We start from the raw sequence: 48,862 nt of genomic DNA, 5'->3' as shown, positions 1-48,862 counted from the left end.
ACGTTTTTCGTTATCAATGACTTTTTCAGATTATTTGGCACAGTTGTTTTCAATGTGAGAGCTGTTATTTTTAAAAACACGCTTCCTATTTTGAGATTGGGAGAGAGAGAGTCATGCGTTTGTCGTGCTGCTCAGTATTTTTTCTTGAAATATCTGTAAAATAGTGGTAATATAAGGTAGTAAGAAAAAATGCCCAATAGGTGTGTTTAAAATTAAAGGAGACAAAAATGTCAATTATTACTGATGTTTACGCTCGCGAAGTCCTCGACTCACGCGGTAACCCAACAATCGAAGTAGAAGTTTACACTGAATCAGGTGCATTCGGTCGTGGCATGGTACCTTCAGGTGCTTCTACTGGTGAACACGAAGCTGTTGAGCTTCGTGATGGTGACAAATCTCGTTACCTTGGTAAAGGCGTACAAAAAGCTGTTGACAACGTAAACAACGTTATCGCTGAAGCTATCATTGGTTACGATGTTCGTGACCAACAAGCTATTGACCGTGCGATGATCGCTTTGGACGGCACACCTACTAAAGGTAAATTAGGCGCTAACGCTATTCTTGGTGTGTCTATCGCTGCTGCTCGTGCTGCTGCTGACTTCCTTGAAGTGCCACTTTACCACTACCTTGGCGGTTTCAATACGAAAGTATTGCCAACGCCTATGATGAACATCATCAATGGTGGTTCACATGCTGACAACTCTATTGACTTCCAAGAATTCATGATTATGCCAATTGGTGCGCCTACTTTCAAAGAAGCGCTCCGTTATGGTGCAGAAGTATTCCACGCTTTGGCTTCAATCCTTAAAGCCAAAGGTTACTCTACTGCCGTTGGTGATGAAGGTGGTTTCGCACCTAACTTGAAATCAAACGATGAAGGTTTCGAAGTGATCATTGAAGCCATCGAAAAAGCTGGTTATGTCCCAGGTAAAGATATCGTACTTGCGATGGATGCTGCATCTTCTGAATTCTACAACAAAGAAAAAGGTGTTTACGAATTCGGTAAATTGGCTAACAAACCAGAAGAAGAGTGGGAACTTAAAACTGAGAAAGACATGATTGCTTACTACGAAGAACTCGTAGCTAAATTCCCAATCATCTCTATCGAAGATGGTCTTGACGAAAACGACTGGGAAGGTTGGAAAGAATTTACTAAAGTACTTGGTAAGAAAATCCAACTCGTTGGTGACGACTTCTTCGTTACAAACACTGACTATCTCAAACGTGGTATCGCTGAAGGTGCTTCAAACTCAATCCTGATCAAAGTTAACCAAATCGGTACTTTGACTGAAACTTTTGAAGCCATCGAAATGGCTAAAGAAGCTGGTTTCACTGCTGTTGTCTCTCACCGTTCAGGTGAAACTGAAGATTCTACAATCTCAGACATCGCTGTTGCAACTAACGCTGGTCAAATCAAAACTGGTTCATTGTCGCGTACTGACCGTATTGCGAAATACAACCAATTACTTCGTATCGAAGATCAATTGGGTGAAGTTGCGATTTACAAAGGCCTTGACTCGTTCTACAACATCAAAGATAAATCTCGTTTCTAATCAGTTATTCTGATGTCAGAGACTTGACAAATAGAAGAGAACCTTTGAAGCTACTGAAAAAGTCAGAGGTTCAGGACTCAAAATAAAGTAAAAAAAGAATTTTACGCAAGATACTGCCTAAAATTCTTTTTTTGTTCACTCCCCCACTTCTATTTCCCTCAGTCTTTTACTTCACTTTCAACTTTTAAGGTCAAAATTCACTTCAAATTGACTAGAAATAGGATCGTCGCTCCTTGAATGTCCATGCCAAAAAATCCCTTGGACTGGGCTATTCCATAGCCATGACGATTTTTGAGTTCGGCGTGCTTTGCCTCAATCTCATAACGATGTTTCATTTTAGCTTTGAAAAGCTCTGTCTCTTGAAAGTCTTTTTGATTTTGGTGAGTCTGAGACAAAATAGAAACACTATAAGTCTTACTTTTCGCTTTCCTTTTATAACAGTTTTCGCTAAGCGGACAAACTTTACATTTCTCTATGTCAAAATAATAAGTTTCAACTTGATTGGCTTTCTGTTTTTTCTTTCCGCCATCTTTATTGTACCCAAAATGTTTTCTGGGTTGACCCTCGGAGATAATAGGGTTGAGCTTGGCATAAAGAGGAAATTCCTTTTTATTAAAATACTCAAGATTTGCCTTTGTTCCATAAGCCATATCTCCCGTGTTTTTCCTCAAGTAAGTTACGGCACTCGTTGATTTTCCCGAGTGAAAATGTCGGCTCGAAATCAATGATTTCAAGTAATTGATGTGTGTATCTTTTTCTTCGTCAAGGTCTGAGCAAGTAGATTTAGCTGGGAATTGTGCTTTCATTTCAGTTTTAACCTGATAGACCGCTTTGCGGAGCTGCTTGGAACTCTCTCATAAAATTTATACTGGCGATTTTTGATTAAAGCGAGATTGTGTATGGGTCGCATCCACTATAAAGGTCTTGCTTTTTACGACTTTTTCACGAATCGCAATTTCAACAGATTTCCCTACCAACAAGTCAAGAAAATTTTTATCTTGGAGGCGAAGACGACGAAACTTCGTTAAAGTGGAGCTATCAATGACGTTAGCTTCGGGCGCAAGGTCTAGGAAAAATTTGAAAGATAAATCAGAAAAAGCCTGTTTGACTAAATCACGGTCAGACAGTCGGTACATTTGCTTGAGAAGTAGCCATTTAAACATCTGGACAGGGTCAATTGCCGTGCGACCGTAGGGGGACAATCGTACGTATCCTTGAGTTCCTCATAGATGAATTGAAAAGCATCTAAGGCTTTCAATTGGCGCAGTTCATGGTTTGGAGGCACCAAAATATCATAAAGTCCAGCATAAGGACTGAGAAGCAATTCTTCTTGACAGTTTATCATAACCCTAATTATAAATAAAAACGAGATCTTTCGCTCGTTTTCCAGCAGCTTCCTTTTTATGAGGTTCTTTTTTGTGAACTTGGGTCAGTTACAGAGAAATAAACAAAAAAACACCTGATGGATTAGCCAAATGCTAAACAGTCAGGTGTTTTCAAGTCATTATTTAGCGCGAAGTGCAGCCATTGTGATGTAGTTGTAAGGTTGGTTGAAATGTGGCAAGAAGAAGATGTCCAATAGTTTCAATTTATCAATGGTCACGTGCTCTTGGATGGCTAAGCTGAACATATGGATATTAGCTGAAATATCTTCAGTTGAGGCAAGTTGTGCACCAACGATACGACGTGATGATTTTTCGTAGACAATACGGATTTTAACTGGTGCATTTTCTTTGATGAAACCAGGTTTTTGTAAGTCTTCAAAGTCAGTGTAGTCAACATCAATTTCAGCTTTTTTAGCAGCAGCAACAGAAAGACCTGTTGACACCATGTTATAGCCGAAGATTGAGATGCCGTTACTGCCTTGTACGCCAATAGCGTCAAGTTCTGTACCACCAACGTTGTGACCTGCAACGATACCGCTACGAACAGCGTTTGTCGCAAGGGCAATATAGGTTGTCGCTTCGAGGGCGTTTGAATAGATTGTCGCACAGTCTCCAACAGCATAAACGCTATCGTCACTTGTTTTTTGATGATTATCAACAAAATAAGCACCATTTCGGAAAGTTTCCAAGTGGTCTTTACCTAAATCTGAATTTGCAGTGAAACCAATGGCATTAATCACCATATCCACATCGTAAGTGCCTTTATCTGTAACTAATTGTGTTACGCGTTTATCGCCTTTGTATTCAGTAGCAAGTTCGCCAAAATGGAGTTCAATCCCGTTTTCTTCAAGATTTTTGTCCATGTTGTGTGTGAATTCAGGGTCGTAGTAAGACGCAAGAGACGTTGGCATAGCATCAAAGAGGAGGACGTTTTTACCACGACGTTTAGCAGCTTCTGCGATTTCAACGCCGATATAACCAGCCCCGATGACAGCAACAGTTTTGACATCTTCACGTGACATATCGTGGTCAACTTCTTGACCTTCTTGGAAAAGTTTCAAGAAATGCAAGCCTTCAAGATCTTTACTCGGAATATTTGGCACGATTGGTTGACTACCAGTTGCTAAAACTAACTTATCATAGCTTTCTTCAGATTTTTCACCAGCTTTATTGTCAAAATGAACGATTTTTTCATTGAAATCAATGCTAGTTACACTTGATTGCATGAAAATTTTAGCGCCTTTTTTACGAAAAGCTTCTTCGTTTGTGTAGAAGAGATCTTCATAACCATCAATTTGACGGCCCACCCAAAGTGCCGTGCCACAGCCGAGATAGCTGAGGTTAGTATTGCGGTCAATCAAAACAACTTCAGTGTCAGGATAATTGTCAAGGAGTGTATTGGCAGCGGCAATGCCTGCATGGTTTGAACCAATAATAACTGTTTTCATAGAGTGTAGATTTCCCTTTCTTTTTAGAGCTACGCTTGATGCGCTAAGATTGAAAATGTGATTTTTTTAACAAGCAGGGATGCAAGATACCCTTGCTCATTTATCAATTATAAACCAAAAAGAAAGCGATTGCAAAAATAGTGAATCGGAAATTTAAAAAGATTGAAAAAAAGATAGCAAACTTGACGCCATCTTTTTCAATTTTTACTCAGTATGTATCAATTTATTTGCAACTCAACGTTTTTGTCGTCTTGCAAATTCAGTGAATCGAAACTTATCGACTTGATGTCGGCTATCCGTATATTGAAAGACACTGGCATCATTAAGAAAAACATGGCTTTTGACGCTGACGATGTGACGGTCTAGCTGGTTTAAGTCCAAGAGTCGTCGATCTTCGTCATTGACAAAATCAATGGTGATTTCTTTTTGGGCGAAGGAAATCTCAATTTTCAGCTGTTTTTCAAGGTAGTCGTAGAGGGAGTAGGCAACGTCTGCCTTGCTCATATCAGGACAAATGTTGTATTTGACAAAATCGTGGTCAAGGACGACTGCCTCGCCGTCAATTTTGCGAACGCGAATGATATGCCAGATAGGGATGCCGATGTCAAACAGTGTTTTTGCAGCAAGTTCGCTATCAACTATGATTTTCTCAAACTTGATGACTTCAGTAACACTTTCAAAATCGAGTGAATCTTGTAATTCTTTATAGCTAGTCAAGCCAGAAATCGGAAAATTAAGTTTACTTGAGGCGATGACGACAGAACCGCGGCCCTTTTGTTTTTGGATTAAGCCCTTTTCTTCCAAAATTTGAAGGGATTGTCGGATTGTTGCACGACTGGCATCATAGATTTTGACGAGTTCATTTTCACTTGGTAGCAGGTCATTTTCCTGATACGTTTTATTTTTTATTTTATATTCTAAGTCATGTAGAATCAGTTCATATTTTTTCATATCTTTATTTTACCAAAAATCAAAGCAAAATATGTTAAAATAAAAGGGAAACGTTTGCAAGTTATCTAAAACAAACAGAATTTCAAGAAAAGCTAGTGTAGGTCAAGTTTCAAGCTTTCATTAGAATGAAAGTGCAGAAAGGGAAGAAAAATGATTCAACTTATTGCATCAGATATGGATGGCACGTTGCTTAATGCTGAGATGGAAATTTCAGAGGAAAATGTTGCGGCGATTAAAAAAGTACAGGCAGCAGGGGTAGAGTTTGTTGTGGCAACTGGTCGTTCAATTGAAGAGGCGCAACCAATCTTAGAGTCAGCTGGAATTAAATGTCGCTACATTACGTCAAATGGGGCGCAAATTTTTGATGAAAATGGTCAAAATATCTTTACTGTTGGGATTGAAAAGGAAAAGCTTGCCTTAGCCGTGCCTATTTTTCGTCGCCATGATATTTATTTTGAACTTTTTACGGATAACGGTGGCTTTACTGAAAATATTGATGACCGGATTGCCAGTGTGGCGCATTGGCTGAAAAGCACGTCGCCTAATTTGTCAGAAACTGAAGCCTTTGAGATTGCAGAAAGCCATATGGCGACGTTACCAATTAACTTTGTAGCTGATTTCAAAGAGGTTCTGGATAATCCTGAAGTAACAGTTTTGAAAATCTTTGCCATGGGACAAATTGATGACCCAGCTTTATTATTAGCTAAGGAAGAGTTGTCACAGATTCCAAATTTGGCTGTGACATCATCTGGTGCCAATAATATTGAAGTTAATCATGAGGCGGCGCAAAAAGGACAGTCTCTCCAAAAAGTGACAGAGCTATTAAGCCTTCCCTTGTCAAAAGTAGCAGCAATTGGCGATAATTTCAACGACATGAGCATGATTGAGGGAGCGGGTATTGGGATTGCAATGGCTAACGCTGAAGAAGAGGTCAAGGCGGTGGCTAAGTATACGACTGAGACGAACATTGACAATGGTGTGGCGCATGCAGTTGATCGTATTTTAGCAGGCGAGTGGCAATAAGCGTTTGTATCTATTCAACATAGTGTTTAAGTAGATAAGCTATTTGACTTGACTGAAAGGATGACCGTGAGGTCAATGTCATTAAGTTAGGCGACCAGAAGTCGTAAATCAGAAAATAAAAGTAAATCTCATACTCTGATTTTTCTTTTTAACTTAATGCTATTTCGATCAAAGGGGCCATTTTTTGTACTTCATAAGAGTAAATATGCTTTATTTACTTTTTGTTAAATTCATGTCATAAGTGATAACAAAACATTTTTTTGTTTTTATTTAAAGAAGGTTCATTATGTTAGCCGAATTTAAAGTCAAAAATTTTATATCATTTAAAGATGATATAGTTTTTAATATGAAAACAGGCTATAATGTCAAAAAAACAGCCAAGACACCGTTTAACGCATTTGAGGTAAAAAAAGACCTCAAATGCGTTAAAAAGTTCGCCAATTTTTTGCCCCAATGCTTCTGGTAAATCTAACTTTTTGGAAGCCTTGTGGGAGTTGAGAGCTTTAGTTACTTGTCCAACACATCAGGTGACGGAGCATTTATCCTACCAGCCGTATAAGAGCACTACAAAAGGTTTGTCGATTGATTATGAGATAACCTTTTTTCATGATGCCCAATTCTACCACTATGCCATCGGTTTCACTGACCATCAAGGTAAAATCATTTTACTGGATGAATTTGATAATAGTTTTCACTTATTAATTTCAATGATGCTTCTTTCTTTAATTAATAGTGAATTTCAATATAGCCAGTTTATTTTAACTTCTCACGAAATCAGTCTGATGGATCACAACATGCGTAATGATTAAATCTATTTTATGAGTAAGAACGAATTTGGTGAGTCACAAATGATTAGTTTATTTGATTATAAGATAGAACTGAAACGCAATGATGCCAAGTATAGTAAAAAAATATCTGCAAGGGCGTTATGGTGCGGTGCCAAATATTGATGTAGACGAAATTCTTGATGAGATACGACCAAATTATAACAATTGACAATGCAGTAAGAAATATAGATATTCAGAAACTGTTTTAACACAATTTCTTGATACACTATTAGATATTGTTAATCGAGTCTTTTAGAGATAATATCAAAAAAGGAGCTCGTACTGTAAGAGTACGTGACCATGGTCATGCCTTTTAAATACTTGAAATAAATAAAAAATGAACAAATAAGATGATACATCGTATACTTATCCTTTAAAATATAAACATTAGAGTAAAAAGAATATAACAGTTGTTGACAGCGCTTTCGTATGATGTTATACTTAAAAAGTAGAAACGGATGTATTTTAATTGAGGTTTCATTAACTTTATCAGCAAAAACTAAAATAAGGGAGCGCTCTTAACTTATTTTTGTTAATTTTGCTGACTATTGAAAGGAGAATATTAATTATGAAAAAGACTAAGAAGTTATTTTCAACAATTATTGTGTTATCAACAATATTCATGTTTGCAGCTACTGCACAAGCAGCTCACTATCATTGGTATTGTAGTGTTAACCGTTTCGTTAGTGCCAAATATGGTGATGTGGGTAGTGCAGCCTATGCTGGCGGCGTTCATGCTCAAACATATAAGCATGGTTCTAATGTATCTTATGGTTCGTGTACAAGTAGTTGGTAAAAACTAAATAATAAGAATAGACGGACAATAACAAGTTGTTTAAGAGCGATATTCTTTATACACCCTGTGAAGAGCAATATTTTTCGCAGGGTGTGTTTATTTAAATCCAAGATAGACATTGGATATTATAAAGAATATTACTACATATTTAACATTTTTGATTATTTTCTGGGTATGGTGAAATGGAGTTCAAAATGAAAAAAAATTCTATGTTGTTTTTGGTATTAAGTGTATTTCTGTTGGTTGGCTGTGGAAAGAAAGTTGAGCAAAAAGTAACAAAAGAAAATATAAGTATTCAGCCATCTACTCATGTGTATAAAGAAAAGAAACTTGTTTTACCGAATGAAGTTAATAAAATAATTCACACAGAAAAAATAAAAGGCAAAATATATGTTTCAGCACTAAACCATAGCCAACAAAGTGTGATTTATACTATTGACGAAAGTGGTAATTTTCATGAAGAACTTTTAATTAGTTCTTTAGTTTCTGAACCGATCCAATTTACATTCTTAGGGAAAAATGGTGACTTGGTTATTGTACCTAGGGAAGATGCTAAGGAAGAGGAAACTAAATACATTTACACGACAACGATTGATAATCCTAAAAAAATACAGAGAAGAGATGCTATACTAGGACATGATGAGCGAATTCAAGTTGTAAATCAAGAAGTATGTATTGTTAGCTCTCCTTTTGGAGAAACTAAAATAATAGATTTGGTTAAAGGTACAGAAGAAATAATAAAATCAGAGGGAAACATTTCTTCCATTACTAACGATGGTAAAAAAATCTATACACAAATATCTAATAAAATCCAAGTCATTTCAAAAGAAAATAAGAAAATTGAAACGATGACAAATTTATCTTCTGTTTTAGGAGGTATTAATCCGCTTATTACTATCGAAGATGAGCAATTATATCTTTATGAGCATCAAAAATTGTATCTATTAAAAGATGAAAAATTACAAGAGTTGCTGTCAATGAATGAATACTCTCTTGGTAAAAACCGTTATAAGATTGAAAAGTTCATTCCACAAAATGAGCAATTTGTTGTTGTGGTAACTGATACCAAGAATGATAGTTCAGATATTTCATTACTTACACCAACAGAGCAAGAGAAAAAAGTGATTTCTTTGTACAGTTTATATGAAAATCCTGCATTATCTGAAATTATAGCAGAGTACAATACTAAGCAAAGTGATGTTTTAGTCCGATTAACAGTAGGTGCAAACGAACAGTATGAGGGAGATACGATTTACAATGTTGAACAAGCCATGAAAAATTTAAATTTGGAATTGGCGAACAGTAATCCCTATGATATGATAATTTTAGATGGGTTGAATAGTGAGAGCTATATCAAAAATGATTTATTATTACCATTAACAGAACCTCAGGATATGAACTTTAAAAATTTGTTTACCCATTTTCAAAAAGAGGGGAAAAATTATGGTTCACCGACATTTTTTAATGTTCCATATATTGCAGTAAAAGGAGTTCAAGAAATAAATGTTGAAAATATAAATGATTTAACGTCATATATAAAAAATATTAAAAAGGAACATTTATACGAAAATGTCCGTTATGACTTTGTTGTTAAAAATATCTATCGTTCTTATTTTCCAACTGAGTTGAAGAATATAAAGGAGAGTGATGTTCTTCAATTTAATAAAGATGTTTTAGCTATTACAAAACGAACAAAGGATCTTGAAAAGGCATTAAAAATAAAAAATTTAACATGGAATAATAATGTTATTGGTGGAAGTTATAATAGCTATGATTTACTTTTAAATGGAGAATTTAATTTAGCGATTGATCAAATTTCACTTGCACAAGATATTCAATGTTTAGTTGCACTGGAAAAAGAAAATAAGGCAAATGTCGAATTTTTGGATAATACTTATTTACCAGTACTAACGTTTTCTATTTTTAAAGAGAGTCAAAATAAGGAAGAATCACAAAGATTTATTTCTTTTACTCAGACTAAAGAGGCACAAGAACTATTTGATTATGCAGGTCTGCCTACAAATCAAGAGAGTTTTGAGGGCAAGCTAAGAGAACTTGAAACAGAAGTAAAAGAAATTTCGAGTGAATATGGAAATGAGGGTAAGGCAAATCTAGAAAAGCTTTCCTCAGAAGATGTTTCAATTTGGATAGAAAAAGTTAAAAAATTAGATCATGTGCCAAATTTGGATATACAAATGATGCAAATTGTTATGGAAGGTTTAGAGGATATTTTACAAGATAAAGGTAAAGTAAACGAAGTAAGTGCAAAGGTTTATGAGAAATTAAAATTATATTTGGAAGAATAGAATGAGAGGGGAAGGAAGATGAATATGAGAAAAAAACAATTTCTCTTTCTACTCCCTTCTTTTTTGGGATTAATGCTTTTCTATTTTGCGCCAGTATTTTCCTTGTTTTTTAGGCAAGAAAATATGATGTCAGCATTTTCAAGCTCGTCATTCTTACGTGCTTTACTTAATAATATGATTTTTTTGATATTAGGTGTGTGTTTACTCTACTTTTTATCACAAAAATTGGCTTTCTTTCTAAGTAAGATAAAATATTTGCAAAGAGTGGTTTTGATACTTCTATTGCCAATGGCAATCCAAGAAGTAGGAACAACATTTTTTTGGCGACTAATGTTTGAAAAAGATGGTTATTTAAGTCAAATACTATTTATTCATACTAATTTTTTAGAAAATTATTTTTCAATTTTAGCGTTGGTATTGATTTATCTTTGGAAGAATATCGGATTAGCAACATTGATATGGCTGTTAGGTATTTTATATTTTCCAAAGTCAGTTATTGAAATGGCCGAAATGGATGGAGCAAGTGAAAAAATAATTCGCCAAAATATTGTATTACCAAATTTAAAAAAGTTTAAATACACTTTATTGATTATCGCGATTGTCAATAGTCATAAAATTTTCCGTGTCTCTTACTTACTTATGGGGGCGTACCCTAATCGTCAGATTTATTTACTTCAAAACATTTTCAATAACTGGTTTATGAAATTTGAGTTAGGGAAAATTCAAAGTGGTGCTTTATTTTATTTAATAGTGATGCTCGTTATTATTGGTATAATAGAGTGGAGGTTAAAAGATGACTAAAAAAATTGTGCTTATTGTCATATTTTGCTTACTATTATATCCTATTTTCTCAATGCTTGTAGTAACATTACAAGCTAGAGATGAATTTCAACGATTATTAATTGAGAAACAGTTTATATTCTTGCCAATTTATACAACATTTAACCATTATTTAAAATTAGTTTTAGATGTTCCAGAAAACTATGCGATTGTTTTTTCAACAATTAAATTACTATTTGGTATTTTGTTGATTCAATTACCTTGTAATACGATGGTGGCTTACTTTTTTGCACAAAATCATAATCGATTTGGAAAAATTGTCTATAAAATATATATTGCTTTATTAATATTACCATTTTCTATAACAATGATAACCCAATATGGCATTTTAAAAGAACTACATTTGTTGGATAGCTATTTAGGAGTTATTTTACTCATGGGTTTCTCGCCCTTTACTATTTTAATACTTGTCCCAAGTTTTGCACGAATCTCTGAAGAGGTGCTTGAAGCTGGTAGAATGGATGGGGCAAGTGAGTGGCAAATTTTTTATAAAATTGCATTACCAAACGTGAAATTAGCAGTCATTTGTAGTATATTTTTTGCTGTTTTAGAGATGATGAGCATGATCGAAATTCCTCTAATTTTTTTACGAACAGAGAAAAAAATGATGCTAGCGCAATATGTGGAAATTTTAATGAGGAAAGAAGAACAAAGTGCAATTAGCTTTATTATATTGATAGTCATCGTTTTGATATTGTTTTTAAAAAATATTATAAAAGAGAGTGAGATTGTAGCAAATGAAAGTGAAACAAGGGTTTAAGATTATAGGTGTAATTACATGTTTGTATCTTTTTTCAAGTGTTTACAGAAATTTGAAAGTACCAGTCGTAACAACACTTTCTGTTGAACCTTATACGATTATAGATAAAGTAGAGGGAGAAGCAAAAATCGACTATCAAGGTGGTTTTAATACGTATGGTCTCGAAGATTTAGTGGTGGAGAAGATATTTATAAAAAAAGAGCAAGAAGTGGCAAAAGATATGCCGCTATTTCAGGTTAATCTTTCTTTCTTAAATGAAAAAATCAACTTGATTGAACAAGAAATAAAAAAACTAACCCTACAAAAACAAAATCTTGTTAGTCAACAAGAACAGAAAGAAACGGACTATCACAATCAAATTAAGATGTTAAATTTAGAGTACCAACAATCATTGCAAATGTTACAGCAAGAACAGAAAGATATCAAAGAGGAATCTCAAAAAAAAGAGAATGCTCTGAAAATAGAGCAAACAACTCAGACCTACCAACAAAAACTAGCACAATTACAACTTTCAGCTCCCATTGTTGATTCTACGATCGAAACAACAGAATTGGAAATCCAACAATTGCAACAAAAATTATTAAAATATCAGGAAGTTCAAAATCGACAGGGAAATTTTTTGGCGCAAGAGGCAGGAAGTATCCAAGATGTTAAGATAAGTGTTGGGGATAAAATGACTGAGCAACTTGCGGTTATGATAAGAGATACACAGTCGTTAAAAGAATTACATATAGTACTCTCGGATGATGAAAATAAAATAAAAATTGGTCAAAAAGTTAATTTAATAGTACAGGGTCGAAACGGTAAACGAACTTTCCAAGGTTTTAAAGTGCAAGATATAATGACAGAGCAAAATGGCGGGAAAAAAATTACGGTGTTAGATAGTGAAAATAAACTTGGGGTAGCAGAGAGTATTCGAGCAGAAGTTATTATTTATGAAAAAAATGTACAACGGAGTTTACCGATTTCAACTGTTTATGAAGATAATCAAGGTAAATATGTACTTGTTTCTGAGAGAAAAAAGACGATTTTAGGTGAACAAATCTTTGCAAAACGACAAAATATTGAGATAAGTGAAGTATTTCAGAATACAGTGGTGTTGGAAAATGAAAATGTGGATAACGAAAAAATCATTGATAGTACTGAGAAACAAATTAACATCGGCGACATTATTCGAGTGGCTGAAAAGTGAAAAATTGTCTGTATTCTTAGCATATGCTACGTTTATATTTTTGGTTGTTTATATTGGAAAAATTGAACAAACTCAAATTTATAATCATAGTGAATTGTTACAAAATGTAGAGGTTTTTGGGACACAAAAATATTTAAAAATACAAATAAAAGAAGTTTCAGAAATAACGAATAGAGATTTGGATAAAAAAACAGTTGCATTAATAAAGAGAATACAAACAAATAGACAACCTTTCTTATTGGCTGAAAATGAAATCATGATAACAGAAAAATTAGCAATACAATTATTCAAAAGTAGAATGGTGGTTGGCAATTTGGTACATTATGCAAAAAAAAATTATGTGATAAAAAAAGTTATTCAGGATAATAATTTAGAAGTATATATATCTGAACCAATACAAGATAGTCAACCAATTACACTGTATAATACATCTAATATTTTATTGGATAAACAAATAAACTATAATTTTTTTAAAAAAATTGTATTTTTGATTTTTTGTTGTCATATAATATGGTTAATTGTGGACAATAAAAAGGGGTTATTTTGTTTGTTTTTTATTCTAATCTTTATGCTATTGAGGAATTATTTACCTAACCGATTAGCAGACTACGCCTCGTGGTTACAATTTTGGGGAAATATAAAAGAAATTGTAAGTAATCTTTTTCGTTTTGAAAAGACGGTATTTGATATTTCAATCATGTGGTTGTTTGGAATTTATTTTCTATTATTTGGAATACATCTTTTCTTTATTTGTCGATCGAGGTTACGGAAGAAAATAAAAATGATAATTTTGAGAAAGAAAAAGAAATATTTGACATATGTTGTTAAGCTTAAGGATAATTTTTTAGCTTATTGAAGTGGAGTAAAGGGGTCATATTTACATTGAGGGATTTTTATCTTTTTGTATGTACTAACCTAGCCATTAAAAATGAATGAAATGATATGGGCGAGAAGTATCGTCCATTTTTATATGTTTTGAAATTTCTGATTTACGACTTTTCCTTGTCTAATTTAATGACATTGACTGTGAGGTTGTCTTTTTTTGTGTTTGGCATCTTTTTGAAAAAAAGTTTAAAAAAAGTTAAAGAAAACGCTTGCAAATAAATTTTTTTGTGCTAGAATTAAAGCATAAGGTAACTTGTACGTACAAGTTACTAAAAAGATGACTAAGTCATCATGATTGCCATTTTTGTTTCAAAATCTTAATCTGAGTAGCAGTGGCTTTGGTTTAAGCCTGTCAACTCAAACTTTAAAGAAGGAGCCCACCATGGGAAAATTTGAAAAACAAGCTCAGGAGTTGCTGGATGCGATTGGCGGCAAGGAGAATATCTCTGCTGTCACGCACTGTGCGACACGTATGCGCTTTGTCTTAAATGACGACGCTAAGGCTGACAAAAAACGAATTGAAAACATTTCGACAACTAAAGGGATGTTCACAAATGCGGGTCAGTTTCAGGTCATTATCGGAAATGATGTTGCTACTTTCTACAACGATTTCTCTGCCGTCAGTGGTATTGAAGGCGTTTCAAAGGAGGCAGCTAAGTCTGCGGCGAAATCAAATCAAAATGTCGTGCAAAGATTAGTCGGTACGTTATCTGAAATCTTTACACCATTGTTACCAGCGATTATCGTCGGTGGTTTGATTCTCGGTTTCCGTAATATTCTTGAGGGCGTGCAATTTGGCGGGTCGACAATTGTCGAAAACTCTCAGTTTTGGGCCGGTGTCAATGGTTTCCTCTGGCTACCGGGTGAAGCAATCTTCCACTTCCTCCCTGTCGGGATTGCTTGGTCAGTCACACGTAAAATGGGGACAACACAAATTCTGGGGATTGTCCTCGGGATTACGCTTGTGTCACCACAGTTGCTGAATGCCTATGCCGTAAATAGCACATCAGCAGCAGAAATTGCTAAAAACTGGTCATGGGACTTCGGTTTTTTCACCATGGATAAAATCGGCTACCAAGCCCAAGTTATTCCTGCCATGGCTGCCGGTTTCCTACTCGCTTACTTAGAGAAATTCTTCCGGAAACATATCCCAGAAGCAGTTTCGATGATTTTCGTGCCATTATTCGCTCTAATTCCAACGATTATTGCAGCGCATGCTATCATTGGCCCCATCGGTTGGAAAATCGGTCAAGGCATTTCATTTGTCGTGAACACTGGTTTGACATCTTCACTTTCTTGGCTTTTCGGTGGCATCTTTGGGATTCTCTATGCGCCACTTGTTATTACCGGCCTACACCATACAACACTTGCCATTGACTCACAGCTCATTGCGGATTTTCATTCAACCAACCTATGGCCACTTATTGACTTGTCAAATATCGCCCAAGGGGCAGCAGTATTTGCAGTCTACCTCCTACACAAGAAAAACAAAAAAGAAGCAGAAATTTCAGTACCAGCCACAATCTCAGCTTGGTTAGGCGTGACAGAACCAGCCATGTTCGGGATTAACTTGAAATACCTCTATCCTTTCGTCGCCGCTATGATTGGCTCAGGTATTTCAGGCATGGTTTCAACACTCATGGGTGTTCGCGCTAACTCTATCGGCGTCGGAGGCCTGCCCGGTATCCTCGCCATTCGCGGTGAAGACATGTTGAAATTCACCATTCCAATGGTGATTGCGATAGTTGTCCCAATCATCTTGACCTTCTTCTTCCGCCAAGCTGGCATCTTTAACAAAATCGACCTCGTAGGTGCTGGAGATGCAGCCTTTGCAAGTGACCCAGCAACCCTAGAAGGCGCGCAACAAATCGCCAAAACCGAAATTCCTAAAGGCACTTTGGTCAATGTGACTAGCCCACTATCAGGTGAAGTTCGTGAGTTAGCAACAGCAACCGATCCTGTCTTTAGCCAAGGCATTATGGGGCAAGGTGTTGTCATCGATCCAAGTGAAGGGGTACTAACAGCGCCGTTTGACGGCATCGTTTCAGCATTTTTCCCGACTAAACACGCTATTGGTTTGATTTCGGATGCTGGGGTAGAAATTCTGATGCACATCGGTATGGATACCGTGAAACTTGACGGTAAAGGCTTTGAAGCCTTTGTCAGCCAAGGTGACCATGTGACACAAGGTCAACGCCTACTCACATTTGATATTGACTTGATTAAAAGTCAAGGGTTAATCGTTGAAACACCCGTCATCGTTACCAACCAAGATAGTTTCCAACCAGACGTTTCAGGACAGTTACCACGTAGCATCCAATCAGGTGATGACCTACTAACCGCAACAAAAATATAACTGCATACCAAAGGGCTAACCGAAAAGGTAACGCCCTTTTGGCATTTTAAAAACGCTAGTATCGAAAAATAGCGATAGAAATAGAAAGCTTATGACATTTAAAAATCAAGTAATATACCAAATTTACCCGAAATCTTACCTCGACACAACTGGAAATGGTGTCGGAGACCTTCGTGGCATCATCTCAAAACTGGATTATCTAGCTGATTTAGGGATTGATATGATTTGGCTCAATCCGATTTATCCCAGTCCACAACGTGACAACGGCTACGACATTTCAGACTATGTCTCAATTGACCCTGTATTTGGCACCATGTCTGACTTTGAAGAACTGATTCAGGAAGGGAAAAAACGCGGCATTGATGTCATGCTTGATATGGTGCTCAACCATGTATCGACAGAACATGAGTGGTTCCAAAAAGCCTTAGCAGGAGACCCTTACTATCAAGACTTTTTCTTCATCCAAGACGAGCCGACAGACTGGGTCTCAAAATTTGGCGGGAGTGCCTGGGCGCCTTTTGGCGATACAGGTAAATACTATCTCCATCTCTTTGATGTCACGCAAGCTGATTTAAATTGGCGCAGTGGAAATGTTCGAAAAGAACTCTTTGATGTCGTCAACTTCTGGCGTGAAAAAGGCGTGCATGGCTTTAGATTTGACGTGATTAATTTGATTGGTAAGGATGCCTTACTCAAATCAAATCCTGTCAATGAAGGCAAGCCTGAATATACAGATAAACCGCTAACGCATGACTATTTACAGATGTTAAATGCCGCAAGTTTTGGCAAGGATGCTGAGAGTGTGACAGTCGGTGAAATGAGCTCAACGACGATTGATAACTGTATTTTATATAGCCGTCCTGACCGTCAAGAATTATCAATGACCTTTAATTTCCATCATTTGAAAGTCGACTATGCAAATGCACAAAAATGGACCAAGTCCCCCTTTGATTTTGCCCAACTCAAACAGCTCTTTCACACTTGGGGTGAAAAAATGAGCGAAGGGCAGGGTTGGAATGCTTTGTTTTGGAACAATCATGATCAACCTCGCGCCATTAATCGTTTCATAGACTACAAAAACTTTCGAGTGAAAGGTGCAACGATGTTGGCAGCCAGTATCCATCTTAGCCGAGGAACGCCGTATATCTATATGGGCGAGGAAATCGGAATGATTGACCCAGATTTTAAATCTATGGCAGACTATGTCGATGTGGAGTCGATTAATGCCTATCAAGCCTTGTTGGATGCTGGGCATACGCCAGAGCGGGCTTTCGAGATTATTCAAATCAAGTCACGGGATAATTCGCGGACACCGATGCAGTGGAATCATACAGCCAATGCTGGCTTTTCAACTGGCACACCATGGTTGGCAACAGGGAATCATGCGGAGATTAACGTTGAAAATGAGCAATCAGGGGAAGTATATCAGTTTTACAAGCAGTTGATTCAGCTGAGAAAGGCTGACCAGCTGATTTCAGACGGCACTTATCAGGCAGCTTATCAAGATGCTGCGCATATTTATGCTTTCATCCGTGAGTTTGAAGGTCGTCAATTGCTTGTTTTGACTAACTTTTCAAATCAAGTTGTTGATTTTGAACTGTTAGCTGACTTTATAGATAGTGAGATTTTGATTAATAACTATGCAACCTATCAGCCTAATCAGTTGCAACCATATCAAGCCATTGCTTTTTTGATTTAATTTCGCTTGACTTTTGCATAAATATACAGTAAAATAGACTTGTTATTCATTTTGAATTCACTCTAAGTTGCTCTATCCAGCCCGGATAGCGCGCAGTTGACGACAGAAAGATAGGTCTATTTTATGTTTCAAGGACGTTCATTACTCAAAGAAATTGATTTCACCCAAGCTGAATTAGCATATCTCATTGATTTTGCCATTCATTTAAAAGCACTCAAAAAACAGCACATCCCCCATCAGTATCTGTCTGGTAAAAACATCGCCCTCTTATTTGAAAAAACATCGACTCGGACGCGGGCTGCCTTTACTGTCGCAGTCAATGATCTGGGCGCGCATCCAGAATTTTTAGGACCAAACGACGTCCAGTTCGGCAAAAAAGAGTCGACTGCAGACACAGCCAAAGTCTTAGGTGCAATGTTTGACGGCATCCAATTTCGTGGGTTCAAACAGACCGATGTCGAGATTCTAGCAGCTGAGTCTGGCGTGCCAGTCTGGAATGGTCTGACCGATACTTGGCACCCCACGCAGATGCTCGCAGACTTCATGACCATTAAAGAAATTTTCGGAGATTACACAGGTAAAAACCTCGTCTATATCGGTGACGGTCGAAACAACATGGCAAATTCCCTCCTAGTCACCTCAGCCATTCTAGGCGTCAACATCACGATCATAGCACCAGCTGATTTGCAGCCCGCAACTGACATCCAAGCCATTGCGGCAGAAAAAGCAATCGAGTCAGGCAGTCACATCACGATTACCGCTGACACCGCTGCGGTCAATGGTGCTGATATCATTTACACGGACGTCTGGGTCAGCATGGGAGAAGAGGACCAATACGATGAACGAATTAAGAAACTCATGCCTTATCAGGTGAATGCTGCGCTTTTCGAGCAAACTAACAACCCTAACTGTATTTTTATGCACTGTCTACCAGCCTTTCACGATTTGGAAACGACGACAATGCAAGCCATCCACGCAAAATCAGGCTTGACAGAGCTAGAAGTGACAGATGAGATTTTCAATGCCCCTTATTCTGTCGTCTTCCAAGAAGCGGAAAATAGACTGCACTCGATCAAGGCGGTCATGGCTGCGACTTTAGGTCATCTCTTTATCCCAAAAGTCTAAACTCAAGTTTACAAGAGCATGGCATCGGCTATTACACTTGCAATAGCCGATGTTTTTTGTCGAAAGATGAACAAATCGCAAGGGATTTCGGAAATTTGATGATTCATTTCAGTTATCTGTTAGAAATAATTGTATAATAGAGATAGCAGTTTTTTAAGTAGGCAGATAGAAGGATAGATATGAACATCAAGGCAGTTTTTTTTGACCTAGACGGTACACTCTTTACCAGCACGCGAAATGTTGCCGCGACAACTAGACGTGCGATTGTGGAGCTACATAAGAACAAGACATTGGTCGGTGTCGCCACTGGGCGAGGCCCTGCTTTTGTCCTACCCTTGATGGAAACGCTAGGGCTAGATTTCGCTGTGACCTATAACGGCCAGTATATCTTCACACCAGAGAGTGTCCTCTCAACCTCGCCGATCGACAAGAAAACCTTGCGTGATGTTATCGACTTTTCCCGCCAGCACGGCAGAGATGTTTCACTCGGTATGGCGGACGGTGTCCATGGGAGTGGACTTGTTAAATTCGGTGAAACGCGGACAGCGCAAGTCATTGCAGGCATTTTACCACAAAAAATGTCAGGCTTAACAAAAAGTGGTTTTAAAAATGTCATTAGAAAAATCAAACCCCAATCTAAAAATCTAGCCGACAATATCAGACAGCCAGTCTATCAAGTCATCATGGTCGCAACCAGTGATGAAACAGATGCCATCATGATGAATTTCCCAGAATTACAAGCTACACGCTCAAACGCCTATTCGGCTGACTTGATTACCAAAGGTAATTCTAAGCTAAAAGGAATTGAAAAAGTCGGGGAAAAATTTGGCTTTGATCTCTCACAAGTTATGGCTTTTGGTGATTCGGATAATGATTTGGAAATGTTGTCGGGTGTCGGTCTAGGTATCGGCATGGGCAATGCGACTCCCGCAGTTAAAAAAATTGCGGCTTATATTACGGATAATAATAACTCAGACGGTATCGCCAAAGCCTTATCCCATTTTGGGCTAATCAATTTCAAGCATGTGGCAAGTTTTATCAGTAAAGATGATCAGTTTAACAAGGTTAAAGAATTTCACCGTGTCATGGACGGTAAAACCCAAGAAATGCCGCGTGTCTTTTTGCCAGAAGAAGCTGGTCATCGGGCGGACTTCAAGGTTGAAGAAATCGTCGAATTTCTCTTTGCAGCAGCCAATGCCAATGTGTCAGTCTTTGATGAGTTGACACAAAATCTTCATGTCGCTATTGATAAAGCAGCAGCTAAAATCAAAGCTAAACCCATTCCAGAGGGTGAAAATGCCCTAACGGGTGAAGTAGACGCTCTTTTGGATTTGTTATACTTCACCTATGGGTCGTTTGTTCTGATGGGCATTGACCCACATGAAATATTTAGTGCTGTGCATCAGGCTAATATGGGGAAAATCTTCCCAGACGGTCAAGCGCATTTTGATCCAGAGACGCATAAAATTATGAAACCAGACAACTGGGCAGCAGATTTCGCACCAGAAGGGAAAATCGAAGCAGAGCTAGAACGCCAAATTCGCGTTGCGATGAGTAAATTAAGCAAAGCAAAAAACGAGCAGTGATGCTGGACATCATTGCTCGTTTTGTTATGGCTAGATGTTACCTTTTAAGCTTCAAAAAAGGCTTGATATAAGGCTTTAATTGCCGCGTTTTCTTGGTCAGATTTAACGATAAACATGACTGAAACTTCAGATGAGCCTTGAGAGAGCATTTCGATATTGATGCCGGCTTTGGCGAGGGCGCTAGCCGCGCGTGCTGTAACCCCAATATGTTCGTTCATATCTTCACCAACAATCATGATGATGGATAGGTTTTTCTCAAAATTTAGGACATCAGGCTGTAAGCTTTCAGTCAGGTTTTGAATGACTGACCGTTCGATTTGCTTGGTTAAATAGCGGTTGCGCATGATGACACTCATGTCATCAATCCCAGTTGGCATGTGCTCGAAACGAATGCCAAGATTTTCTAATATTTGGAGAACCTTGCGCCCGAAACCGATTTCCCGATTCATGAGATATTTAGAGATGTTGAGCGAGCTGAAGTCGCCATCGGCTGCGATACCAACGACTGGACTACCTGTGACGCTGCGTTTGGCAACGATTCTTGTCCCGGGATGCTCGGGATTGTTGGTATTTTTAATCACAAGTGGCACACTTGCTCTATAGGCGGGCAATAAAGCCTCATCATGCAAAACAGAGAAACCGGCATAGGCGAGCTCACGCATTTCCCTGTATGTGAGTTCGGTGATGGATGCTGGTTGGTTAATGATGCCCGGATGGGCTGCGAAAATACCATCAACATCGGTAAAGTTTTCGTAAAGCTCAGCGTGGACACCCGCTGCGATGATGGAACCTGTAATGTCGGAACCGCCGCGAGAGAAGGTACAGATATCACCTTTTTCAGTGACACCGAAGAAGCCAGGGATGATGAGTGTTTCTTCAAGCTCGTTGAGGTAGTTGATCTTTTCGTTACTAGACGGGAGCAATCGTGCATTTCCTGGTTCAGGCGTGACGATGATGCCGGCGTCTTGCGGATGGATATATTTGGCGTTAATCCCATTTTCGCTGAAGTACTCGGCAATGAGTTTGGCATTATTGTTTTCACCAGCAGCTAGGAAGGTGTCATAAAGGAACTTGTTGCCTTGGATTGGTAGTGTGGCTAAGGCTTTGATATCGGTAGCGATGTTGGTCATGACTGTGCCGGGAATCCCGAGCTCATCACAAATGCTCTGGTAACGTGCGATAATCCAGTCTTGATTTTCAATGACGGCATCGCCTTTTTTGTAGGCTTTATAGTAAGCAATCAAGGCGTCGGTTACTTTGGTGTCATTGGCTTCGCGTTTGCCAGGGGCTGAGACAACGACGAATTTGCGATTCGGGTCGTTTTTGACAATGTTGAGGACTTTTGTGAGTTGTTCGGCACTTGCAAGTGAAGAGCCACCAAATTTAATAACTTTCAAGATGAGATTTTCCTTTGATTGGTCTAAGATGTTGTGGTAATCAGGTGATGTGGTCTAGAAAAAAAGCCCACACTTGATTGGATGATATGGCATGATGAGACTGAGCAACTGCTCAGTCTTGAATGTATTAAATCTATTTTAGCGAAAATTCTGAAAATTTTCAATACGAAATCTCAAAAAATTTGGTAAAATAGTGAGTATGAGTAAATTTAAAGCGATTATTTTTGATATGGACGGTGTTTTGGTTGATACCGAATTATATTATTATAGAAGACGTCAGACTTTTTTAGATAGCAAAGGGATCTCAATTGCCCATTTGTCGCCACTTGATTTCATCGGAGGGAACATGAAACAGGTTTGGTACATGATTTTGAAAGATGATTATGATAAGTGGGATGTGTCGGCTTTGCAGGCTGAGTACACCCAATATAAGCTGGAACATGCGATTCCTTATGATACACTCTTATTTTCAGATGCTAAGTCTACTTTAGATGCTTTGAAAGCCAAAGGCTACAAACTCGGACTTGCATCTAGTACCATTAAACTAGAGATTTTAAGGGCGATGAAGATGACGGCGCTACTCCCTTATTTTGAGGTGGTCTTATCCGGTGATGATTTCGAGGAATCCAAACCCAACCCTGAGATTTATCAGGTTGCCATGGCGAAATTGGGTGTGGCGCCCGAAGAAACTTTGATTATTGAAGACAGTGAAAAAGGTATTGCTGCCGGTGTTGATTCGGGTGCGACAGTCTGGGGCATTGCGGATTATGTGTTTGGGCTAGACCAGTCGCGGGCGGATGAATTGTATGACAATTTAACCGAAATCGTGCGCCAATTATAAGTCAGTGTCAAGTAGCGCCTTGAATTTTTGAAAAAATGGCTTAAATATGGTAAAATGAACCATTATAAATGCCTTGTTAAGTATCAAAAAATGCTGATGGCTGTGTTACTAAGCCTCAGCTTCCTCGGATCGGAGTAAGTAGACGTGAAACGTTTTGAAAGATTTTTACCACTTGTCATTATCATTGGCATGACAGTCGTGTATTTATGTGAAGTGCTCATTTTGCGTTTGATTGAATTTCAACAAACTGAACTTGTCCTATTGCTAGTTGTGAATCTGATTGTGACCATCGTTTTATTGCTACGTGCGAAAGAGTTGACGGCTAAAAATCTCGATACGATTCGAGCACTGAATGAAAGTGCTGAAAATTCACTGAATGCGACACTTGATACGATGCCCATAGGTGTGTTACGTTATTCGGAGCATGACTATACACCAGAGTGGTTTAATCCCTTTGTTGATATCATTTTTGCCAATGACGAAGAAAAATTACAAGCCGATAAAATAAAAGAAATTGTGCAAAACGTTGATGATCAAGGGATACAATATTTACCTGTCGGACAAAAAAAGTATGCGATTAAGATTGACCATCAAAAGAAACTGCTTTATTTTATAGATGCGACGAGTGAGGTTGAGGCCAAAACAGTCACGCGTGAAAGTCGCCCGGTGATTGGGATTTTATCTGTCGACAATTATGATGATGCGACTGATTTGATTTCAGACAGTAGTCGGACGATTATTAATAACTTCATTGCGACGAAAATTGATGATATTTCTGGCAAATATAACGTTTATACTAGTCGATATAACGCCAGTCGCTACTATATTTATACCAATTATCTGGCATTAAAAAAAATCATGGATGATAAGTTTGAGTTTTTAAACGCTTTTCGTGAAGAAGCAAGGGAAAAAAACTTTTCATTGACCCTATCTATCGGGATGTCCTATGGTCAAGAAAACTTCTCTAAGATTGGTAAAACAGCGCTTGATAATTTAGAGTTGGCACTTGTTCGTGGTGGTGATCAGGTGGTGATTAAGGAAAACATCAACACAGCCAAGCCGATTTACTTCGGTGGCAATTCAGCCAGTCATACTCAGAAATCTCGGACACGCGCTAGAGCGATTGCGACAGCACTTCGGACGATTGTGTTAGAATCTGAGAATGTCTTTGTCATGGGGCATAAATATTCAGATATGGATGCACTAGGTGCAGCTGTGGCAACGAAGATTTTCGCCAATATGAACGATAAAGAGGCTTTTATCGTTTATGATGAGAAGCAACTTTTGCCTGATGTTGAACGCGCCATTGCCAAACTTAATGAGTCGAAAGATGGTTTTGCCCACATTATCCGAATGGATACGGCGCGTGAGTTGAAAAAATCAAACTCGCTTTTGATTATGGTCGATCATTCTAAAATCAGTCAGACCATGGATTACGCTTTTTATAAGAGCTTTGATAAAGTGGTGGTCATTGACCACCATCGCCGTGATGAAGATTTTCCGAAAAATGCCTTGCTGACTTATATTGAAAGTGGCGCGTCATCAGCATCTGAGCTAGTTGTTGAAGTCTTGCAGTATCAAAATGGCCGAAAACAAAAGATGTCCAAAGTCGAGGCGTCAATTGCTCTGGCAGGGATTTCAGTCGACACACAGAAATTTTCTAAAGGGACGACGGCTAGAACTTTTGAAGCCGCTTCCTATCTGCGTTCTCAGGGGGCGGATAATAATCTCATCAAGCAGTTTTTGGCGACTGAGTTTGATAAGTACAAGAAAATCAATGAAATCGTGCTCAATGCTGAATTTCAGAACAACATTGCCATCGGTGTCGGGCTTTACCGCAAGATGTATGATAATGTGACCATCGCAAAAGCAGCGGATACTCTTCTCAATATGGTGGGGATTGATGCCTCCTTTACGATTGTCAACCATGAAAATGGTTATGTGGCTGTTTCAGCCAGATCGTCAGGAGACTTCAATGTCCAACGTATTATGGAAAGTTTTGGCGGTGGCGGACATTTCAATAATGCAGCTGCGCAGATTTACGAGAAGACACCAACTGAAGTGAAGGAAGAGCTCCTGAAACTCTTAAATCGCTCCGATGAAGAAAAATAAAATTAAATAAAACAGCGTAAAATGGTATAGACCCTAAGGGAGGCAAGGCATGGCTTGTAACAACCAAGACAAAAGAACACGCTCAATTGCGAGTAGCGGCATTACATTTGGCTGCGCACTAGCGATAGTCATATCGTATGTCAAGTGGCACAGCATTTTCTGGGCATGTATTCACGGTCTGTTCAGTTGAGCCTATGTCATCTATTTTATTATAAAAGGTTATGAGTTTAGTTCAAATAAAGGAGATAAAATGAAAGTCATTTTTTTACAAGATGTTAAAGGCAAAGGTAAACGCGGCGAGGTCAAAGAAGTCCCAACTGGTTTTGCCCAAAACTTTTTAATCAAAAAAAATCTAGCCAAAGAAGCAACTGGCAAAGCCATGGCTGAGCTGAAAGGTCAAGTTAAAGCAGAGCAAAAAGCAGAGGCTGAAATTTTGGCAGAAGCCCAAGCGCTTAAATCAGAGCTTGAAAAAGAGACAACGATTGTTGAAGTCAAAGAAAAAGTCGGGGCAGATGGCCGTCTCTTTGGCGCCATTAACTCGAAAAAAATCGTAGATGCGCTCAATGCGCAGTTCAGCCTCAAACTAGATAAACACAAAATTCAATTAGAATATCCCCTCAAAGCGATTGGCTTGAAAGATGTACCAGTTAAATTGCACAAGGATGTAACGGCAACGATTCGCGTTAAAATTTCGGAGAAGTAAATGGCAGATATTGATGTGCTCAAGGCACCACCCCAAGATTTGGCAGCTGAACAAGCTGTCCTTGGGGCGATTTTCCTTGATAGTGACCGCTTAATCGAAGTATCAGAATATGTCACGGCAGATGATTTTTATAAAACCTCACACAAGATTATTTTTCGCATCATGCTGCGTTTGCAAGATGAACGCAGTCCAATTGATGTCCTGACTGTCCATTCCCTTTTGGAAAATCAAGGTGATTTAGAGACAATCGGTGGGATTTCTTATATTGCTGAATTGGCAACGAGTACGCCAACGGCTGCCCATGCGGTTTTCTACGCCAAAATTGTCGCTGAAAAGTCTTTATTGCGTAAGCTTATTAGCCAATTAACCAACTCAGTTGAACGTGCTTATTCTCAGGAAGATGCTGCAGACGACATTATCGCTGAAGCTGAAAAAGGGATAGTTGCGGTTACAGAAGGTCGGACGCGGTCTGGTTTTCGTAAAATTTCAGAAATCATTGATACTAATTATGATGAAATTGAACGTTTATCCAAGCTGAAATCAACGGTAACGGGCATTTCGACAGGTTTTCCATCTCTTGATGCGAAAACGACAGGTCTCCATGAGGGAGAGTTGATTATTCTAGCCGCCCGTCCAGCCATGGGGAAAACAGCCTTTGCCCTGAACATTGCCTCAAATATCGGCAAACTCGGACAAACTGTTGCCATTTTCTCACTGGAAATGGGTGCAGAAAGTTTGGTAAATCGGATGGTGTCGTCAGAAGGGTTAATTGATGCCCATTCTTTGAGGACTGGTAAGTTGACCGATGACGACTGGAGTAATTTGATTATTGCACAGGGCGCCTTGGCGGATAGAAGTATTTACGTCGATGATTCGCCTGGTATTAAAATCACAGAGATTCGCGCCAGATCACGAAAATTAGCCCAAGAGAAAGGCAGTCTCGGCTTGATTTTAATTGACTATTTGCAGTTGATTTCAGGCACAGGGAAAGAAAACCGGCAACAAGAAGTCTCAGAAATTTCACGGCAACTAAAAGTCTTAGCCAAGGAGTTGAAAGTACCTGTGATCGCCCTCAGTCAGCTCAGCCGTGGTGTTGAGCAACGTGAAGATAAACGTCCTAAATTATCAGACTTGCGAGAGTCCGGTTCCATCGAGCAGGATGCGGATATTGTCGCCTTTATTCATCGTGAGGCGTATTATCAAAACGCCAATGATCCCGAAGTCAAAATTGATAATAAAGCTGAGATTATATTTGCTAAGAATCGGTCGGGTGAAACCGGTACTGCCGAATTAATGTGGGTAGGTCAATTCACCAAGTTCACGAGCGTTGACACGCAGCATGAAGCGAGTCAAGGCTACTGAAAATCTAGTGTAGATTTTAGTAGACCTTTCATGTTATAATAGAAGTACTGTAAAAAGTTCATATCTTAATATGGACGTAAGGAACTGTAAACAAATAGCCTATCCTTTTTGACGGCAGATTTTCCGTTGCACATCGTCATAAAAATCTTATGTAGCCCGCTACACTGCGATTTTTATTCCTTGTTCAACAAAAAATTATCTCGCCCAAAAGCACAGTTTATTTGTTTACAGTCCCTCTGAAATCAAAGAAACGAGAGCGATAATGGATAGTCAAGAAGTTGGAAAAATCATTGAAATCAAAAAAGAAGTAGCCTCACATTTAGGCGAAGATGTCGATATTACAGACCACTACGGTCGTAAGCGTGAAAACCGTCATAAAGTGACCTTGACAGAAGTTTTTGATACGCATTTTGTTGTTGAAAAAACATTAGCACGTGGTCAAAAAATCGTTGAATCTTATATGTATGCGGACATTTTAACGCAGTCAATGCTGATTCATTATAAAGGATAGGCAGTCAGTTGTTATTCAGAAAGAAAGGAGGGGGCTATCAGCATGATGCAAGGCAACGAAGCAGATTGGCATTACGTGCCATTAAATAATTCGTTTGGTCAAAGTGTGAATAACGTTTTTTATGCAACTTTTGGCAGCCAAAAGGCATTCGTCAAAGTGAATGCTAGTCCTCTTCTGGCATCCATTTCACAAGTGGGTTTGACACCGAAAATTATCTGGACCAAGCGCAATAGCAATGGGGAGATGTTGACAGCACAATCTTGGGTTGATGGCGTTGTCCTTGCGGCAACTGAGATGGGGGATATGCAAGTCAATCAGACACTTGCCACCCTACATCATAGCAAGATGTTGGTAGAGGCCTTCAAAAAATTTGGTAATGATGTGACCACCCCGAAACAATTGGTAGATAGATTGTATCAACATGCGCATAGAAGTTTGATTCAAAATTCTTACTTGTCAAATGCTTTATCCGAATTACGCGAAGCAACACCTAAGTTCGAGGTGCAAAATGCCGTCGTGGTACATGGAGATGTCAACCATCATAACTGGTTGAAAAATGACCACAGTGGGAAAATTTACTTAGTGGATTGGGATACGGTTGCTTTATCTGACGCCTTTGTGGATGTGGCGCATCTCTTGGGTCACTATATTGCCCCGAGTCAATGGCGAGAATGGTTAGAGTACTCGGGTTATCGGGTAGATGAAGAAACATTTGTTAAAATCAAATGGTATGGAACACTATCATTTTTAAAACAAATCAACGAAAATTTATGGTCTGATAACCTACAGGCTGCGAATTTAGAAATTCTGGGTTTGCGAAATTTTTGTGATATTTTTAAATAATGTATGGGGAGACTAGCGTCTCCTTGTTTCAGTTAAAGGGAAAGGTTTAAATCACTAATTTGAACTTTTCTGACCATAACATATTGCGTTGCGTAACAGGTAGACATAGGAGTGAAAAAAGAAAAGATGCGAGTCAGAAATCGGAAAGGCGCCCCAGAAATGATGGCAGCCAATACCCAATATGTGGTTGAAAATCCAGAGGCCTTTAAAGGTAAATGGGCGGAAAAATTTGGCAATAATCATCCTATCCATGTCGAAGTTGGGTCGGGAAAAGGGGCTTTTATTACGGGTATGGCAGAGCGCCATCCAGATATTAATTATATCGCCATTGATATGCAGTTGACAGTTTTATCTTATGCTTTGGATAAGGTGCTGGAACTGAATTTGCCAAATATCCAACTCTTGCACGTTGATGGCAGCAGCCTGACCAATTATTTTGCGACTGGCGAAGTTGATTTAGTCTACTTGAATTTCTCGGATCCGTGGCCTAAGACACGCCATGAAAAGCGTCGCTTGACTTACAAAGATTTTCTGAAAACCTACGAAACTATTTTAGTCAAAAATGGACAAGTCCATTTTAAAACGGATAACCGCGGCTTGTTTGAGTACTCGCTCGCATCGATGAGCCAATATGGTATGACTTTACAACAAGTCTGGCTAGATTTACATACAGATGTGGCATTTACCGAAAAAAATGTGATGACAGAATATGAGGCGAAATTTTCCTCAAAAGGTCAAGTCATCTATCGCATGGAGGCGCAGTTTTAATATGAAATGTCCTAAATGTCAATCAGAAGAATCAAAAGTCATCGACAGTCGTCAGGCTGAAAATGCCATCAGACGCCGCCGTGAATGCGAAAATTGTGGCAATCGTTTTACAACCTTTGAACGTATCGAAGAAATGCCCTTGCTCGTCATTAAAAAAGATGACACCCGCGAAGTCTTTAACCGTGATAAAATTATCACAGGGATTGTTCGTAGTGCCCGCAAACGACCAGTTTCTTCTGAGTCGATTGAAAAAGCGGTGGAACGTGTTGAGCGCAAGGTGCGAATGTTGGCTGAAAATGAAGTCCATTCGGATATCATTGGTGAGTTTGTCATGGAAGAATTGGCTGAACTAGATGAGATTACCTATGTGCGTTTCGCCAGTGTTTATCGTAGCTTCAAAGACGTCAGCGATCTCGAAGACCTCTTGCGAAATATTACTAAAAAGAATAAGTAGGAAAAAATATGCGACCCATTGATAAATTCACAGTCAAAAACGCTGACAAAACCAGCTTTGATGCCGGTGTTTTTGTCATGTTCTATCAACCGATTATTGGGCGGAATGGGTTTGCCTTGTACCAGCTTTTGCGTGCTTTTCCAACTCACAAGGGGCGCTTGTCAGATTTGCTCAATCATCTGGATTACGGCTTGAACGAGTTGATGAATGGCTTTGACCAGTTATCAGCTTTGCACTTACTAGACATTTATGAGGACCATGGCGAGCTGACACTAGTTTTACAGAGCCATTTGACGCCGGAGTTTTTCCTATCAGATGGGCTTTACAAGCAATTGCTAACGGATAAAATCGGGCAACCTGCACTTGAAAAATTGATAAGAGAAACTGACTTCTCAGGTCAAAAAATCTCTAAGAAGTTTTCAGATGTCTACCGTGTGGCGGAATTGCCCGAAACGATAGATATTTCAGTGCCTGTTGATAAGGGATTTGACTTAGCATACTTCAAGACAACCATGGAAAATAAAGGGATTCAGTTTGCTGATGAAAGCAAAGATACACTAGCGCTATACGCTTTAGCTGATAAATTTGATTTGGACTGGTATGATTTGTTCAAAATCGCTGAAACGACGCAAAATGCTGACCAGTCGCTTAATACAGCCAATATGTCTCGCCATTTAATTGCGCAAAACCAAAAACAACCTCGCTTACTTGATTTTTCAAAAGCCGAACAAGCGCTAATCAGAACGGCTAAGTCCGAAAAACCAGAGGCACTGCTGTCGAAAATCAAGAAAAGCCGATTTGACGGGTACCCAACTCAAAAAGAAAAACAGCTGCTCGTGCGACTTTCTCGTGACGGTGTAGCGCCAGAAATCCAAAATATGCTGATAATCTATTTCTTGGAAATTCGGGGTTATTCTAATGTCTCAGACTATATAGAAGAGCAAGCTAATCGCTGGAAGAAAGAACAGGTGACATCGGCCGAGCTCGCAGCCAAGTGGTTAGCGACCTATCAAAATAAGCAGGCTGATAAAGCAAATAAGAAAGTACAACCACTGAAAAAAACGCCACCTGCTGGTAGTGAAATACCTGACTGGTATGATCCTGATTATAAAAATGAAACCAGTAGGGTTCAACAGGCTGAGCTAGAAAAAATCAGACGTCAAGCACTTGACAAAATGAATGGTGGTGAATAATATGGCAATGGAATCAATAGCAGATGCGATGGCAAATCGTTTAGACGTCAAAAAATATCAGGAATTGACTGCCAAGATTTTGGATAATCCTGAAATCAAAACTTTTATTCAAGACAACGAATTTGAGCCGACACAAGTGAATAAATCCCTGTCGAAGTTTAACGAATATCTAAAAGAAAAAGCTAAATTCGTTGCGGGTGAACCCACTAAAATATCAGGTTATGAGCCAATTCTTTTTAATAATGAAGGTTTTGCTGATGTGACTTATCGTGCAACAGCAGAAACCTTAGCAAAAGAAGCTGAAATCAGCAAAAAACGTCGGGTTAAATTGATTGGTATGCCGAGAGATTTTGCTGATGTTATCTGGGATGATGTCCTTTTAGATGATGCCAATCGTGTTGCTGCCTATCAAGCTGTTGCTGAATTTATAGCAAATTATCCCAATCAAAACGGTGTCTATCTCTATGGTCAATTCGGTGTTGGCAAGAGCTTTATGATGGCTGCCATGGCGAATAAGTTGGCAGAGAAGGGGATTTCTACTAGCTTGATTCATTATCCGTCTTTTATTTCTGACAACACTGGCTTTGATGAGTTAAAGTGGCAGGCTAATGACATTAAAAAAGTCCAAGTCTTAGTCTTGGACGACATTGGCGCCGAAAGCAATAACGACTGGATTCGCGATAACATTTTGCAAGTCATTTTGCAGTATCGGATGCAGGAAAATTTGCCGACATTTTTCACGTCGAATTTAACCATGGATGAGCTTGAGATGCGGCTTGCTATGACTAAAAAAGGAGATGAAACTTGGGCTGCTAAGCGAGTCATGGAGCGTGTACGTAAGCTGTCGAGAGAGTTTCGTTTGGAGGGAGAAAATCGTCGCAATGGTTAATGATACGATTAAACTTATGTTACAGCACACCTCTGTCAGAAATTTTACAGCAGAAAAAATCCCCGCTGAGACAATGAAAACGATAATTGAGGTGGGGCGTGCTGCCTCAACTTGGAAAAATTTTCAGTCATATTCGATTATCAATGTGCAGACGGATGAGACCAAAAGCAAAATTTTTGACTTGCAACCTCAGAAGTCAATCAAGCATGCGTCTCATTTTCTAGTTTTTGTTGGTGATTTAAACAGAGCAGAGAAAGCAACGAAATTGCACACTGGGGAATTTTTCCCAGAAGGTGCTGAGAATTTATTGATTTCATCTGTCGATGCTAGTTTGGCTGCGCAAAATACCTTGCTTGCAGCAGAGAGTCTAGGCTACGGCGGTGTGATTGTGGGCCTTATCCGCGCTCAAGCTGCTGAATTGTCAGCGCTTTTGGATTTACCAGACTACACATATCCATTATTTGGCGTAGCCTTGGGTGTACCTGCTCGCCGAAATGCAGTCAAACCACGCCTGCCTTATGAGGCGGTTGTCTTTGACGAACGTTATCAAGAGCAAACGGCGCAAGTCATTCAAGACTATGACAAAATGCAAGCAGAGTTTGCTGGAGACCGCCGTCTTGACAGCGACTGGAGTGAGAGAATCGCTGCACAGTTCGGTGTGCCATCACAATCAGCGACTTTGACGAATTTACAGGATAAGGGTTTGGTGTCGTAGTATAAAAAATAAGCTCATCGCATTTTTTGCGAGAGCTTATTTTGACATTATTGAGCATCATGATTTTCGGTGTTATTTTAACATCTATTCCAGTGAGGCATATTGTATAAATGGATTTATGTAGAAATTTCATTATTGATTTCCTTAAGAAGAATTTCACTTGAAATTTTAGCTTTCTTTTGGGTTTCTTTTTGCTTGTGAATATAGTTTTTAAATTTGAAGATACCCGCAGTAATTGCTACAATTCCGATTGCTCCAAGTGTGATGAGAAGTGGTTTAAGAATTTCATTTCTTCCATATAGTCTTCCTTCTTCTCTGATATCTTCTAAGTAAGCTTCAGGACCTCCATGATGTTTAGCTTCTTTTGCTAATTCGGCATAATTCCAATCTTGTGACATTGATGTTCTCCTCATTGTTTGATAAATTGTAATCTTGCATTTTTACGGTCTTCAATGCCAAAAATATCAAGAGCTATTGTGACAATATTTCCTTCTCTTAATTCAACAGCAACATCTGGTGAGGAAGTCGTTAGTTTGACCTTATGATCTAGACTAGCATCATCAAAATCATTGATAGCTATGCGCCAACCTTCAGTTGAGTTTTTTGCACTTAGTGGTTGACTTGATTGAAGTTTATAAATCCCTGGATTTATATCTCTTCCAACAATCCATGAACCGATATAAAATTCTGTTTGTGGGGTTGCGGTAGGCACTGCAGTAAATTTTACTTTTGATATATTGCTAAACTGCCAAACATCACCTTTGAAATTAAGTACCCTAATTTTTGATAACTGTCTAGTTTCGGGTGCACCAGCAGTGTAGTTATTAAACGGATAATGAAATCCATCGTGCTTGCCATGTATATTACCTTCGCCACCCAATATTTCCATGTCATAGATACCTGGTTTGATACTATCATCTAAGCCTACATTCATATCTCCAGTCACATAAAGTTCATCAGTAGAGATAGATTTTTCAGCCCAACTAGCAATCTTTTCTAGAGTGCTAGACTCGGTATTTGATTCTGTTTTGACATCAGAACTCGCTTTTACAGCGCTACTACCTAATGAGTTTGAAGATGAAATTTTTTTGTCTACATTTGAAGTAGCACACGCAGTTAAGCTCGCAATAGCAAGCAAACTTGCTGACAATAAAATAATTTTTTTCATGGGGAATTCTCCTAAAATTTTAGTAAAGCAATAAGCTTTCCATTATAAGCAGTGTAGTTTTGAAAAAATCCAAAGTATTGCAATACTTTCCTTAATGTACTAACATTAAGGAACCTTAACTTGTACGTCTTTGATGATGATTTTGAAAAAGATGAGCAGGAGTAAACGTATTATGTTATACTTAGACTTGAGTGCTTAGCAAGTGGAAAAGCACGGCAACATAAAGGAGAAAACAATGGCATTACCTACAGTAGCAATCGTCGGCCGACCAAACGTCGGCAAATCGACCATTTTTAATCGAATCGCAGGCGAACGGATTTCCATCGTCGAAGATACACCCGGCGTGACACGTGACCGGATTTACACAACCAGCGAATGGCTCAATAAAAAATTCGCCATGATTGATACAGGTGGTATCGAAATGGCGGATACGCCATTTATGGCACAAATCAAGGCGCAAGCTGAGATTGCTATGGATGAGGCTGATGTCATTGTTTTCGTCGTGGACGGTGAAAATGGCGTGACAGATGCGGACGAATATGTCGCACAAATCCTTTACAAAACGGCTACCCCCGTCATCCTCGTCGTCAATAAAATCGACAACCCTGAGCGCCGCATGGAAATTTTCGATTTCTACAGCCTTGGTTTGGGCGAACCTTATCCTGTTTCTGCGGTTCATGGGATTGGGACTGGGGATGTCCTCAATGCCATCATCGACAACCTACCAGTCGAAACTGAAGCAGAAAATCCAGACATCGTCAAGTTTTCATTGATTGGTCGACCAAATGTCGGCAAATCAAGCTTGATTAATGCCATTTTAGGCGAAGACCGCGTCATCGCAAGCCCGATTGCAGGTACTACCCGCGATGCCATCGATACCAACTTCACGGACGGAGAAGGTCAAGAGTTCACCATGATTGACACCGCGGGTATGAGAAAGCGTGGGAAAGTCTACGAATCAACCGAGAAATATTCAGTCATGCGTGCCATGCGTGCCATTGACCGTTCGGACGTTGTCCTCATGGTACTAAACGCCGAAGAAGGTATCAGAGAATACGATAAAAGGATTGCAGGCTTTGCCCATGAGGCAGGTCGTGGCATTATCATCGTTGTCAACAAATGGGATACCATTGACAAAGACAACAAGACCCTTCAAAAATGGGAAGAAAAAATTCGTGACGAGTTCCAATATCTCAACTATGCACCGATTATTTTCGTCTCAGCTGAAACCAAACAACGTCTCAATAAATTACCTGACTTGATTAAATCAGTCAGCCAAGCCCAAAATATGCGCATTCCATCTGCCGTGCTTAACGATGTGATTATGGATGCGATTGCTATCAATCCAACGCCAACCGATAAAGGACGGCGTCTCAAGATTTTCTATGCCACACAAGTGGCGATAAAACCACCGACATTTGTCGTCTTTGTCAATGAAGAAGAACTCATGCACTTTTCATATGCAAGAATGCTAGAAAATCAAATTCGGAAAGCTTTTGTTTTTGAAGGGACACCGATTCATTTGATTGCTCGTAAACGGAAGTAATGTTTATGACATCTGAAAATGAGCCAATTGACATCACGAGACAAGTGTCAGCTATTTCGGTAACAAAATCAAGTGGCACTCAGGTTGACTATTATCTCTATCCTGAGTTTGAAATTCATAAGAATTCGCTTCCCGCTGGTGTTGTCCAAGATTGGCACAAACATCAGGAACTTGATGAAAATATTATCGTGACTTCTGGCGAAATTACGGTTGAGTATCTGGCAAATAGTCACGTTTCAAGTCAAACAATACACGAAAATGATGTCTTACGTGTGAAACAAAGTATTCATCGGCTATCCAATCAATCAAGTGAACCAGCCCAATTCATCGTTTTTCGTTTTATGCCAACGGGTAGAGAACAGTCGGAGCGGATGAAACGCGATAAAGTTGACTGTGAAAAAATGATGAAATAAGTCTTTAAGACAAGAAAAAATGAGTGAAATCATACAAGAAAAAATGAGTGAAATCATAAATTTGCATTCTGTCAAAATTATGGTATAATAGTTCTAAAGAACAAAGAAAGGAGCGCTCACATTGGGCGCTCCTGTTGTTTGAATTTTTATAAATGATTTTAGGGTCATAACTATAGAAAGCCTTTGAGCGGACATCTACTCATTTAAGGGTACCTCTAAAAACTGCTTTTGATGACTTTTGAGTTAAATATTTCTAGTTGAAAGCATTGCTTTCAATCAACCAATGAGGACAACGAAGTTGTCTTCGGCTAGGCATTGCGACAAGGCTTGTGGCTGCGGTTACTCGCCACAGAAAGCCCAGTGCTACTGCAAGGTGCGAAGCAATAACGACGCGATAGGAAAATTTAGCCAAAAGAGGCAAATCTGAGTTTTTAGAGGTGCCCTTAACCAAATAAAGAAAACATTTTCGGCTATTTTCCGCCACTTCATCGTTGATAAGTCCTGCCGTACACCTGTACATCATCGCTTTATCGCCTCGAATTGACGGAAAATATCTCAAACATTTTGTTTCCTTTCTTTAGTTAAATGAGTATATTCGCGAATGACCCCGCTTGGACGAAGCGAAAGCAGAGGTCAAGTTTCAAGATTTTGCGAAGTAAAATCGTAGAAAGGAATTTTATGTCTACAAACATCACAGAAGTTGTGTTGGCACATCTTGAAGGTCTCTTGCCTGAGCCTTTTGAGTTGGTGGATGTCGAATGGTCAAAAATGGGAGCAGACCATGTTTTATCTGTCCTTGTTGATAAGCCAGAAGGGATTACACTGCAAGACACAGCTGACTTGTCAGAAATCATCAGTCCAGAATTGGATAAGATGTCACCAGATCCTTTTCCCTCGGAGTATATGCTTGAGGTAGCAAGCCCCGGTGCTGAGCGTCCGCTCAAAAAAGCAACTGACTTCGACAAGTACATCGGTGCCTATGTTTTTGTTAAGCTCTACCAAAAAGTTGCAGGAGAAAAAGAGTTTGTCGGCGATTTAGTCGCTTTTGATGGCAATCTAATCACCCTCAATTATCTAGACAAAACACGTCAGAAAACAGTTGAGCTTGAATTATCAAACATTGCCAAAGCTCGGACACAAGTCAAACTATAATAAAATATAGAAGCATTTAAATTTAAAAAGAAAGTTGGAGACACATGAGTAAGGAAATGCAAGCTGCATTCACCCTTTTGGAGGAAGAAAAAGGCATCTCGCCTGAAGTTGTGATTGGTGCGATTGCTGAGGCTTTAACAGCGGCTTACAAAAAACAATACAATCAATCACAAAACGTGACGATTGAGTACAACGACGCCAAAGGAGATTTTATCGTTTACTCAACGCGTGAAGTTGTAGATGAAGTTTTTGATAGCCGTTTGGAAATGAGCCTAGAGGATGCCCTCGCACTCAATTCACACTATCAAATCGGCGATAAAATTCGTTTTGAAGAAAAACCGAAAGATTTTGCTCGGACAGCAGCTAATGCAGCCAAACAAGTCATTATGAACAAAATGCGTGAGGAATCACACACCATCATCTATAATGAATTCAAACGCTATGAAAATGAAATCATTCAGGGAACTGTAGAGCGTGTCGATGACCGTGCGATCTTTATCAATCTTGGTAAAGTTGACAGTATGCTTGGTAAACGTGATCAAATTCCGGGCGAGCGTTATCAGATTGGCGACAAAGTCAAAGTCTACGTTTCAGCTGTTGAACAGTCGAAAAAAGGCCCAATCGTTTATGTCAGCCGGACACATCCTGATTTGCTCAAACGGATGTTTGAAAAAGAAATTCCAGAAGTTTACGATGGTACGGTTGAAATTATCAGTATTGCGCGTGAGGCTGGCGATCGGGCCAAAGTTATCGTTAAATCTAACGATGCCAATGTTGATGCGATTGGGACAATCGTTGGCCCGCGTGGCTCACGGATTCGGACTTTGGTTGATGAATTACATGGCGAAAACATGGATATTATCGAATGGAACGAAGACCGTGCGACATTGATTAAGAATGCCTTGAAACCGGCGCAAGTCACAGATGTGATTATTGACGAAGAAACAGGCGAAACGGTTGTCATCGTACCAGATGAACAATTATCATTGGCTATCGGTAAACGTGGACAAAATGTCCGTTTGGCAGCTCACGTGACCAATAATAAAATCGACATCAAGTCTCAAACAAAATTTGATCAGGAAGCTGCGGACGTTCAAGCAGAAGAAATTGAAGCAGATTTTGCTGACGAAGTGCTTGACTAATTTGATTGACACAGGAGAGGAGTGAGTCACCATGGTGAAGACCAAAAAAATTCCTTTACGAAAATCTGTCGTCTCAAACACACAATTTCCTAAAAGAGAACTGTTGCGAATCGTCTATAATAAAGCAGGCGACATCAGTATTGACCCAACAGGAAAAGCTGCAGGGCGCGGCGCTTATATCGCCATCAAAAATGACGAAGCGCAGCAAGCCAAGAAAAAACGGGTTTTTGATCGTGTGTTTCAGACGCAGATTGCGGATCATTTTTATGACGAGTTAATCCTTTACGTCGATCATCAAGTCGAACGTGAAAAATTAGCAAAGGTGACCTATTCAATCGATGAGGCACCAGAAATTTAAGGCTAAACTATGACTGAAATAACAGATTTCAATAAAACAAAACTGGCGAATTCCCTAGGAATGGCCAAGAAAGCCGGAAAGATTGTGACAGGTGAAGAACTTGTCATCAAATCTATCCAGGCAGACCGTGCAAGATTAGTATTTGTTGCCCATGATGGCGCACCTAATCTTGTCAAACGTATCACTGATAAAACAACCTATTATGAAATTCCCATGCTAGACATCTTTTCTGCGGCCGAACTTTCTCACGCTATTGGTAGCGACCGGAAAGTCATCGCTGTTCAAGATAAAGGATTTGCCAAGAAAATGGAGAGTCTTATGAAATAAGAATAAAAAGGTGATCATGAGCGCTTAGCGCCGTATGAAAATAGGAAATCACATAGCTCTGCGCTTGCGCAGGTTCTGAGATTTATCTTTTTCACTAGGAGCTGCTCATTATGAACCGGATTAAGAAGGAGGACATCAACATGTCTGAAAAAAAACGTATTAACCAAATTGCTAAAGAGAGTGGATTAACTAATAAAGAACTTGTCGACCATGCCCAAAAAATCGGTTTACCCGTTAAATCGCACAGCTCAAGCATTGATGCTGAACAAACTAAACAGTTATTAAGCTCTTTTAAAGCTGCGGGAAATGGTAGTAAACAAGAAAAAACGACCAAGGCTACGCCCAAAAAAGTTGCAGAACCCAAAACTCAGAATCGTGTGATTGTGTCTGGCGGTAAAAAAGTCGTGACTGAAACAGAAACAGGCAACCGTCCGATTGTTGTCGGTGGTAAGAAAGTGCTGTCAGATGACGAAGTGTCTAGTGGTCGTGTCATTTCAGTAGGTGGCAAAACAGTTCCGCCAGCACCAAAAGCTGAGACTAAACAAGCTGTACCTGCTCAACAGGACAAGGTAGTCAACAAGTCTGCACAACCTGCGGCAAAAAAACAAGCTGAAAATAAGTCAGTAAAGAAAGCAGATAGTAAAGTAGAAACGAAAACTAAAGCGGAAACGTCGAAAAAAGTAGAGCGCCCAGCCAATGGTGGGATTAAAGTGATTAAGCGTGCGGAAGATATTAAACCGAAAAATGGTGGCATCAAAGTCATTCAACGTGCTGCTGATGTTGCGCCAGCAAGTCAAGGTAATGCCAACGCTAACCGCAATAAAAATAAGAAAAACCGCAATAATGGCAATAACGCCCAAGGACAAAGTAACCAAGGTGGCGGTAATCGTCAAGGCGGTCCATTACGTGTCAATGATAACCGGAACCAAGTTCGGAATGCCCGTAACTCTAACTGGAATAGTAATAAGAAGAAAAAAGGCAAACGTGGTGGTCAACAAGTTGCGCCACAACCAGTGGTTCAACGTAAATTCCATGAGCTGCCTGAAAGCCTCGTTTATTCTGAAGGCATGACAATCGCAGATTTGGCAAAACGTTTGAAACGTGAACCAGCTGAGCTTGTAAAAAAATTGTTCATGATGGGGATCATGACGACCCAAAACCAGTCTTTGGATAGCGATACGATTGAACTCTTGCTTTTGGACTATGGTGTCACACCTGAGAAAAAAGTCGAAGAAGATAAGACAGATATCGAACGTCTTTTCATTGAAGAGGGTTATCTCAATGAAGCTGAACTTGTTGAGCGTCCACCGGTGGTGACAATCATGGGTCACGTTGACCATGGTAAAACAACCTTGCTTGATACACTTCGTAATTCACGCGTAACAAGTGGCGAAGCGGGTGGTATCACGCAACATATCGGTGCTTACCAAATCGAAGAAAGTGGCAAAAAAATCACTTTCTTGGATACACCGGGACATGAGGCTTTCACAAGTATGCGTGCGCGTGGTGCGTCTGTCACAGATATTACGATTCTTGTCGTGGCAGCTGACGACGGCGTGATGCCCCAAACTATTGAGGCAATTAATCACTCAAAAGCAGCCGGTGTGCCAATCATCGTCGCCATTAACAAAATCGATAAACCGAGTGCTAACCCACAACGCGTGATTCAAGAGCTTGCTGAACATGGTATCATGAGTCAAGCATGGGGCGGGGAATCTGAATTCGTTGAGATTTCAGCCAAATTCAACACAAATATTGATGCCTTGTTAGAAACGGTGCTCTTGGTGGCAGAAATCCAAGAACTCAAAGCTGATCCAACGGTTAAAGCCATCGGTACGGTTGTTGAAGCGCGTCTTGACAAAGGAAAAGGTGCCATTGCAACCCTTCTCGTTCAACAAGGGACTTTACATCAACAAGACCCAATCGTAGTTGGCAATACTTTCGGACGTGTCCGTGCCATGGTCAATGATTTAGGTCGCCGTGAAAAAACTGCTGGCCCATCAAGTCCAGTTGAAATCACTGGTTTGAATGATGTCCCACAAGCGGGTGACCATTTTGCCGTCTTTGAAGACGAAAAAACAGCCCGCTCAGTCGGTGAGGAACGTGCCAAACGTGCCCTCTTTAATCAACGCAATAACACACACCGTGTCAGCCTTGAAAACCTGTTTGATACCCTTAAAGAAGGTCAAATCAAGTCTGTCAATGTCATCATCAAAGCTGACGTCCAAGGTTCCGCAGAAGCATTGGCAGCATCGTTGCAAAAAATTGAAGTTGAAGGCGTTAAAGTTGATATCGTTCATAGTGCTGTTGGTGCCATCAATGAATCAGATGTCTCACTTGCCGAAGCAGCAAATGCTGTGATTATTGGTTTCAATGTTCGACCGACACCACTTGCGCGTGTCCAAGCTGAAACTGATGAAGTTGAAATTCGTCTACACAGCATCATTTATAAAGTCATTGAAGAAGTTGAGACTGCCATGAAAGGTATGCTTGACCCTGAATTTGAAGAAAAAATCATCGGTGAAGCAGTCGTTCGTGAAACCTTTACAGTTTCTAAAGTTGGTACCATTGCCGGATTCATGGTCTTGTCAGGTTCAGTCAAACGTGATGCCAGCGTCCGTGTGATTCGTGATGGGATTGTCATCGCAGATGGTAACTTGTCATCTCTGAAACACTTTAAAGACGACGTCAAAGAAGTCAGAAAAGGTAATGAAGGTGGTCTTATGATTGATGGCTACAACGATATTGCTGTTGATGATACCTTTGAAGTCTACGAAATGGTGGAGATTAAACGTTAAAATGACGATTTTGAAACCTAAAATATCAGCAAACTTGCCTGTCTCAAATGATTTAATTTTGGCAGAAGAAGCTTATTTTGAAGAACACCATTATAAGGATAGTAAAGCAGACCGTTCATCTTGCGAACGTGTCTGTTTTCGTCAATCTGTTTTCACAAATTGTGATTTTTCAGGCGTTAATTTTACCAGTTTTGAATGTTTAGATGTTGTTTTCAACCATTGTGATTTATCCAATGTTGCGTGGTTATCAGGTGTTTTTCATCGCGTTGAATTCAACAATTGTCGCATGACAGGTGCTAATTTTGCCGAAAGTGTCTTGCATAACTGTGTGTTTAACAATGCTTTGTTAAACTATACCTCGTTCAATTTTACCAAGTTTAAAAATACCCAGTTTCTTGAGTCGCCATTACAAGACAGTGAGTTTATGGAAGTTATTTATACCAATTTAAATTTTCAGTCTTGTGAGTTGACAGCATCAAATTGGGCGCACACAGCCATGAACCAGCTTGATTTTTCGAGTTCGACATTTGAACACTTAACTTATAGTTTAGAACGTATCAAGGGATTGAAAGTTAGTCCTAGTCAAGCGCTGACCTTAGCGACATCTTTAGGGATTCGCATTGTTCAAGAATTGTAAAGTTTATTATAAATAGAAAATCATAGAGAGGAGAAACCATGTCAAATACACATCGTAGTGACCGTGTCGCGGTTGAACTCATGCGTGAAATTAATGATATTTTACGTCTGAAAATTCGCGACCCTCGTGTGCAAAAAGTCAATATTTCTGACGTCCAAATCACGGGTGACCTCAGTCAAGCGACGGTCTATTATAGCTTGTTGTCTGACCTCGCATCAGATAACGAAAAAGCTAGAATTGGCCTTAAAAAAGCAACTGGCGCCATCAAAAGTGAATTGGCTAAGCGCATGACGCTTTATAAAATTCCTGATTTGATTTTTGCTAAAGATGAATCTGTTGCCTATGGTGGCAAAATTGATGAATTATTACGCAATTTGAATCAGGATTAAATAATTAAAAAACGAACGATTATTTAAGAATCGTTCGTTTTTCTGTTGTCACCCGTAAAGTTTGATGCGCTTTAAGTTGATGAATTTCACCATCAATTTGAACAGGCTGATCACTTGTAATCTCTAATGTAAAGGAGCCGTCTATCATATGGTGAACATGTTTATTAGCTAAATGTTTGGCTTTTAGCACTTTAGGAATCAAAGCAAAAATACCTAGGAGATGAATGCGGTCGACTTCAACTAAATGAATATCGGCATCCATGAGACTAGCATCTGGCGCTAGTGGCACGCCACCACCAAAAAAAGGATGTTTGGTTAAAGTAAAAAGAAATGTCTTAGTAAAAGTCACGCCATTGACAGTCACTTGGAATGGTTTCTTGGAGAAAATAATTTTTAAAGCAGTCGTTAAATAAGCCAGTTGTCCCAGTTTTAAAGTATTTAAGAACCCTTTGGTCAGACTTTGATTTGTGGCATCAACAATCGCCGCATCAAGCCCTATTCCGAAATTGTTTGTTGCAATACCTGATAAACCTTCAGACTCATATTTCAAGACATAAATCGTTTGGGGTGTCGATTTGTGAATATTGTCAAATGTTTCAATCGTATCTTGCAGAGACACCTCAAGTCCTCTGGCGAAGTCGTTACCAGAACCAGCAGGGATATAAGAAAAGGCTTGTTCTGCTGGTAATGCATTAACAGCCAGGGAAATTGTACCATCACCGCCAATAATGATGATGCGGTCATTCATGTTTTTTTGTGCCAGAATATCCGTCATTAACCGATGCTCATCAAGTGGCTGCTGTGTGTTAAAGAGATGATAAGTTATCTTTTGTTGTGTCAAATAAGCTGTCAGCTTATCCGTTACTTGCTGCCCATGCCCATGGCCTGCATGGGGATTCGCTAATATGTAATAATCCATACCTATTATTTTACCAAAAAAATGGTAGAGGTGTTGAGAAAGGGTTAGAAATCAGGTATAATAAAAGTTAGAATAGTCTAACAATTAACCATAGAGCAGTCAAATCAAAGTATATAGTAGAAACCGTAGTCAACGGTTTTTAATTTAGAAAGTCCGCCATGAAAGAAAATACGCGTCGCTTAATCGATTATTCCCTTCCCGCAGTGTTTGAAAATATTTTGCAAACGAGCGTCGGTTTTGTGGATAGCGTCCTAATCGCAAAAATCTCACTAGTCGCCGTCTCTGCGGTCAGTCTTGTCAATGGCGTCATGGCTGTCTATCAAGCGGTTTTTATCGCCTTAGCCGTCGCTGTCGCAACTGTCGTATCTAATGCTGCAGGTGCCAGAGCAACGAAAGAAGTTTCAGAAAACGTTAGGCAATCTATAGCACTGTCTTTGGTTATTGGCGTGATTTTATCGATTTTGTCCTTAGTTTTAGCCGAGCCCATTTTACGAGCAATGGGGGCAAGGGATGAAATTTTACAGCAAGGGATTGTTTTTTTTCGTGTAATTGCTGGCACGAGTGTCCTCATCGTTTTGATGACCGTATTAGGTCAGTTGATCCGGACTGCTGGTCAACCGAGAACGCCTTTAACTATTAATTTAGTTGTTAATATTCTAAATTTCTGTCTGGATGTTGTGCTTATTTTTGGTTTATTTGGTTTGCCAAGACTTGGCATTCTGGGGGCTGGGATTGGCACAGCACTTTCCAGATTAATTGGTGTGGGTTTACTCTTTCATAAACTACAAAAAACGACACATCGTTTGAAAGGCCCCGTGATTAGTTTAAAATATCAGCTTTTCAAAACTGAAATCGTTAAAAGAGCGCTACCGATTATGGGAGAGCGATTAATGATGCGACTTGGGGATATTGTAATTTTTGTTATCATCATCGCTTATGGTAGTAAAGTTTTTGCTGGTAACGCCATTGGTGAGACAATAACAGCTTATAACTATCTTCCAGCATTTGGTTTTGCAACAGGAGCAAGTATTTTAATTGCGAGAGCCTACGGTGCAAAAGATAGTCTAGAAATACGGACGTTGACCAAAAAATCCTTTGTTATGACAGCAATTATAAGCACCTTTGTTGGTGGTATGATTTTTGCTTTTTCGAGTTTTATTTTGAATTTCTTTACTAACGATGCGGTAGCTGTTTCAGCGGCACATGTTGTTATTTTGATTTCATTTGTCAGCGAACCGATAGTTGCTGGCGTCATTATCTATACAGCTGCCCTCCAAGCGATGGGAGATGCAAAAACACCTTTTTATGCCACGATGTTTGGCATGTGGATAATTCGCATAGGTCTTGCTTGGATTTTAGGAACAGCATTTGGTATGGGAATTTGGGGCGTATGGATTGCCACGGTTTTAGATAATATTTTCCGTTTAATTGTGTTAAAATTAGTGTATGAATGTCGAATTGAAAATCAAAACATTAACAGAACAACTTAATCAATATGCACACGCATATTATACATTAGATAATCCAGTCGTTGAAGATGCAGAATATGACCGTCTCTACCGTGAACTTGTCACATTGGAAACTGAAAATCCAAATCTCGTTCGAGCAGATTCGCCAACGCATCGAACCGGCGATGTCGTACTATCAGGCTTTAAAAAGTATACCCACGACTATCAGCTCTATAGCTTACAAGATGCATTTTCAAAAGAGGAGCTTGAAGCATTTGATGCCCGCGTGCGCAAAGAAATCCCAGATCCTGAATATATTTGTGAACTCAAAATTGACGGCTTATCCTTGTCTCTTGTTTATGCTAATGGCGTGTTGGAGACAGCGGCAACACGTGGTGACGGCAGTATAGGAGAGGATATTACAGAACAGGTCAAACGAATCAAAGATGTTCCATTAGTCTTGAGTGAACCGATTGATATTGTTGTTCGAGGCGAAGCTTATTTACCCCGTCGTAATTTTCAAAAATTAAATTTAGAACGTGAAGAAGAAGGTTTGCCATCATTCGCTAATCCGCGTAATGCTGCAGCAGGTACTTTGCGACAACTCGACACGAAAGTCGTTGCAAAACGTGGTCTTGCAACTTTCCTCTATCAAGAAGCAAGCCCGGCGACTAATGACACGCAAGAAGAAGTCCTAGAGTATCTGGAAAAACTAGGTCTTGTAGTCAATGAGCAGCGAGCTTTTGCGACCAACATAAGTGAAATTTGGGCGTTTATTGAAAAGGTTGCAGCTCAACGTGATTCACTTGCCTATGACATAGATGGCGTTGTGATTAAGGTAAATCAATTAGCGCAGCAAGATGCACTTGGTTTCACCGTGAAATTTCCAAAATGGGCGATAGCCTATAAATTTCCAGCTGAATTGGCTGAAACTGAAATTTTAAGTGTTGATTGGACTGTTGGTAGAACAGGTGTTGTCACACCGACTGCTAATATGATACCAGTGTTATTAGCTCAGACAACTGTTGCAAGAGCAACCTTGCATAATGTTGATTATATCAAGGAAAAGGATATTCGATTAGGCGATAAAGTTGTGATTTACAAGGCTGGAGACATCATCCCTGCTGTTCAGCGCGTTCTTTTGGACAAAAGACCTTCTGATTCTGTTGATCTAGATATTCCAAAACATTGCCCAGAATGTGAGTCAGATTTACTGCATTTTGAAGATGAAGTTGCCTTGCGCTGTGTTAATCCGCTATGCCCTGCTCAAATACGAGAGAAATTAATCCATTTTGCCAGTCGTGGTGCCATGAATATTACGGGTCTTGGGATTGCAGTGGTAACGCAACTTTTTGACAAAAAACTCATTACTGATGTTGCTGATTTATATCAACTTACTATAGATGACCTTCTAAAACTAGATAAAGTTAAAGAAAAATCAGCTGAGAAATTATATCAAGCTATTCAATCTTCTAAAGAAAATTCAGTTGAAAAATTGATTTTTGGATTAGGTATTCGTCATGTTGGTTCAAAAGCAGCTAAAATAATTGCTGAAAACTTATCGAATTTGGATAGTATTGCGACTGCAACAGTTGAGACATTATCAGCCATTCCAACGATTGGCACAGTACTGGCCGAAAGTTTGACAAAATATTTTGCATTGGAAGGCACGAAAAAACTCTTGGTCGAACTACAAGCTGTGGGTGTTAATTTTGATTATCTAGGTCCCGTTAAGCGAGATGATGCCCCTTTATCAGGTAAGACCGTTGTCTTAACGGGGAAATTATCACAATTAACACGAACTGAAGCCAAAGAAAAATTGGAGAATTTAGGCGCAAATGTCAGTGGTAGTGTCTCCAAAAAAACAGATATTGTTGTTGCCGGAAGTGACGCGGGTAGCAAGTTGACGAAAGCACAGGACCTCGGCATTGAGATCTGGACAGAAGAGGAGTTAATCAAATTATGAGAACGAGACTAATCTATAACCCAACCTCAGGGCAAGAGACGATGAAAAAAAATATCGCTGAAATTTTAGATGTTCTAGAAAATTTCGGTCATGAAACTTCTGCTTTTGCGACAACTGCCGAAAAACACTCTGCAAAAAACGAAGCAAGACGTGCGGCAGAGGTGGGATTTGAATTGATTATTGCAGCTGGTGGAGATGGGACGATTAATGAAGTTGTTAATGGGATTGCACCGCTTGAAAATCGGCCAAAATTAGCGATTATTCCAGCAGGAACAACTAATGATTTTGCGCGTGCATTAAAAATCCCTCGTAACAATCCAGTTGCTGCGGCAAGAATTATCGGTAAGGAGCAATCTTTAAATATGGATGTTGGCTGTGCGGGAGATGATAAATATTTTATCAATATCGCTGCAGGGGGCTCTTTAACTGAATTGACTTACAGTGTCCCTTCACAGCTTAAAACAGCTTTTGGTTATTTAGCTTATCTAGCTAAAGGTGCTGAATTATTACCCCGTGTTAAGGCAGTACCCCTTAAAATCACACATGATGAGGGCGTATTTGAAGGTGAAATTTCCATGTTTTTTGCTGCCTTGACTAATTCAGTCGGTGGTTTCGAACAAATCGCTCCTGATGCCCAACTTGATGATGGTCTATTTACACTTATTTTAGTCAAAACAGCTAACTTATTTGAAATGATTCGGCTAATTGGTTTAGTGCTTAATGGTGGTAAACACATTGATGATAAAAAAATAGAGTATATCAAAACGAGTCAAATCGAAATTGAGCCTCAGTCAGATGATCGGATGATGATTAATCTAGATGGCGAGTACGGTGGTGATGCGCCCATTACGCTAACTAATTTTAAAAATCATATTGAGATGTATGCGAATTTAGATGAGATTAGTGATGAGAATTACTCTGGTGATGAAGAGGACTTAGAACTTGAAGCAGTCGTTAGCAAATTCTCTGAAGAAGCTGAAAAAACGTGTGATATTGAAGAATAATTTGATATAATGAAATAGTTGGTTTGAAATATTTTATATTAGACGACATGATAAAAATTTTCGATTGAAAATTTTTAAACGGAAAGTTACCCAAGTGGCTTAAGGGGATGCCTTGGAAAGGCGTTAGACGTGGAAACGCGTGCGCGGGTTCGAATCCCGTGCTTTCCTTGATTTTAAAGCAGAAAGATTAAAATAGGTCATGTTTTGACAAACCTAAAACAAAAGTCTTAAAAATAAAATCTTCTGCCCTTCGATTAGATAGTACAGTATCACGACCATTGAGAATAGAGTCTTACCAAAACTTTTTAATGTATTCAACAATTTTCTTTTTGATACGATATTTTTGATTTCGGTCAATCTTCTCCCCTCTTTTGAGTGCTTCAAATAAAAGAATCTCCTCAGGTGTTAAGACAAGATGAATCTCCTGACATAAAAGTTTGTACATGACATTTTCCGCTACGTTTTGCGTATGATCAAAGATATAGAAAGTCTCAGATAATTCGCAATAATCCAGTTGGTCAAACTTCCTTTTGACAGCCATAACCTTGCGATATTGGTCAATCAAAAAACAAGAATATCTGACTTTGAAGTAGGCGTAGAAATTAACTGCTCTATTAGGCGTCTTTACCAAAAGTTGCTGGTAGATCTCTAGTGCGATAATCATTCCCTCCTGCATATAGTCCTCTAATTCCCAAGATGGAATTGTCGTCTTCTTGCGACAATTCATAATAATCGGTTCAATCTTCTTAAGTATCACTTCAATTTCATCCATTTGTATACTCCATTCTTTAAATATAGATATTATGTACTAGTTACAGTATAAACCAAAAAAGCTCCTAAAAACTCAAGATGTCGTGAACGTACTCAAAAAATGCCATGAATGACCTGAATATTTTTAAATGATGCCATATATGAAGTGATAAATAATAAAAAAAGAAAAATAAAAGCAAAAGTAGTTGACATGAACCAGTAGATTTGATAGTATAATAAAGTACTCAAAACGAGGTCACGAATGATTGGAAAGAAATAAAAAAACTTTTCAAAAAAGTGTTGACAAGTTAGTGAAGTTTTGGTA

General features: G+C 39.2%; 45 protein-coding genes and 1 tRNA gene. 37 read left to right on the top strand and 9 right to left on the bottom strand.

Annotated features, from left to right (window positions below; all coding sequences use genetic code 11):
• Nucleotides 1–227: 227 nt before the first annotated feature.
• Nucleotides 228–1,553 (top strand): phosphopyruvate hydratase, encoded by a 1,326-nt coding sequence (gene eno, locus ACYQ21_RS03540; RefSeq protein ID WP_460055225.1) that lies wholly within the window; start codon nucleotides 228–230, stop codon nucleotides 1,551–1,553.
• 197 nt (nucleotides 1,554–1,750) lie between these two features.
• On the opposite strand, the gene ACYQ21_RS03535 is transcribed toward eno, so the two are convergent.
• From ACYQ21_RS03535 to treR, 4 genes are all read right to left on the bottom strand, one after another.
• On the bottom strand, nucleotides 1,751–2,359 hold the full coding sequence (locus tag ACYQ21_RS03535) for a transposase (protein ID WP_460055223.1): 609 nt from the start codon (nucleotides 2,357–2,359) through the stop codon (nucleotides 1,751–1,753).
• A 57-nt stretch (nucleotides 2,360–2,416) separates the two neighbouring features.
• A complete protein-coding gene (locus ACYQ21_RS03530) occupies nucleotides 2,417–2,755 on the bottom strand; it encodes a transposase (protein ID WP_460055222.1) in 339 nt (112 codons plus the stop codon).
• A gap of 302 nt (nucleotides 2,756–3,057) precedes the next feature.
• Nucleotides 3,058–4,386 (bottom strand): H2O-forming NADH oxidase, encoded by a 1,329-nt coding sequence (gene nox, locus ACYQ21_RS03525; RefSeq protein ID WP_460055221.1) that lies wholly within the window; start codon nucleotides 4,384–4,386, stop codon nucleotides 3,058–3,060.
• A gap of 234 nt (nucleotides 4,387–4,620) precedes the next feature.
• Nucleotides 4,621–5,337: a trehalose operon repressor gene (treR, locus tag ACYQ21_RS03520; protein WP_460055218.1), complete on the bottom strand. Its 717-nt coding sequence runs from the start codon at nucleotides 5,335–5,337 to the stop codon at nucleotides 4,621–4,623.
• 150 nt (nucleotides 5,338–5,487) lie between these two features.
• On the opposite strand from treR, the gene ACYQ21_RS03515 reads away from it, so the two are divergent.
• From ACYQ21_RS03515 to ACYQ21_RS03460, 12 genes are all read left to right on the top strand, one after another.
• Nucleotides 5,488–6,360: a Cof-type HAD-IIB family hydrolase gene (locus tag ACYQ21_RS03515; protein WP_460055215.1), complete on the top strand. Its 873-nt coding sequence runs from the start codon at nucleotides 5,488–5,490 to the stop codon at nucleotides 6,358–6,360.
• 476 nt (nucleotides 6,361–6,836) lie between these two features.
• Entirely contained in the window at nucleotides 6,837–7,169 is a 333-nt protein-coding gene (locus tag ACYQ21_RS03510) for a hypothetical protein (protein ID WP_460055214.1), read from the top strand.
• Between the two features lie 586 nt (nucleotides 7,170–7,755).
• A complete protein-coding gene (locus ACYQ21_RS03505) occupies nucleotides 7,756–7,983 on the top strand; it encodes a hypothetical protein (RefSeq protein ID WP_460055211.1) in 228 nt (75 codons plus the stop codon).
• 194 nt (nucleotides 7,984–8,177) lie between these two features.
• On the top strand, nucleotides 8,178–10,289 hold the full coding sequence (locus tag ACYQ21_RS03500) for a hypothetical protein (protein WP_460055209.1): 2,112 nt from the start codon (nucleotides 8,178–8,180) through the stop codon (nucleotides 10,287–10,289).
• A gap of 24 nt (nucleotides 10,290–10,313) precedes the next feature.
• On the top strand, nucleotides 10,314–11,090 hold the full coding sequence (locus ACYQ21_RS03495) for a carbohydrate ABC transporter permease (RefSeq protein WP_460055206.1): 777 nt from the start codon (nucleotides 10,314–10,316) through the stop codon (nucleotides 11,088–11,090).
• The gene (locus ACYQ21_RS03490) at nucleotides 11,083–11,889 is read left to right on the top strand and encodes an ABC transporter permease subunit (RefSeq protein ID WP_460055203.1); all 807 of its coding nucleotides are present in this window, start codon (nucleotides 11,083–11,085) and stop codon (nucleotides 11,887–11,889) included. Before ACYQ21_RS03495 ends, ACYQ21_RS03490 begins: the two co-directional genes overlap by 8 nt.
• Nucleotides 11,867–13,081 carry an HlyD family secretion protein gene (locus tag ACYQ21_RS03485; RefSeq protein ID WP_460055201.1) on the top strand — a complete coding sequence of 405 codons (1,215 nt, stop codon included), beginning with the start codon at nucleotides 11,867–11,869 and terminating at the stop codon, nucleotides 13,079–13,081. The genes ACYQ21_RS03490 and ACYQ21_RS03485 overlap by 23 nt, the downstream gene beginning before the upstream one ends.
• Nucleotides 13,082–13,085: 4 nt before the next feature.
• Nucleotides 13,086–13,937, top strand: coding sequence for a hypothetical protein (locus ACYQ21_RS03480; protein WP_460055199.1), 852 nt, complete (start codon nucleotides 13,086–13,088; stop codon nucleotides 13,935–13,937).
• 411 nt (nucleotides 13,938–14,348) lie between these two features.
• Entirely contained in the window at nucleotides 14,349–16,322 is a 1,974-nt protein-coding gene (treP, locus tag ACYQ21_RS03475) for a PTS system trehalose-specific EIIBC component (protein WP_460055197.1), read from the top strand.
• A gap of 91 nt (nucleotides 16,323–16,413) precedes the next feature.
• Complete coding sequence (gene treC, locus ACYQ21_RS03470; RefSeq protein ID WP_460055194.1) at nucleotides 16,414–18,021, top strand: alpha,alpha-phosphotrehalase; 1,608 nt, start codon at nucleotides 16,414–16,416, stop codon at nucleotides 18,019–18,021.
• Between the two features lie 123 nt (nucleotides 18,022–18,144).
• Entirely contained in the window at nucleotides 18,145–19,146 is a 1,002-nt protein-coding gene (gene argF / locus ACYQ21_RS03465; protein WP_460055192.1) for an ornithine carbamoyltransferase, read from the top strand.
• 179 nt (nucleotides 19,147–19,325) lie between these two features.
• Nucleotides 19,326–20,732 carry a Cof-type HAD-IIB family hydrolase gene (locus ACYQ21_RS03460; protein ID WP_460055189.1) on the top strand — a complete coding sequence of 469 codons (1,407 nt, stop codon included), beginning with the start codon at nucleotides 19,326–19,328 and terminating at the stop codon, nucleotides 20,730–20,732.
• Between the two features lie 44 nt (nucleotides 20,733–20,776).
• On the opposite strand, the gene ACYQ21_RS03455 is transcribed toward ACYQ21_RS03460, so the two are convergent.
• Nucleotides 20,777–22,129, bottom strand: coding sequence for an aspartate kinase (locus ACYQ21_RS03455; RefSeq protein ID WP_460055186.1), 1,353 nt, complete (start codon nucleotides 22,127–22,129; stop codon nucleotides 20,777–20,779).
• A gap of 199 nt (nucleotides 22,130–22,328) precedes the next feature.
• Here ACYQ21_RS03455 and ACYQ21_RS03450 point away from each other — a divergent pair, with 199 nt between their 5' ends.
• The 11 genes from ACYQ21_RS03450 to ACYQ21_RS03400 all read left to right on the top strand — a co-directional run bounded on the left by ACYQ21_RS03450 (nucleotide 22,329) and on the right by ACYQ21_RS03400 (nucleotide 32,520).
• The gene (locus tag ACYQ21_RS03450) at nucleotides 22,329–22,970 is read left to right on the top strand and encodes an HAD family hydrolase (protein ID WP_460055184.1); all 642 of its coding nucleotides are present in this window, start codon (nucleotides 22,329–22,331) and stop codon (nucleotides 22,968–22,970) included.
• A 144-nt stretch (nucleotides 22,971–23,114) separates the two neighbouring features.
• Nucleotides 23,115–25,082, top strand: coding sequence for a GGDEF domain-containing protein (locus ACYQ21_RS03445; RefSeq protein ID WP_460055182.1), 1,968 nt, complete (start codon nucleotides 23,115–23,117; stop codon nucleotides 25,080–25,082).
• Between the two features lie 250 nt (nucleotides 25,083–25,332).
• Nucleotides 25,333–25,785, top strand: a complete 453-nt coding sequence (gene rplI, locus ACYQ21_RS03440; protein ID WP_460055180.1) for a 50S ribosomal protein L9 — start codon at nucleotides 25,333–25,335, stop codon at nucleotides 25,783–25,785.
• Entirely contained in the window at nucleotides 25,786–27,147 is a 1,362-nt protein-coding gene (gene dnaB / locus ACYQ21_RS03435; RefSeq protein ID WP_460055178.1) for a replicative DNA helicase, read from the top strand.
• A gap of 262 nt (nucleotides 27,148–27,409) precedes the next feature.
• Entirely contained in the window at nucleotides 27,410–27,658 is a 249-nt protein-coding gene (locus ACYQ21_RS03430) for a Veg family protein (RefSeq protein ID WP_460055175.1), read from the top strand.
• A 42-nt stretch (nucleotides 27,659–27,700) separates the two neighbouring features.
• Nucleotides 27,701–28,501, top strand: a complete 801-nt coding sequence (locus ACYQ21_RS03425) for a phosphotransferase family protein (RefSeq protein WP_460055174.1) — start codon at nucleotides 27,701–27,703, stop codon at nucleotides 28,499–28,501.
• 126 nt (nucleotides 28,502–28,627) lie between these two features.
• Nucleotides 28,628–29,269: a tRNA (guanosine(46)-N7)-methyltransferase TrmB gene (trmB, locus tag ACYQ21_RS03420; RefSeq protein WP_460055229.1), complete on the top strand. Its 642-nt coding sequence runs from the start codon at nucleotides 28,628–28,630 to the stop codon at nucleotides 29,267–29,269.
• A 1-nt stretch (nucleotide 29,270) separates the two neighbouring features.
• Entirely contained in the window at nucleotides 29,271–29,723 is a 453-nt protein-coding gene (nrdR, locus tag ACYQ21_RS03415) for a transcriptional regulator NrdR (RefSeq protein ID WP_460055172.1), read from the top strand.
• 8 nt (nucleotides 29,724–29,731) lie between these two features.
• Nucleotides 29,732–30,916, top strand: a complete 1,185-nt coding sequence (locus ACYQ21_RS03410; RefSeq protein WP_460055169.1) for a DnaD domain protein — start codon at nucleotides 29,732–29,734, stop codon at nucleotides 30,914–30,916.
• A gap of 7 nt (nucleotides 30,917–30,923) precedes the next feature.
• A complete protein-coding gene (dnaI, locus tag ACYQ21_RS03405; protein ID WP_460055227.1) occupies nucleotides 30,924–31,805 on the top strand; it encodes a primosomal protein DnaI in 882 nt (293 codons plus the stop codon).
• Nucleotides 31,798–32,520: an NADPH-dependent oxidoreductase gene (locus tag ACYQ21_RS03400; protein WP_460055168.1), complete on the top strand. Its 723-nt coding sequence runs from the start codon at nucleotides 31,798–31,800 to the stop codon at nucleotides 32,518–32,520. Before dnaI ends, ACYQ21_RS03400 begins: the two co-directional genes overlap by 8 nt.
• Before the next feature lie 116 nt (nucleotides 32,521–32,636).
• Here ACYQ21_RS03400 and ACYQ21_RS03395 read toward each other — a convergent pair whose 3' ends face one another.
• On the bottom strand, nucleotides 32,637–32,918 hold the full coding sequence (locus ACYQ21_RS03395; RefSeq protein WP_460055166.1) for a hypothetical protein: 282 nt from the start codon (nucleotides 32,916–32,918) through the stop codon (nucleotides 32,637–32,639).
• An 11-nt stretch (nucleotides 32,919–32,929) separates the two neighbouring features.
• Entirely contained in the window at nucleotides 32,930–33,688 is a 759-nt protein-coding gene (locus ACYQ21_RS03390; RefSeq protein WP_460055165.1) for a hypothetical protein, read from the bottom strand.
• 235 nt (nucleotides 33,689–33,923) lie between these two features.
• On the opposite strand from ACYQ21_RS03390, the gene der reads away from it, so the two are divergent.
• The 9 genes from der to rbfA all read left to right on the top strand — a co-directional run bounded on the left by der (nucleotide 33,924) and on the right by rbfA (nucleotide 42,450).
• Nucleotides 33,924–35,234, top strand: coding sequence for a ribosome biogenesis GTPase Der (gene der, locus ACYQ21_RS03385; RefSeq protein ID WP_460055162.1), 1,311 nt, complete (start codon nucleotides 33,924–33,926; stop codon nucleotides 35,232–35,234).
• 5 nt (nucleotides 35,235–35,239) lie between these two features.
• Complete coding sequence (locus tag ACYQ21_RS03380; RefSeq protein ID WP_460055160.1) at nucleotides 35,240–35,647, top strand: cupin domain-containing protein; 408 nt, start codon at nucleotides 35,240–35,242, stop codon at nucleotides 35,645–35,647.
• A 678-nt stretch (nucleotides 35,648–36,325) separates the two neighbouring features.
• A complete protein-coding gene (rimP, locus tag ACYQ21_RS03375) occupies nucleotides 36,326–36,799 on the top strand; it encodes a ribosome maturation factor RimP (RefSeq protein WP_460055158.1) in 474 nt (157 codons plus the stop codon).
• Between the two features lie 44 nt (nucleotides 36,800–36,843).
• Complete coding sequence (gene nusA, locus ACYQ21_RS03370) at nucleotides 36,844–37,941, top strand: transcription termination factor NusA (RefSeq protein ID WP_460055156.1); 1,098 nt, start codon at nucleotides 36,844–36,846, stop codon at nucleotides 37,939–37,941.
• Nucleotides 37,942–37,972: 31 nt separating this feature from the next.
• Nucleotides 37,973–38,299, top strand: coding sequence for an RNase P modulator RnpM (rnpM, locus tag ACYQ21_RS03365; RefSeq protein ID WP_460055154.1), 327 nt, complete (start codon nucleotides 37,973–37,975; stop codon nucleotides 38,297–38,299).
• A 9-nt stretch (nucleotides 38,300–38,308) separates the two neighbouring features.
• Nucleotides 38,309–38,626 carry a YlxQ-related RNA-binding protein gene (locus tag ACYQ21_RS03360; RefSeq protein WP_416185069.1) on the top strand — a complete coding sequence of 106 codons (318 nt, stop codon included), beginning with the start codon at nucleotides 38,309–38,311 and terminating at the stop codon, nucleotides 38,624–38,626.
• Nucleotides 38,627–38,766: 140 nt separating this feature from the next.
• Nucleotides 38,767–41,424, top strand: a complete 2,658-nt coding sequence (gene infB, locus ACYQ21_RS03355; protein ID WP_460055151.1) for a translation initiation factor IF-2 — start codon at nucleotides 38,767–38,769, stop codon at nucleotides 41,422–41,424.
• Between the two features lies 1 nt (nucleotide 41,425).
• On the top strand, nucleotides 41,426–42,061 hold the full coding sequence (locus ACYQ21_RS03350) for a pentapeptide repeat-containing protein (protein ID WP_460055149.1): 636 nt from the start codon (nucleotides 41,426–41,428) through the stop codon (nucleotides 42,059–42,061).
• 38 nt (nucleotides 42,062–42,099) lie between these two features.
• Nucleotides 42,100–42,450 (top strand): 30S ribosome-binding factor RbfA, encoded by a 351-nt coding sequence (gene rbfA / locus ACYQ21_RS03345; RefSeq protein ID WP_460055146.1) that lies wholly within the window; start codon nucleotides 42,100–42,102, stop codon nucleotides 42,448–42,450.
• 19 nt (nucleotides 42,451–42,469) lie between these two features.
• Here rbfA and ACYQ21_RS03340 read toward each other — a convergent pair whose 3' ends face one another.
• Nucleotides 42,470–43,369, bottom strand: coding sequence for a diacylglycerol/lipid kinase family protein (locus ACYQ21_RS03340; protein ID WP_460055143.1), 900 nt, complete (start codon nucleotides 43,367–43,369; stop codon nucleotides 42,470–42,472).
• Between the two features lie 158 nt (nucleotides 43,370–43,527).
• Between ACYQ21_RS03340 and ACYQ21_RS03335 the strand changes: the two genes are divergently transcribed.
• From ACYQ21_RS03335 to ACYQ21_RS03320, 4 genes are all read left to right on the top strand, one after another.
• A complete protein-coding gene (locus tag ACYQ21_RS03335; RefSeq protein WP_460055141.1) occupies nucleotides 43,528–44,859 on the top strand; it encodes an MATE family efflux transporter in 1,332 nt (443 codons plus the stop codon).
• Nucleotides 44,816–46,783, top strand: coding sequence for an NAD-dependent DNA ligase LigA (gene ligA / locus ACYQ21_RS03330; protein WP_460055138.1), 1,968 nt, complete (start codon nucleotides 44,816–44,818; stop codon nucleotides 46,781–46,783). Before ACYQ21_RS03335 ends, ligA begins: the two co-directional genes overlap by 44 nt.
• Complete coding sequence (locus ACYQ21_RS03325; RefSeq protein ID WP_460055135.1) at nucleotides 46,780–47,787, top strand: diacylglycerol kinase; 1,008 nt, start codon at nucleotides 46,780–46,782, stop codon at nucleotides 47,785–47,787. Before ligA ends, ACYQ21_RS03325 begins: the two co-directional genes overlap by 4 nt.
• Before the next feature lie 80 nt (nucleotides 47,788–47,867).
• A tRNA-Ser gene (locus ACYQ21_RS03320) sits at nucleotides 47,868–47,955 on the top strand.
• A 124-nt stretch (nucleotides 47,956–48,079) separates the two neighbouring features.
• On the opposite strand, the gene ACYQ21_RS03315 is transcribed toward ACYQ21_RS03320, so the two are convergent.
• Nucleotides 48,080–48,559 carry a hypothetical protein gene (locus ACYQ21_RS03315; RefSeq protein ID WP_460055132.1) on the bottom strand — a complete coding sequence of 160 codons (480 nt, stop codon included), beginning with the start codon at nucleotides 48,557–48,559 and terminating at the stop codon, nucleotides 48,080–48,082.
• Nucleotides 48,560–48,862 lie beyond the last annotated feature (303 nt).

The sequence above is a fragment of the Pseudolactococcus yaeyamensis genome, assembly GCF_054658615.1.
The sequence above is the reverse complement of the archived record's forward strand: the minus strand, read 5'-3'. Positions and strand labels throughout refer to the sequence as shown.

Excerpts from the sequence above, each read along its gene's own strand:
- ACYQ21_RS03350 (WP_460055149.1), top strand. The coding sequence starts at position 41,426 with ATGACGATTTTGAAACCTAAAATATCAGCAAACTTGCCTGTCTCAAAT.
- ACYQ21_RS03340 (WP_460055143.1), bottom strand. The coding sequence starts at position 43,369 with ATGGATTATTACATATTAGCGAATCCCCATGCAGGCCATGGGCATGGG.
- ACYQ21_RS03395 (WP_460055166.1), bottom strand. The coding sequence starts at position 32,918 with ATGTCACAAGATTGGAATTATGCCGAATTAGCAAAAGAAGCTAAACAT.
- der (WP_460055162.1), top strand. The coding sequence starts at position 33,924 with ATGGCATTACCTACAGTAGCAATCGTCGGCCGACCAAACGTCGGCAAA.
- ligA (WP_460055138.1), top strand. The coding sequence starts at position 44,816 with ATGAATGTCGAATTGAAAATCAAAACATTAACAGAACAACTTAATCAA.
- rimP (WP_460055158.1), top strand. The coding sequence starts at position 36,326 with ATGTCTACAAACATCACAGAAGTTGTGTTGGCACATCTTGAAGGTCTC.
- ACYQ21_RS03450 (WP_460055184.1), top strand. The coding sequence starts at position 22,329 with ATGAGTAAATTTAAAGCGATTATTTTTGATATGGACGGTGTTTTGGTT.
- ACYQ21_RS03425 (WP_460055174.1), top strand. The coding sequence starts at position 27,701 with ATGATGCAAGGCAACGAAGCAGATTGGCATTACGTGCCATTAAATAAT.
- treR (WP_460055218.1), bottom strand. The coding sequence starts at position 5,337 with ATGAAAAAATATGAACTGATTCTACATGACTTAGAATATAAAATAAAA.
- ACYQ21_RS03410 (WP_460055169.1), top strand. The coding sequence starts at position 29,732 with ATGCGACCCATTGATAAATTCACAGTCAAAAACGCTGACAAAACCAGC.
- ACYQ21_RS03400 (WP_460055168.1), top strand. The coding sequence starts at position 31,798 with ATGGTTAATGATACGATTAAACTTATGTTACAGCACACCTCTGTCAGA.
- dnaI (WP_460055227.1), top strand. The coding sequence starts at position 30,924 with ATGGAATCAATAGCAGATGCGATGGCAAATCGTTTAGACGTCAAAAAA.
- ACYQ21_RS03490 (WP_460055203.1), top strand. The coding sequence starts at position 11,083 with ATGACTAAAAAAATTGTGCTTATTGTCATATTTTGCTTACTATTATAT.
- treP (WP_460055197.1), top strand. The coding sequence starts at position 14,349 with ATGGGAAAATTTGAAAAACAAGCTCAGGAGTTGCTGGATGCGATTGGC.
- ACYQ21_RS03360 (WP_416185069.1), top strand. The coding sequence starts at position 38,309 with ATGACTGAAATAACAGATTTCAATAAAACAAAACTGGCGAATTCCCTA.
- ACYQ21_RS03335 (WP_460055141.1), top strand. The coding sequence starts at position 43,528 with ATGAAAGAAAATACGCGTCGCTTAATCGATTATTCCCTTCCCGCAGTG.
- rplI (WP_460055180.1), top strand. The coding sequence starts at position 25,333 with ATGAAAGTCATTTTTTTACAAGATGTTAAAGGCAAAGGTAAACGCGGC.
- rnpM (WP_460055154.1), top strand. The coding sequence starts at position 37,973 with ATGGTGAAGACCAAAAAAATTCCTTTACGAAAATCTGTCGTCTCAAAC.
- ACYQ21_RS03380 (WP_460055160.1), top strand. The coding sequence starts at position 35,240 with ATGACATCTGAAAATGAGCCAATTGACATCACGAGACAAGTGTCAGCT.
- nusA (WP_460055156.1), top strand. The coding sequence starts at position 36,844 with ATGAGTAAGGAAATGCAAGCTGCATTCACCCTTTTGGAGGAAGAAAAA.
- treC (WP_460055194.1), top strand. The coding sequence starts at position 16,414 with ATGACATTTAAAAATCAAGTAATATACCAAATTTACCCGAAATCTTAC.
- ACYQ21_RS03505 (WP_460055211.1), top strand. The coding sequence starts at position 7,756 with ATGAAAAAGACTAAGAAGTTATTTTCAACAATTATTGTGTTATCAACA.
- ACYQ21_RS03495 (WP_460055206.1), top strand. The coding sequence starts at position 10,314 with ATGAGAAAAAAACAATTTCTCTTTCTACTCCCTTCTTTTTTGGGATTA.
- nox (WP_460055221.1), bottom strand. The coding sequence starts at position 4,386 with ATGAAAACAGTTATTATTGGTTCAAACCATGCAGGCATTGCCGCTGCC.
- ACYQ21_RS03500 (WP_460055209.1), top strand. The coding sequence starts at position 8,178 with ATGAAAAAAAATTCTATGTTGTTTTTGGTATTAAGTGTATTTCTGTTG.
- ACYQ21_RS03460 (WP_460055189.1), top strand. The coding sequence starts at position 19,326 with ATGAACATCAAGGCAGTTTTTTTTGACCTAGACGGTACACTCTTTACC.
- ACYQ21_RS03390 (WP_460055165.1), bottom strand. The coding sequence starts at position 33,688 with ATGAAAAAAATTATTTTATTGTCAGCAAGTTTGCTTGCTATTGCGAGC.
- argF (WP_460055192.1), top strand. The coding sequence starts at position 18,145 with ATGTTTCAAGGACGTTCATTACTCAAAGAAATTGATTTCACCCAAGCT.
- rbfA (WP_460055146.1), top strand. The coding sequence starts at position 42,100 with ATGTCAAATACACATCGTAGTGACCGTGTCGCGGTTGAACTCATGCGT.
- trmB (WP_460055229.1), top strand. The coding sequence starts at position 28,628 with ATGCGAGTCAGAAATCGGAAAGGCGCCCCAGAAATGATGGCAGCCAAT.
- ACYQ21_RS03485 (WP_460055201.1), top strand. The coding sequence starts at position 11,867 with ATGAAAGTGAAACAAGGGTTTAAGATTATAGGTGTAATTACATGTTTG.
- nrdR (WP_460055172.1), top strand. The coding sequence starts at position 29,271 with ATGAAATGTCCTAAATGTCAATCAGAAGAATCAAAAGTCATCGACAGT.
- eno (WP_460055225.1), top strand. The coding sequence starts at position 228 with ATGTCAATTATTACTGATGTTTACGCTCGCGAAGTCCTCGACTCACGC.
- ACYQ21_RS03430 (WP_460055175.1), top strand. The coding sequence starts at position 27,410 with ATGGATAGTCAAGAAGTTGGAAAAATCATTGAAATCAAAAAAGAAGTA.
- ACYQ21_RS03535 (WP_460055223.1), bottom strand. The coding sequence starts at position 2,359 with ATGAAAGCACAATTCCCAGCTAAATCTACTTGCTCAGACCTTGACGAA.
- ACYQ21_RS03515 (WP_460055215.1), top strand. The coding sequence starts at position 5,488 with ATGATTCAACTTATTGCATCAGATATGGATGGCACGTTGCTTAATGCT.
- ACYQ21_RS03315 (WP_460055132.1), bottom strand. The coding sequence starts at position 48,559 with ATGGATGAAATTGAAGTGATACTTAAGAAGATTGAACCGATTATTATG.
- dnaB (WP_460055178.1), top strand. The coding sequence starts at position 25,786 with ATGGCAGATATTGATGTGCTCAAGGCACCACCCCAAGATTTGGCAGCT.
- infB (WP_460055151.1), top strand. The coding sequence starts at position 38,767 with ATGTCTGAAAAAAAACGTATTAACCAAATTGCTAAAGAGAGTGGATTA.
- ACYQ21_RS03325 (WP_460055135.1), top strand. The coding sequence starts at position 46,780 with ATGAGAACGAGACTAATCTATAACCCAACCTCAGGGCAAGAGACGATG.